The organism is Terrabacter sp. 05T424, from assembly GCF_056396225.1.
Window position 1 is genome coordinate 1 of sequence record NZ_JBFTLB010000011.1, and the last position, 56,285, is coordinate 56,285.

54 protein-coding genes and 1 tRNA gene (1 of these 55 running past the window's edge) are annotated in these 56,285 nt (G+C 67.7%); 24 read left to right on the forward strand and 31 right to left on the reverse strand.

Features of this window, described 5'->3' with window-relative positions; genetic code table 11:
* From AC1DE0_RS18945 to AC1DE0_RS18970, 6 genes are all read left to right on the forward strand, one after another.
* Window positions 1-360 (forward strand): multicopper oxidase domain-containing protein (locus AC1DE0_RS18945; RefSeq protein ID WP_478104100.1); only part of this gene is annotated, 360 nt, incomplete at its 5' end.
* A 98-nt stretch (window positions 361-458) separates the two neighbouring features.
* Window positions 459-1,700: a hypothetical protein gene (locus AC1DE0_RS18950; RefSeq protein ID WP_478104104.1), complete on the forward strand. Its 1,242-nt coding sequence runs from the start codon at window positions 459-461 to the stop codon at window positions 1,698-1,700.
* A 237-nt stretch (window positions 1,701-1,937) separates the two neighbouring features.
* Window positions 1,938-3,707, forward strand: a complete 1,770-nt coding sequence (leuA, locus tag AC1DE0_RS18955; RefSeq protein WP_478104108.1) for a 2-isopropylmalate synthase — start codon at window positions 1,938-1,940, stop codon at window positions 3,705-3,707.
* 16 nt (window positions 3,708-3,723) lie between these two features.
* Entirely contained in the window at window positions 3,724-5,247 is a 1,524-nt protein-coding gene (locus AC1DE0_RS18960; protein WP_478104111.1) for a glycosyltransferase family protein, read from the forward strand.
* Window positions 5,248-5,465: 218 nt separating this feature from the next.
* Window positions 5,466-5,918, forward strand: a complete 453-nt coding sequence (locus tag AC1DE0_RS18965; protein ID WP_478104114.1) for a pyridoxamine 5'-phosphate oxidase family protein — start codon at window positions 5,466-5,468, stop codon at window positions 5,916-5,918.
* Window positions 5,919-5,971: 53 nt separating this feature from the next.
* The gene (locus AC1DE0_RS18970; RefSeq protein ID WP_478104117.1) at window positions 5,972-8,362 is read left to right on the forward strand and encodes an ATP-binding cassette domain-containing protein; all 2,391 of its coding nucleotides are present in this window, start codon (window positions 5,972-5,974) and stop codon (window positions 8,360-8,362) included.
* Window positions 8,363-8,464: 102 nt separating this feature from the next.
* Here AC1DE0_RS18970 and AC1DE0_RS18975 read toward each other — a convergent pair whose 3' ends face one another.
* Window positions 8,465-9,283 carry a maleylpyruvate isomerase family mycothiol-dependent enzyme gene (locus tag AC1DE0_RS18975; protein WP_478104121.1) on the reverse strand — a complete coding sequence of 273 codons (819 nt, stop codon included), beginning with the start codon at window positions 9,281-9,283 and terminating at the stop codon, window positions 8,465-8,467.
* Between the two features lie 15 nt (window positions 9,284-9,298).
* On the reverse strand, window positions 9,299-9,949 hold the full coding sequence (locus AC1DE0_RS18980; protein WP_478104124.1) for an alpha-ketoglutarate-dependent dioxygenase AlkB: 651 nt from the start codon (window positions 9,947-9,949) through the stop codon (window positions 9,299-9,301).
* Between the two features lie 120 nt (window positions 9,950-10,069).
* Between AC1DE0_RS18980 and recO the strand changes: the two genes are divergently transcribed.
* The gene (gene recO, locus AC1DE0_RS18985) at window positions 10,070-10,798 is read left to right on the forward strand and encodes a DNA repair protein RecO (RefSeq protein WP_478104128.1); all 729 of its coding nucleotides are present in this window, start codon (window positions 10,070-10,072) and stop codon (window positions 10,796-10,798) included.
* Between the two features lie 37 nt (window positions 10,799-10,835).
* Entirely contained in the window at window positions 10,836-11,612 is a 777-nt protein-coding gene (locus tag AC1DE0_RS18990; protein ID WP_478104132.1) for an isoprenyl transferase, read from the forward strand.
* A 146-nt stretch (window positions 11,613-11,758) separates the two neighbouring features.
* Here AC1DE0_RS18990 and AC1DE0_RS18995 read toward each other — a convergent pair whose 3' ends face one another.
* Genes AC1DE0_RS18995 through AC1DE0_RS19015 form a run of 5 tightly spaced genes read right to left on the reverse strand, consistent with a single transcriptional unit; the run spans window position 11,759 to window position 15,367 of the window.
* Window positions 11,759-12,172 carry a Fur family transcriptional regulator gene (locus AC1DE0_RS18995; RefSeq protein WP_478104136.1) on the reverse strand — a complete coding sequence of 138 codons (414 nt, stop codon included), beginning with the start codon at window positions 12,170-12,172 and terminating at the stop codon, window positions 11,759-11,761.
* On the reverse strand, window positions 12,169-13,212 hold the full coding sequence (locus tag AC1DE0_RS19000; RefSeq protein ID WP_478104140.1) for a metal ABC transporter permease: 1,044 nt from the start codon (window positions 13,210-13,212) through the stop codon (window positions 12,169-12,171). Before AC1DE0_RS19000 ends, AC1DE0_RS18995 begins: the two co-directional genes overlap by 4 nt.
* The gene (locus AC1DE0_RS19005; protein ID WP_478104144.1) at window positions 13,209-14,051 is read right to left on the reverse strand and encodes a metal ABC transporter ATP-binding protein; all 843 of its coding nucleotides are present in this window, start codon (window positions 14,049-14,051) and stop codon (window positions 13,209-13,211) included. The genes AC1DE0_RS19000 and AC1DE0_RS19005 overlap by 4 nt, the downstream gene beginning before the upstream one ends.
* Entirely contained in the window at window positions 14,048-15,031 is a 984-nt protein-coding gene (locus AC1DE0_RS19010) for a metal ABC transporter substrate-binding protein (RefSeq protein ID WP_478104148.1), read from the reverse strand. Before AC1DE0_RS19010 ends, AC1DE0_RS19005 begins: the two co-directional genes overlap by 4 nt.
* Before the next feature lie 45 nt (window positions 15,032-15,076).
* Window positions 15,077-15,367, reverse strand: a complete 291-nt coding sequence (locus AC1DE0_RS19015) for a DUF6703 family protein (RefSeq protein WP_478104152.1) — start codon at window positions 15,365-15,367, stop codon at window positions 15,077-15,079.
* A 79-nt stretch (window positions 15,368-15,446) separates the two neighbouring features.
* On the opposite strand from AC1DE0_RS19015, the gene AC1DE0_RS19020 reads away from it, so the two are divergent.
* Together AC1DE0_RS19020 and AC1DE0_RS19025 are read left to right on the forward strand one after the other, a co-directional pair.
* On the forward strand, window positions 15,447-16,841 hold the full coding sequence (locus AC1DE0_RS19020) for a glycine--tRNA ligase (RefSeq protein WP_478104155.1): 1,395 nt from the start codon (window positions 15,447-15,449) through the stop codon (window positions 16,839-16,841).
* Window positions 16,842-16,934: 93 nt separating this feature from the next.
* Window positions 16,935-17,498: a HEAT repeat domain-containing protein gene (locus tag AC1DE0_RS19025; RefSeq protein WP_478104159.1), complete on the forward strand. Its 564-nt coding sequence runs from the start codon at window positions 16,935-16,937 to the stop codon at window positions 17,496-17,498.
* Between the two features lie 97 nt (window positions 17,499-17,595).
* On the opposite strand, the gene AC1DE0_RS19030 is transcribed toward AC1DE0_RS19025, so the two are convergent.
* Entirely contained in the window at window positions 17,596-18,435 is an 840-nt protein-coding gene (locus tag AC1DE0_RS19030) for a sulfurtransferase (protein WP_478104163.1), read from the reverse strand.
* Window positions 18,436-18,460: 25 nt separating this feature from the next.
* On the opposite strand from AC1DE0_RS19030, the gene AC1DE0_RS19035 reads away from it, so the two are divergent.
* A complete protein-coding gene (locus tag AC1DE0_RS19035; protein WP_478104165.1) occupies window positions 18,461-19,192 on the forward strand; it encodes an alpha/beta fold hydrolase in 732 nt (243 codons plus the stop codon).
* A gap of 18 nt (window positions 19,193-19,210) precedes the next feature.
* Window positions 19,211-20,437 carry a tRNA dihydrouridine synthase DusB gene (gene dusB / locus AC1DE0_RS19040; RefSeq protein WP_478104170.1) on the forward strand — a complete coding sequence of 409 codons (1,227 nt, stop codon included), beginning with the start codon at window positions 19,211-19,213 and terminating at the stop codon, window positions 20,435-20,437.
* A 3-nt stretch (window positions 20,438-20,440) separates the two neighbouring features.
* On the opposite strand, the gene AC1DE0_RS19045 is transcribed toward dusB, so the two are convergent.
* Window positions 20,441-21,145: a hypothetical protein gene (locus AC1DE0_RS19045; RefSeq protein WP_478104174.1), complete on the reverse strand. Its 705-nt coding sequence runs from the start codon at window positions 21,143-21,145 to the stop codon at window positions 20,441-20,443.
* Window positions 21,146-21,190: 45 nt separating this feature from the next.
* Between AC1DE0_RS19045 and AC1DE0_RS19050 the strand changes: the two genes are divergently transcribed.
* Window positions 21,191-21,829, forward strand: coding sequence for a YdeI/OmpD-associated family protein (locus tag AC1DE0_RS19050; RefSeq protein ID WP_478104178.1), 639 nt, complete (start codon window positions 21,191-21,193; stop codon window positions 21,827-21,829).
* A gap of 9 nt (window positions 21,830-21,838) precedes the next feature.
* Here AC1DE0_RS19050 and AC1DE0_RS19055 read toward each other — a convergent pair whose 3' ends face one another.
* Window positions 21,839-21,973, reverse strand: a complete 135-nt coding sequence (locus AC1DE0_RS19055; protein ID WP_478104182.1) for a hypothetical protein — start codon at window positions 21,971-21,973, stop codon at window positions 21,839-21,841.
* Window positions 21,974-22,119: 146 nt separating this feature from the next.
* Here AC1DE0_RS19055 and AC1DE0_RS19060 point away from each other — a divergent pair, with 146 nt between their 5' ends.
* From AC1DE0_RS19060 to AC1DE0_RS19075, 4 genes are all read left to right on the forward strand, one after another.
* On the forward strand, window positions 22,120-23,349 hold the full coding sequence (locus AC1DE0_RS19060; protein WP_478104186.1) for a deoxyguanosinetriphosphate triphosphohydrolase: 1,230 nt from the start codon (window positions 22,120-22,122) through the stop codon (window positions 23,347-23,349).
* A 51-nt stretch (window positions 23,350-23,400) separates the two neighbouring features.
* On the forward strand, window positions 23,401-25,329 hold the full coding sequence (dnaG, locus tag AC1DE0_RS19065) for a DNA primase (RefSeq protein WP_478104190.1): 1,929 nt from the start codon (window positions 23,401-23,403) through the stop codon (window positions 25,327-25,329).
* Window positions 25,329-25,847, forward strand: a complete 519-nt coding sequence (locus AC1DE0_RS19070; RefSeq protein WP_478104194.1) for a hypothetical protein — start codon at window positions 25,329-25,331, stop codon at window positions 25,845-25,847. The genes dnaG and AC1DE0_RS19070 overlap by 1 nt, the downstream gene beginning before the upstream one ends.
* 106 nt (window positions 25,848-25,953) lie before the next feature.
* Window positions 25,954-26,026, forward strand: a tRNA-Asn gene (locus AC1DE0_RS19075).
* A 70-nt stretch (window positions 26,027-26,096) separates the two neighbouring features.
* Here the strand turns inward: AC1DE0_RS19075 and AC1DE0_RS19080 are convergent.
* The 8 genes from AC1DE0_RS19080 to AC1DE0_RS19115 form a co-directional block, all read right to left on the reverse strand.
* Entirely contained in the window at window positions 26,097-27,026 is a 930-nt protein-coding gene (locus AC1DE0_RS19080; RefSeq protein WP_478104198.1) for an amino acid ABC transporter permease, read from the reverse strand.
* Window positions 27,023-27,700, reverse strand: a complete 678-nt coding sequence (locus tag AC1DE0_RS19085) for an amino acid ABC transporter permease (protein WP_478104202.1) — start codon at window positions 27,698-27,700, stop codon at window positions 27,023-27,025. The genes AC1DE0_RS19080 and AC1DE0_RS19085 overlap by 4 nt, the downstream gene beginning before the upstream one ends.
* A gap of 80 nt (window positions 27,701-27,780) precedes the next feature.
* Window positions 27,781-28,626, reverse strand: a complete 846-nt coding sequence (locus AC1DE0_RS19090; protein ID WP_478104204.1) for a glutamate ABC transporter substrate-binding protein — start codon at window positions 28,624-28,626, stop codon at window positions 27,781-27,783.
* Between the two features lie 64 nt (window positions 28,627-28,690).
* A complete protein-coding gene (locus AC1DE0_RS19095) occupies window positions 28,691-29,419 on the reverse strand; it encodes an amino acid ABC transporter ATP-binding protein (RefSeq protein ID WP_478104441.1) in 729 nt (242 codons plus the stop codon).
* Between the two features lie 194 nt (window positions 29,420-29,613).
* Window positions 29,614-31,128, reverse strand: a complete 1,515-nt coding sequence (locus AC1DE0_RS19100) for a M23 family metallopeptidase (RefSeq protein ID WP_478104209.1) — start codon at window positions 31,126-31,128, stop codon at window positions 29,614-29,616.
* A 713-nt stretch (window positions 31,129-31,841) separates the two neighbouring features.
* Window positions 31,842-32,597 carry an alpha/beta fold hydrolase gene (locus AC1DE0_RS19105; RefSeq protein WP_478104213.1) on the reverse strand — a complete coding sequence of 252 codons (756 nt, stop codon included), beginning with the start codon at window positions 32,595-32,597 and terminating at the stop codon, window positions 31,842-31,844.
* Between the two features lie 154 nt (window positions 32,598-32,751).
* Entirely contained in the window at window positions 32,752-33,696 is a 945-nt protein-coding gene (locus tag AC1DE0_RS19110) for a fatty acid desaturase family protein (RefSeq protein WP_478104217.1), read from the reverse strand.
* A gap of 631 nt (window positions 33,697-34,327) precedes the next feature.
* Entirely contained in the window at window positions 34,328-34,819 is a 492-nt protein-coding gene (locus AC1DE0_RS19115; protein WP_478104220.1) for an ANTAR domain-containing protein, read from the reverse strand.
* Between the two features lie 273 nt (window positions 34,820-35,092).
* Between AC1DE0_RS19115 and AC1DE0_RS19120 the strand changes: the two genes are divergently transcribed.
* Window positions 35,093-35,215 (forward strand): hypothetical protein, encoded by a 123-nt coding sequence (locus tag AC1DE0_RS19120; protein WP_478104225.1) that lies wholly within the window; start codon window positions 35,093-35,095, stop codon window positions 35,213-35,215.
* Window positions 35,216-35,563: 348 nt separating this feature from the next.
* A complete protein-coding gene (locus AC1DE0_RS19125) occupies window positions 35,564-36,727 on the forward strand; it encodes a peptidoglycan-binding protein (protein ID WP_478104229.1) in 1,164 nt (387 codons plus the stop codon).
* A 316-nt stretch (window positions 36,728-37,043) separates the two neighbouring features.
* On the opposite strand, the gene AC1DE0_RS19130 is transcribed toward AC1DE0_RS19125, so the two are convergent.
* Together AC1DE0_RS19130 and AC1DE0_RS19135 are read right to left on the reverse strand one after the other, a co-directional pair.
* The gene (locus AC1DE0_RS19130) at window positions 37,044-38,216 is read right to left on the reverse strand and encodes a hypothetical protein (RefSeq protein ID WP_478104233.1); all 1,173 of its coding nucleotides are present in this window, start codon (window positions 38,214-38,216) and stop codon (window positions 37,044-37,046) included.
* A 100-nt stretch (window positions 38,217-38,316) separates the two neighbouring features.
* Window positions 38,317-38,484 (reverse strand): hypothetical protein, encoded by a 168-nt coding sequence (locus AC1DE0_RS19135; protein WP_478104236.1) that lies wholly within the window; start codon window positions 38,482-38,484, stop codon window positions 38,317-38,319.
* 301 nt (window positions 38,485-38,785) lie between these two features.
* Here AC1DE0_RS19135 and AC1DE0_RS19140 point away from each other — a divergent pair, with 301 nt between their 5' ends.
* Window positions 38,786-38,962 carry a YfeC-like transcriptional regulator gene (locus AC1DE0_RS19140; RefSeq protein WP_478104240.1) on the forward strand — a complete coding sequence of 59 codons (177 nt, stop codon included), beginning with the start codon at window positions 38,786-38,788 and terminating at the stop codon, window positions 38,960-38,962.
* Window positions 38,963-39,161: 199 nt separating this feature from the next.
* On the opposite strand, the gene AC1DE0_RS19145 is transcribed toward AC1DE0_RS19140, so the two are convergent.
* Together AC1DE0_RS19145 and AC1DE0_RS19150 are read right to left on the reverse strand one after the other, a co-directional pair.
* Complete coding sequence (locus AC1DE0_RS19145) at window positions 39,162-39,902, reverse strand: TIGR02391 family protein (protein WP_478104244.1); 741 nt, start codon at window positions 39,900-39,902, stop codon at window positions 39,162-39,164.
* A gap of 525 nt (window positions 39,903-40,427) precedes the next feature.
* Window positions 40,428-41,084 (reverse strand): hypothetical protein, encoded by a 657-nt coding sequence (locus tag AC1DE0_RS19150; RefSeq protein ID WP_478104247.1) that lies wholly within the window; start codon window positions 41,082-41,084, stop codon window positions 40,428-40,430.
* 346 nt (window positions 41,085-41,430) lie between these two features.
* Between AC1DE0_RS19150 and AC1DE0_RS19155 the strand changes: the two genes are divergently transcribed.
* The 3 genes from AC1DE0_RS19155 to AC1DE0_RS19165 all read left to right on the forward strand — a co-directional run bounded on the left by AC1DE0_RS19155 (window position 41,431) and on the right by AC1DE0_RS19165 (window position 42,878).
* Complete coding sequence (locus AC1DE0_RS19155) at window positions 41,431-41,868, forward strand: hypothetical protein (RefSeq protein WP_478104250.1); 438 nt, start codon at window positions 41,431-41,433, stop codon at window positions 41,866-41,868.
* Window positions 41,869-41,974: 106 nt separating this feature from the next.
* Complete coding sequence (locus AC1DE0_RS19160; protein WP_478104255.1) at window positions 41,975-42,190, forward strand: histone-like nucleoid-structuring protein Lsr2; 216 nt, start codon at window positions 41,975-41,977, stop codon at window positions 42,188-42,190.
* A 226-nt stretch (window positions 42,191-42,416) separates the two neighbouring features.
* Entirely contained in the window at window positions 42,417-42,878 is a 462-nt protein-coding gene (locus AC1DE0_RS19165; RefSeq protein ID WP_478104258.1) for a hypothetical protein, read from the forward strand.
* A gap of 449 nt (window positions 42,879-43,327) precedes the next feature.
* Here the strand turns inward: AC1DE0_RS19165 and AC1DE0_RS19170 are convergent, their stop codons facing one another.
* From AC1DE0_RS19170 to AC1DE0_RS19180, 3 genes are all read right to left on the reverse strand, one after another.
* On the reverse strand, window positions 43,328-45,541 hold the full coding sequence (locus AC1DE0_RS19170) for an AAA family ATPase (RefSeq protein WP_478104260.1): 2,214 nt from the start codon (window positions 45,539-45,541) through the stop codon (window positions 43,328-43,330).
* A gap of 340 nt (window positions 45,542-45,881) precedes the next feature.
* Entirely contained in the window at window positions 45,882-47,705 is a 1,824-nt protein-coding gene (locus AC1DE0_RS19175) for an Eco57I restriction-modification methylase domain-containing protein (RefSeq protein WP_478104262.1), read from the reverse strand.
* Window positions 47,706-47,725: 20 nt separating this feature from the next.
* Window positions 47,726-48,508, reverse strand: a complete 783-nt coding sequence (locus AC1DE0_RS19180) for a phospholipase D-like domain-containing protein (RefSeq protein WP_478104264.1) — start codon at window positions 48,506-48,508, stop codon at window positions 47,726-47,728.
* Between the two features lie 992 nt (window positions 48,509-49,500).
* Here AC1DE0_RS19180 and AC1DE0_RS19185 point away from each other — a divergent pair.
* Window positions 49,501-50,088 (forward strand): hypothetical protein, encoded by a 588-nt coding sequence (locus AC1DE0_RS19185; RefSeq protein WP_478104266.1) that lies wholly within the window; start codon window positions 49,501-49,503, stop codon window positions 50,086-50,088.
* Between the two features lie 2,795 nt (window positions 50,089-52,883).
* Here the strand turns inward: AC1DE0_RS19185 and AC1DE0_RS19190 are convergent.
* From AC1DE0_RS19190 to AC1DE0_RS19215, 6 genes are all read right to left on the reverse strand, one after another.
* Complete coding sequence (locus AC1DE0_RS19190; RefSeq protein ID WP_478104268.1) at window positions 52,884-53,144, reverse strand: SHOCT domain-containing protein; 261 nt, start codon at window positions 53,142-53,144, stop codon at window positions 52,884-52,886.
* A 274-nt stretch (window positions 53,145-53,418) separates the two neighbouring features.
* Entirely contained in the window at window positions 53,419-54,483 is a 1,065-nt protein-coding gene (locus AC1DE0_RS19195) for a DUF932 domain-containing protein (protein WP_478104270.1), read from the reverse strand.
* 20 nt (window positions 54,484-54,503) lie between these two features.
* Window positions 54,504-54,728: a hypothetical protein gene (locus tag AC1DE0_RS19200; protein WP_478104272.1), complete on the reverse strand. Its 225-nt coding sequence runs from the start codon at window positions 54,726-54,728 to the stop codon at window positions 54,504-54,506.
* Between the two features lie 109 nt (window positions 54,729-54,837).
* Complete coding sequence (locus AC1DE0_RS19205) at window positions 54,838-55,980, reverse strand: tyrosine-type recombinase/integrase (RefSeq protein WP_478104274.1); 1,143 nt, start codon at window positions 55,978-55,980, stop codon at window positions 54,838-54,840.
* A 71-nt stretch (window positions 55,981-56,051) separates the two neighbouring features.
* On the reverse strand, window positions 56,052-56,225 hold the full coding sequence (locus AC1DE0_RS19210; RefSeq protein ID WP_478104277.1) for a hypothetical protein: 174 nt from the start codon (window positions 56,223-56,225) through the stop codon (window positions 56,052-56,054).
* 5 nt (window positions 56,226-56,230) lie between these two features.
* Window positions 56,231-56,285 carry the 3' portion of a hypothetical protein gene (locus tag AC1DE0_RS19215; protein ID WP_478104279.1) on the reverse strand. 263 nt of this gene lie beyond the right edge of the window, so only the last 55 of its 318 coding nucleotides appear in the window; its start codon lies off the right edge, out of view; it ends in the stop codon at window positions 56,231-56,233.

A 56,285-nucleotide genomic window follows, 5' to 3' on the forward strand; every position in this document is an offset into this window, starting at 1 on the left:
GAGCCGGCCACGGTGTCCACCAGCCTGAAGAACCCGGCGGGCAAGACGCCGCTGGCGTCCCAGCCGAAGAACAGCTTCAACCTGTGGGAGATCCGCAACGGCGGAGGTGGGTGGGTCCATCCCTTCCACCTGCACATGGAGGAGCACCGGACGGTCATGCGCAACGGCAAGGACGTGTCGCTCAAGGCCGACGCGGGCCACCCGGAGGACGTGTCGCGCGAGGACCTCGTGGCTCTCGACCCGAGCGAGTCCGTGATCGTCTACCGCGGGTTCCGCGACTTCCACGGCCCGTACGTCGCGCACTGCCACAACCTGGCGCACGAGGACCACGCCATGATGTTCGGCTGGGAGATCACCTAGCCCGGACCACCGACCGTGGGTGGCCATCCCCAGTGCGGTGGCCACCCCGATCGCCTTGACGCACTTACTCTTTCACTGCAGACACGAGGCTGGTCCCAATGGCGACTCGTTCCGTCCAACCCATCCACTCCTTCAGGGCTCACGTCCAGCGCCCACTGACGCGGCCGGCGCCATCGCCCGTGCCGTCGCCGGCGCTGGACTCCTCGTCGGCGCCCGGCCCTGCCGGTGCGCCTTCGTTCGCCGTCCCGTGGGGCACCGTCATCTCGCTCGCCGTGGTCCTGGCCTTCGCGGACGGGTTCTGGGTGATCTCGCTGCGCGGCGCGGTCGGCGCGATCGAACGCACAGGGGAGCCCTTCGCGACGTGGCTGCGCGAGTCGGCGGTGATGACGCCGCTCTACGTCGTGGCGGTGCTCGCCGCCCTCACACTGGCCAAGCGACGCTTCGGACCGGTGCTCCGCGGTGCCCGGGCCGTCGTCGCGTCGGCGTGGCTCGTCGCCCTCGCGGCCTCCCTGGTCGGCGCTGCGCACCTGCTCGTCAGCGCCGCCGTCGACTTCCGGCTGCAGTCGGGCCTCGTCGAACACATGGGCGCGATGAGCACCACGTGCGGGGTCGACTGCATCGCGCGCCTCCAGTCCGACAGCTTCTGGCTGCAGGCTCGCGCGGTCGGCTACGGCGCTGCCATCGTGCTCCTCACCAACGTCCTCGTCGTCGGCTGGATGGTCGCCATGCGTGGCGGCCGGCTCCGGGTCACCGCGACGCGACGCTCTCTCGGCCCGGTCCTGGACATCCGGGTCCTCGGGCTCGTGGGCACGCTCCTGGGCTCTGCCGTGATCCACGTCGCGGTCGTGCCCCAGCACCTGACCGAGTGGGCCGCGGCCGGCGTGTTCTTCATCGCCCTCGCGGTTGCCCAGCTCCTCGCAGCGGCCGCCGTGCTGGTGCGGCCGGGGCGTCTCGTGTGGGCGCTGTCCGCGGTCGTCGCAGCGGGACCGATCGTGCTCTGGGCCGTCTCGAGGAGCGTCGGCCTGCCCCTGGGACCCGAGCCCGGGGTGCCGGAGGCGCTCGGGATGAGCGACCTGGCCTGCGCCGCGCTCGAGGCCGCGGCTGTCGCCTTCGCGCTGTCGCTCCGCTCGCAGGCCGGCACCGACGACCTCGACCCCGTCGACGACGGTGGCACGGCACCGGCGCCCAACGCCCACCGCAGGGGCCTGGTGGTCGCGGCCGTGGTCGCGGTGACCCTGATCGGGGTCGCCGCCAACGGCATGGTCCTCCTCGGCGGGGACCCCCACGGTTCGGGCACGTCCCAGGGTGTCGCGCAGGCGGCTGCGGCCGGGCAGGGCTGAGCCGGGGCGGCCACAGAACCGCCACGCGGCAGGGGACGCCCGGATCCGATCTCAGGATCCGGGCGTCCCGGCCCAGCCTGTGGACGTGGGCGAGCCCTCCGGCATACGGTGAAGCCGTGCGTGCGGTGAGCCTCCTCCTTCTCTGCCGCGACGAGGCCTGATCCCGGCCCTCCTCGTCGCGGAGTTTCCCGTGTCCGGCCGGACACCGAGCGAAACGCAGACGAGAGAGAGTGCGCGATGATCCACCCCCAGCAGACGTCGGGAATGCCGTTCCAGAAGTACGTCCCGTTCCACGAGCAGATCCCGTTCGACCTGCCCGACCGCACGTGGCCGACCAAGCGCATCGCGCAGGCGCCACGCTGGTGCGCGGTCGACCTCCGCGACGGCAACCAGGCCCTCATCGACCCGATGAACTCCGAGCGCAAGCTGCGCATGTTCCAGCTGCTCGTGAAGATGGGCTACAAGGAGATCGAAATCGGCTTCCCCTCGGCGAGCCAGACCGACTTCGACTTCTGCCGCGAGCTCATCGACGGGGGACACATCCCCGACGACGTGACGATCCAGGTGCTGACACAGTGCCGCGACCACCTCATCGAGCGCACCTTCGACGCGATCCGCGGCGCCAGGGAGGCGATCGTCCACTTCTACAACTCGACCTCGATCCTGCAGCGTCGCGTCGTGTTCGGGCTCGACCAGGACGGCATCATCGACATCGCCGTGCAGGGCGCGCGGCTGATCAAGAAGCTCGAGGAGACGATCCCCGACACGGCGATCTACTACGAGTACTCGCCCGAGTCGTACACCGGCACGGAGCTCGACTTCGCGATGCGCATCTGCAACGCGGTCATCGACGTCATCGACCCCACGCCCGACCACAAGATGATCGTCAACCTTCCCGCTACCGTCGAGATGATCACCCCGAACGTCTACGCCGACTCGATCGAGTGGATGGTGCGCAACCTCGACCGGCGCGAGTCGCTCGTCGTCAGCCTCCACCCGCACAACGACCGCGGCACGGGCGTGGCAGCGGCCGAGCTCGGCTACCTCGCCGGGGCCGACCGCATCGAGGGGTGCCTCTTCGGCAACGGCGAGCGCACCGGCAACGTCGACCTCGTGACGCTCGGGATGAACCTGTTCAGCCAGGGGGTCGACCCGCAGATCGACTTCAGCGACATCGACGAGATCCGCCGCACCGTCGAGTACTGCAACCAGCTGCCCGTCGGCGAGCGTCACCCCTACGGCGGGGACCTCGTCTTCACCGCCTTCAGCGGCTCGCACCAGGACGCCATCAAGAAGGGCTTCGAGGCGATGGAGGTCGAGGCAAAGGACAAGGGAACGAGCGTCGACGACCTCGTCTGGGGCGTTCCCTACCTGCCCGTCGACCCGCACGACCTCGGCCGCTCCTACGAGGCGGTCGTCCGCGTCAACAGCCAGTCGGGCAAGGGCGGCGTCTCCTACATCATGAAGTCCGAGCACCAGATGGACCTGCCGCGCCGGCTCCAGATCGAGTTCTCCGGCGTCGTCCAGCGCGGCGTCGACCAGGACGGTGGTGAGGTGGCCCCCGCCGAGCTGTGGGCGCGCTTCCAGGACGAGTACCTCCCGAACCCGGCCAGGCCATGGGGGCGTTTCGAGCTCGTCAACGTCGTCACCGACTCGACGGTCGACGGCGACTCGACCATCGAGGCGACGATCACCGACGAGGGCGAGCCGGTCACCGTCAAGGGCCGGGGCAACGGTCCGATCGCGGCCTTCCTCGACGCCTTCATGACGATCGAGGGCGCTCCCGACATGCGTGTCCTCGACTATGCGGAGCACGCCCTGTCTGCGGGTGGCGACGCGCGCGCTGCGGCATACGTCGAGTGCGCCATCGGTCCGCGCGTCCTCTGGGGCGTCGGCGTCGACTCGTCCATCGTCACCGCCTCGCTCAAGGCCGTCGTGTCCGCGTGCAACCGGGCCCACCGCGACCGCGTCGCCGACGAGGCCGCCGCCGACGGCGTCGCCGGCTGAGGTAGCGTCACGCACCATGGACACCCCGGTCGGCCGAGCCCTGCTCAGGCTGACCGGGGTGTCGCTCGTCGCCGTAGCCTCCGTCGGGCTCGTCGCGCCGCGAGCGGTCAACGTGGCCCACCGGCCCCTGGTGGTCGTCGCCGTGACTCTCGCCCTGCTGGCGCTGGCCGTCCTGGTGCGGGTGCCGGCCTGGGCGAAGAACCGTTGGCTGCCCGTTGTGACAGCCGTCGGTGGGGGAGCGGTCGCGGGGGCGATGGGACTGATGACCGGCTACCGCTACGGCTGGGACGCGCGCGTGATCATGGACATGGCGAGGGCCCTGCAGGCCGGGCGCCCCCTGGGCAGCGGCGAATACGACTACCTGTCCCTCTACCCCAACAACGTGCCGCTGCTGGCGATCGACCGCGTGGGCGTCGCTGTCGGACAAGCCTTCTCGCTGTCACCCGACGCCATTCTCGTGCCGCTCAACGCCGTCTGCGTCGCCGTGACCCTGTATGCCGTCCACCTGCTCGTCGTGCGCGTCGCCAGCCGGGGCCCGGCCTTCGCCGCCCAGCTGACGACCCTCGTGCTCGTCGGCACGAGCCCGTGGCTCGCCGTGCCCTACACCGACTTCTACGCCATGCCCTTCGTCATGGGCGGCGTGGCACTGGCCGTCAAGGCCCTGGCCCCCGGTCCTCGGACGGCGCGCGTCGCGCTGTGGGCGCTGGCCGTCGTCAGCATCGCGGTCGCCTACACGATCAAGACGACACCCGTGGTCGTCGCCATCGCCGGCGTCCTGACGGCGGTGGTGGCGATCTTCGACCACGACCTGCAGCCCGTCCGGCGCGCCGGAGTCATCGCGGCGTGTGCCCTCTCGATGGTGGCGTTCGTCGGCGTCGGGGTGGGTCTGTCGGCTGCGGCCACGACGGTCTCGGGCGTCGAGTCGTCGCGCATCGACCCGACGGCCACACCGCCGATCCTCTGGTGGGTGGCCCTCGGCGCCGACGAGCAGCGCACCCCCGGTGGCGTCGTCAACTACGGGGCCTACTCGCGCGAGATGGTCGATGCCGTGACCGGCCGTGACCCGGAGCAGATGAGGGCGTATGCCGCTGGCTTCCTCGGTGACCGCTGGGCCGAGCGCGGCCTCGGCGGCACGCTGGCCTTCTACGGCAACAAGGCTGCGTGGAACTGGGGCGACGGGCTGTTCTGGGCCTGGGGCGAGGGACCCGACTCGCTCGCCGGCACACTCGCGCCGGCGACAGGCCTCACAGGAGTCGTCCACGAGCTCAACGGTTTCCACGGGTCGTGGTACCCGTTGCGGGCAGACGTGACACAGGCCGTGTGGCTGGCGGTGCTGCTCGTCGCGGGCTTCGGGTTGCTGCGTGCGCCCTACCGGCGAGAGACCCTGTTGATGGCGGTCACGGTGCTCGGCATCGCGGCGTTCACGCTCCTGCTGCAGGGTCGCTCCCGCTACCTCTTCGCCTTCGTGCCGGTTGCGGTCGCCCTCGCCGCGACCGTCCACTCCTCCCTGCCGCGCCCCCGCCGCCGGGCCCGCGCCTGACCTCTCGACTGGCCGGGTCGGAGACCGTCACCGAGGAGGGTGCGCCACATTCTCGTCGGGTGCCCACTTTCCGACGCCCGCGCCCGACGTCGCGTGCCGACGTCGAGTGCCCACTTTCCGACGGCCGCCGCCAACGTCGAGTGCTCACTTTCCGACGCCGCGGCTAGCGTGACCCAGAGCGTCCAAGACCGAGCACGCACCGACCCCGTGGAGTGAACGTGACCGACGATCCGCGCCCACGCGCCCAACGCCGACGAGACACCGAGGCCCGGCTCGCCGACGACGTCGACCTCTGGGTCGCCACCGCCTCGGCCGACGGCACCCCCCACCTCGTGCCACTCTCCTTCGACTGGGACGGCAGGGCAGTGCTGGTCTCCACGCCGGCCGACAGCCCGACCGGTCGCAACCTGGCGGCCACGCGCACGGTTCGTCTGGCGCTGGGCGAGACGCGGGACGTGACGCTGGTGGAGGGCGACGTCGAGGTGCTCGAGATCGGCGAGCTGGGCCAGCAGGAGGGCGACCGGTTCGCCACGCGCACCGGGTTCGACCCGCGGCAGCTGACCACGCCGTACCGTTGGTTCCGCATCTCGCCGCGGCGGGTGCAGGCCTGGCGTGAGGCCGACGAGCTCACCGGGCGCGACCTCATGCGTGACGGCCGCTGGCTGGTGTGACAGTCGCGCGACCCACGAGACCTTTGACGCGTACACCTGACGATGGAGACACGATGAGCAAGGCCAGCAGTTCTGCCACCGCGACGTCCGAGCGCCACGTCGCCGACAGCCACGACCTGATCCGCGTCCAGGGCGCGCGCGAGAACAACCTCAAGGACGTCAGCGTCGAGATCCCGAAGCGCCGGCTGACCGTGTTCACGGGCGTGTCGGGGTCGGGCAAGAGCTCGCTCGTGTTCGACACCATCGCCGCAGACTCCCAGCGGATGATCAACGAGACCTACAGCGCCTTCGTGCAGGGCTTCATGCCGAACCTCGCCCGTCCCGACGTCGACGTGCTCGAGGGGCTGACGACCGCCATCATCGTGGACCAGGAGCGCATGGGTGCCAACCCGCGTTCGACCGTGGGCACGGCCACGGATGCCAACGCGATGCTGCGCATCCTCTACAGCCGGCTCGGGAAGCCGCACGTCGGCCCGCCCACGGCGTACTCCTTCAACGTGCCCACCCGCAAGGCGAGCGGCGTCATGTCGACCGACAAGGGCGGCCGGGTGGCGAAGGCCGTCGTCCGCGAGGCCGTCTACCTCGGCGGCATGTGCCCGCGGTGCGAGGGTATGGGCCACGTCAGCGACATCGACCGCACGGCCCTCTACGACGCGTCGAAGTCGCTGAGCGAGGGTGCGCTCACCGTCCCCGGCTACTCGATGGACGGGTGGTACGGCCGGCTCTTCGAGGGCGTCGGCCTGCCGATGGGCACCCCGATCGAGAAGTTCACCAAGAAGCAGCTCGACACGATGCTCTACTCCGAGCCGACCAAGATCAAGGTCGAGGGCGTGAACCTCACGTTCGAGGGGATCATCCCGCGCATTCAGAAGTCGATGCTCTCCAAGGACCCCGAGGCCATGCAGCCGCACGTGCGGCGTTTCGTCGAGCGGGCGGTGACCTTCCAGTCCTGTCCCGAGTGCGAGGGCACCCGCCTCACGCCCGAGGCGCGCTCGTCCAAGATCTCCGGCAAGAGCATCGCCGACCTGTGCTCGATGCAGATCAGCGACCTCGCCCAGTGGCTGCGCGAGCTCGACGAGCCGTCGGTGGCGCCGCTGCTCACCTCGCTGCGCCACAGCCTCGACTCGTTCGTCGAGATCGGGCTCGGCTACCTCTCGCTCGAGCGGCCCGCCGGCACGCTGTCGGGTGGAGAAGCCCAGCGCACCAAGATGATCCGCCACCTCGGCAGCTCGCTCACCGACGTCACCTACGTGTTCGACGAGCCGACGATCGGGCTTCACCCGCACGACATCGCCCAGATGAACGGGCTGCTCCTGCGGCTGCGCGACAAGGGCAACACCGTCCTCGTGGTGGAGCACAAGCCCGAGACGATCGCCATCGCCGACCACGTCGTCGACCTCGGGCCGCAGGCCGGCACCGGCGGCGGCCAGATCGTCTTCGAGGGCACGGTCGACGGTCTGCGCTCCAGCGACACCGTCACGGGCAGGCACCTCGACGACCGGGCCACCCTGAAGTCGGCGTTCCGTTCGCCCTCCGGCACCCTCGAGGTGCGCGGCGCCGACACCAACAACCTGCGTGACGTCGATGTCGACATCCCGCTCGGTGTGCTCGTCGTGCTGACGGGTGTCGCGGGCTCGGGCAAGAGCTCGCTCGTGCGTGGGTCCGTCCAGGGTCGCGAGGGTGTCGTCACGGTCGACCAGGCCGCGATCAAGGGCTCACGCCGCAGCAACCCCGCGACCTACACCGACCTGCTCGAGCCGATCCGCAAGGCCTTCGCCAAGGCGAACGGCGTCAAGCCGGCGCTCTTCAGCTCGAACTCCGAGGGGGCGTGCCCGACCTGCAACGGGGCCGGCGTGATCTTCACCGAGCTCGGGGTGATGGCCACCGTCGAGTCGCCCTGCGAGGACTGCGAGGGCCGACGGTTCCAGGCGGCTGTGCTCGAGTACGAGCTCGGCGGCAAGAACATCGCCGAGGTGCTCGCGATGCCCGTCTCCGAGGCGCACGCCTTCTTCAGCGACGGCGAGGCCAAGGTCCCCGCCGCGGCGACGATCCTCGGGCGCCTCGAGGACGTGGGACTCGGCTACCTCAGCCTCGGCCAGCCGCTCACGACGCTCTCCGGCGGGGAGCGCCAGCGGCTGAAGCTCGCCACGCACCTGGGCGAGAAGGGCGGCACCTACATCCTCGACGAGCCGACGACAGGCCTGCATCTCGCCGACGTCGAGCAGCTGCTGGGCCTGCTTGACCGGCTCGTCGACTCCGGCAAGTCGGTCATCGTCATCGAGCACCACCAGGCCGTCATGGCGCACGCCGACTGGATCATCGACCTCGGCCCCGGCGCCGGCCACGACGGTGGCACGGTGGTCTTCGAGGGCACCCCGGCAGACCTCGTCGCCGCCCGCTCCACCCTCACGGGCGAGCACCTCGCCGCCTACGTCGGCGGGTAGGACCCGTCGTCGCGGCGGCACCGAACAGCCGGGTTCGCGTGTGTGCTCGCACGGACTCTGGCCCCGGCTGGTGCACACACGGCGCTGCACCAGGTGCCGACCTCAGTCGATCGAGCCGCGGAGCACCGCGTCGACGGCAGCGAGAGACGCAGCGTCGCCCTCGCGCGTGATCTCGCCGTCGGCGGGACGGTTCCAGAGCCAGCAGTCGAGGTCGGCGGCGGACCCGCAGATCTCGGCAACAGCCGCGTCGTCGGGTCCGTCGACCACGAGGAAGCGTTCGGTGTCGATGACGTCGCCGTCCGCGTCGGTGCCGGTGATGCGCACCGGCGTGACGGTCCAGGCGTGCATGGCGTCGACGGTCGCGATCGTGACGGCGGGACCCGTGGGCTCGTGCGTGAGGCCCGGCTCGGGCTCGTAGCCACGCATGATCCGCAGCGCCTCGTCGACGCCGTCGGCAGCCAGTCGGCAGTCGAGCGGGGTGCGGTCGCCCACCGTCAGCTCGGCGTCGAGCCGGTGGATCAACGCCTCGTGGGCCTGGCGTCGGCCGATGTAGCMGGCGCTCTTGTCGTCGGCCCACATCCACAGCGGAGTCTCCGGGGTCAGGCCGGCCAGGACGCCGTGGAGCCGCTCGCTCGAGCGGTCGTAGCGGTCGAGCAGCCCGGCGCGGTCGGCCGGTCGCTCCTCGCGGCTCGCATTCATCGCGTCGAGGTCGGCGGGGTCGGTGAGGCCGCGCTCGGCGATCTCACCCCAGAACCACTGCACCTCCGCGAGGTGCCACAGCAGGTCGTCGGCGTCCCAGTCGGGGCAGGTGGGCACGCGTGCGTCGGCCGGAGCGTGCTCGAGGGCGGCACGGAACCGTGCCGAGTCGGCCGCGAGGTGGTCGAGGTAGGGCAGGGGGCCACCTGGGCGGCTGGACGGCATACGGGATCTCCTTGGTCAGCGGACGCCTGCGACACGGAACTGCACGGAGATGCGTGGCCCCATCGGCTCTGACGTCTTGGGGACCGCATGGTCCCACGTGCGCTGGCACGAGCCACCCATCACCACGAGGTCACCATGCCCGAGGGGGTAGCGCAAGCTCTTTGTCGTCGAACCCGGGATGGTGCCGCCGTCGCGTGGGCGCAGCGCGAGGGTGCGGGCCGAGCCGAGCGACAGGATGGCGATCATCGTGTCGCTGTCGCGTGAGCGGCCGATGCGGTCTCCGTGCCAGGCGACGCTGTCGCGGCCGTCGCGGTAGAGGCAGAGGCCGGCGGTGACGAAGGGCTCGCCGAGCTCGGCGGCGTAGTGGGCGCTGAGGGCATCGCGGGCGTCATCGAGCATCGGGTGGGGCAGCCGCTCGTCGCCTGCGTAGAACTTCGTGAGGCGCGGCACGTCGACGACGGAGTCGTACATCTGCCTGCGCTCCGCGTGCCAGGGAACGTCGCGAAGCAGAGCCGAGAAGAGCTCGTCGCCGGCGGCGAGCCAGCCGGGCCTGACGTCGACCCACGCGCCGCGCGCGAGGTGGTGCCGGGTGAGGCCGGTGCCGACGGCACGGAGCGTCATCGCGTCGGTGAGGTCGAGCAGCGAACCCTGGAGAGCGAGGTCCATGCCCCCACGATAACCCGAAACCTCGAACGGGTGTTCGACTCCGTGGTGCGAGTTCGGGCACTTGACGCGGACCGGCGCGTGCGGTGCGGCACCGGCCGGGTGGCGGGGGAGAATGGCGTCATGCCCCTCTACCGTGACGAGGCGATCGTCCTGCGCACCCACAAGCTGGGCGAGGCCGACCGCATCATCACGATGCTCACGCGCACCCGCGGCCGGGTGCGTGCGGTCGCCAAGGGCGTGCGGCGCACGAAGTCGCGCTTCGGCTCGCGTCTCGAGCCCGGCATGGTCATCGACGTGCAGTGCTACGAGGGCCGCAACCTCGACACGGTCACCCAGGTCGAGACCCTCGCGCCCTACGGCGACGCGATCGCCCGCGACTACACCGCCTACACGTGCGCGACCTCGATGCTCGAGACCGCGCTGCAGCTGACCGAGGAGCACGAACCGCAGACCCAGCAGTACCTCCTGCTCGCCGGCGCCCTGCGGTCGCTCGCCGAGCGCGCCCACGACCCGGGCCTCGTGCTCGACGCCTACCTGCTGCGCTCGCTCGCCGTCGCGGGCTGGGCGCCCAGCTTCGTCGACTGCGCGCGCTGCGGCGCGCCGGGTCCTCAACGCGCCTTCAACGTGCAGTCCGGCGGCGCCGTCTGCTCCGTATGCCGTCCGCCCGGCTCGAGCGCTCCGGCACCCGAGACCTTCGAGCTGCTCGCCTCGCTGCTGGCGGGTGACTGGGAGGTTGCCGACGCGAGCGACGAACGGCATCGTCGTCAGGGCAACGGCATGGTCTCCGCCTTCCTCCAGTGGCACATCGAGCGCGGGCTGCGTTCGCTGCGCCTCGTCGAGCGGGCCTGAGCCACAAGCGAACCCGACCTCACCGATCCGGAGACCCATGTACGCCAAGCCATTCCCGCACCCATCCGGTGCCACGCCGCCCACGATCCCGAGCGAGCTGCTGCCGAAGCACGTGGCAATCGTCATGGACGGTAACGGGAGGTGGGCCAACCAGCGGGGGCTGCCGCGCACCAAGGGACACGAGGCTGGGGAGGCGTCCCTGCTCGACGTCGTGGCAGGTGCCGTCGACGTCGGGGTGACCCACCTGTCGGCGTACGCGTTCTCCACCGAGAACTGGCGGCGCTCACCCGAGGAGGTCCGCTTTCTCATGGGTTTCAACCGCGACGTCATCCGGCGCCGGCGTGACCAGCTGCACGAGTGGGGGGTGCGCATGCGGTGGGTCGGCCGCACCCCGCGGCTCTGGCGGTCGGTCATCAAGGAGCTCGAGGTCGCCCAGGAACTGACGCAGCACAACACCGGGCTGACGCTCTACTTCTGCGTCAACTACGGCGGACGCGCCGAGATCGCCGACGCCGTCCAGCGAATCGCCCAGGACGTCAAGGGTGGTCGCCTGCGGCCCGGGTCCGTCGACGAGAAGACGATCAAGAAGTACCTCGACGAGCCGACGATGCCCGACGTCGACCTCTTCGTCCGCTCGTCGGGCGAGCAGCGCACGTCCAACTTCCTGCTGTGGCAGTCGGCCTATGCGGAGATGGTCTTCCAGAACCGGCTCTGGCCCGACTACGACCGACGCGACCTCTGGGCCGCCATCGAGGAGTACGTCGCCCGCGACCGTCGCTACGGCGGCGCGGTCGACACCCCCACAGCCACGTAGGAAACTGAGCACTCGACTGGGATTCAGGTCGAGTGCCCACTTTCCGACGTCGGGAACTGGGCACTCGACTGGTACGCCGCCGGGGGCTCCCCTTCAGACGGTAGGGAATTGGGCACTCGACGGCGGTAGCTCGTCTCGTCGAGTGCTCAGTTTCCGACGGTGGCGCAGTCGGCGCAGGTGCCGAAGATCTCGAGGGTGTGCGTCACGTCGCTGAAGCCGTGGTGCTCGGCGATCGTGTCGGCCCACCGCTCGACAGTGGGGCCCTCGACCTCGACGGTGCGCCCGCACGCCCGGCAGACGAGGTGGTGGTGGTGGTGCGTCGAGCACGCCCGGTAGACGGCCTCGCCGTCGTCGGTGCGAAGCACGTCGACGGTGCCGGCGTCGACCATGGCCTGGAGGGTGCGGTAGACGGTCGCGAGGCCCACGCCGGCGCCCGCCTCACGCAGGCGGGCATGCACCGTCTGGGCGGAGGTGAAGTCGTCGGACCTCTCGAGCAGGTCTGCCACGGCGGCCTGCTGACGAGTCGGTCGGCGCGTGGTGCCGCTGGCACGGTCCGTCATGGTCTCGCTCCCGTCGTCGGTGCGGTCTCGGAGGAGCCTGCGCCGACGCGGCCGGCGAGGCTGTCCTCGTGGTGATGAGCGCCGTGCTCGTCGTAGTGACCCTCGTGCGCCGCGTGGAGATGGCCGTCGTGCACGTAGTCGATGTGGTCGCCGTGCGGCACGGCCGGGTGGCCGCACTCCGTGCCGTGCTCGTGCTCGTGGCGCTCGGCGACGTCGTGCCGTCTGCCGCCGAGGCGGGCCGTCACGCCGGTGACCACTGCCGTCGCGACGAAGAGGCCGACGGCGAGCAGCACGATCGTGCCGCCGGACGGCGTGTTGAGCGGGTAGGAGAGGGCGACGCCGCCGACGGACGACACGAGGCCGAACCCGATGGCCCAGCGCAGCCCGCTGCTGAACGACCGCGCGACGAGCTGGCTCGCGGCGTTGGGCACGATCATCAGCGCGCTGATGAGCAGCAGGCCGACCACTCGCATGGCCACGACCACGGTGGTCGCCGTGAGCACGGCCAGCACGATGTTGAGCGGGAGCACCGGGATGCCGACGGCACGCGCGTACTCCTCGTCGTTGGCGACGGCGAAGAGACGGGGTCGCAGCACCCAGGTGGTCACGGCGATGAGCAGGGCGAGACCGGCGAAGAGGTAGAGGTCGGAGCGCTGCGTGGTGAGGATCGACCCGAAGAGGTACTTCATGAGGTTCGCGGGGGTGCCGTCGGGCGACTTGCTGATGATGACGACGCCGCCGGCGATGCCGCCGTAGAAGATGACGGCGAGCGCGACGTCGCCGTTGGTGCGTCCCCTCGTGCGAAGCAGCTCGATGACGACGGCCGCGACGAGCGCTGCCACGAGAGCGGTGAGCACCGGTGCCGTGCCGGTCACGAGGCCGATGGCGACGCCGGCGAGCGCGACGTGCCCCATGCCGTCGCCGATGAGCGACAGGCGCCGCTGGACGAGGAAGATCCCTACCATCGGGGCGACCGTGCCGACGAGGAGCGCGGCAATCAGCGCGCGCTGCATGAAGTCGACGGTGAGGAGGTCGGTCATGGCCGCCGCCTTTCGGGGTGGTTCAGGTCGAGAGGCCCGTGGGCCAGCGACACGTGCCCGTCGAGCTCGTGGTCGTGGTGGTGGCTGTCGTGGTCGTGGTGCACGTGGTCGCGGGCGTGGGCGTACTCCTGCGGGGTGCCGTCGAAACGGATGCGTCCGGCATCGACCACGACGATGCGGGTGAGCAGCCGCTCGAGCGCCCCGAGCTCGTGCGTGACGATCACCATGGTGACGTCGCGCTCGACGAGCCGCGCGAGCACGTCGGCGAGGACGTGCTGGCTGGCGGCGTCGACCCCGGCAGTCGGCTCGTCCATGATCAGGACGTCCGGCTCGGCGGCGAGGGCACGAGCGATGAGGACGCGCCGCTGCTGACCGCCCGACAGGGTGCTGACCTCGGTGGTGGCCCGGTCGGCGAGGCCGACGAGGTCGAGCGACCGCGCCACGACCTGTCGGTCGGTGGCACGCAGTCGCCCGAGCCAGCCGATGCGGGCCAGGCGTCCTGTCGACACGATCTCGGCGGCCGTCGCGCGCACGGAGGCCGACAACGTATGCCGCTGGGGCACGTAGCCGACGCGCGCGCGGTCGTGGAACTCGCTGCTGTCGACCCCGAAGAGGCTGACGGAGCCCCCCGTCCTCTCATTGAGGCCGAGCACGCCCTTCATCAGGGTCGACTTGCCGGAGCCGTTGGGTCCGACGATCGCCACGATCTCGCCGCTGCGGATCGTCAGGTCGACGTCGGTGAGCACGGGCCGGTCGCCGTAGCCGAAGCCGGCGCCGCGCAGGGTCACGACGGCGTCAGTGGCGTCAGGGTCACGGGGCACGAGTGGCGCGGACCTCATGAGCACCCCTGCCCTTCGCGAAGGGTCACGAGGTTGCTGCGCATGACCTCGAAGTAGTCGGAGCCGGCGGTCGCAGAGGTGATCCCCTCGATCGGGTCGAGCGTCGCCACCTGGGCCCCGGTCGACCCGGCGACCGTCTGGGCGAACTGCGGCTCGACGAGGGTCTCCTGGTAGATCGTCGTGACGCCCGCGGACGAGACGAGGTCGGAGACTGCCTTGAGGGCGGTGGCGCTCGGCTCGGCCTCCGGTGAGATCCCGGTGATGCCCTTCTGGTGCAGGCCGTAGCGCGTGGCCAGGTAGCCGAAGGCCCCGTGGCTGGTGACGAGCTGCTTGGTGCGGCACTGTGCCAGGCCGACCCGCATCTCGTCGTCGAGCTGCGACAGCTTCTCGACGAAGACGGCGGTGTTGCGCGCGTAGGTCGACGCCTTGGTCGGGTCGTCTGTCGACAGGCGGGCGCTGATCGCCTGGGCGACGGCGGCGTAGCGGGACGGGTCGAGCCAGAAGTGGGGGTCGTCGGCGCCGTGCGCGTGGGCGGAATGGTCATCGTGGTCCTCCGCCGACTCGCCCTCGTGCCCCTCGGTGCTGGCCGGCACGAGCTTGGCGGCGTCGGCCACGTCGAGCACCTTGGCGCTGTCGACGAGCCCCACCGCCTCGTCGACCGCCGGCTGGAAGCCGTCGGCGTAGACGACGAGCCGCGCCTTCGTCATGCCGCCGATGTCCTGGGGTGCGAGCTCGAGGTCGTGCGGCTCGGCGCCGGGGCGGGTCAGCACCGTGACGTGGGCGGTGCTCCCGACGACCTGCTGGGTCGCGAACTGGATCGGGTAGAACGAGGTGACGATGGGGGAGTCGGGCCCGCCCGCCGTGGTCTGTGCGCTACAGGCGCCCAGGGCGAGCGTGGCGGTCGTCGCGAGGGCTGCGATCGCGACGGGAGCCCTCAGGGACCGGCGTGGGCGTGGGAGGGGAGGGGTCACGAGGACCATCCTCACCCAAAATGAGAATGATTGTCAAAATCGAAGAAGCCGTGGTCAACGGGTGGGAACGATCCTGACCACGGCCACCGCCAGCGTCAGCACGAGCACGGCTGCCCGCATCAGGCGCTCCGGCAGCGTCAGCCTCTGCCAGGTGAGGAAGAGGAGCCAGCCCACGAAGGCCGCCACCACGAGGAAGGCGACGCCGGCCCAGGGGCGCGGGACGAGGATGCCGACGGCGAGGAGCGCGACGAGGACGCCGAACGACACGGGGCGCGGCACGGCGTTCATCCGCTCGACCCAGGGGGCCGAAGCGTGCTCGACACGGGAACGGAAGCTCAAGGACACCTGACGAGCGTAGGGGACGCGACGGCATACGCAGGACACGTGGTAAATGCTCTGGCACCGGCCCGATAACCTGTCCCGCATGGCCAAGCAGACATCCATCGTGGACACCGTCGTCAGCCTCTGCAAGCGCAGGGGCTTCGTCTTTCCGAGCGGTGAGATCTACGGAGGCACCCGGTCTGCGTGGGACTACGGCCCCCTCGGCGTCGAGCTCAAGGAGAACATCCGCCGCCAGTGGTGGAAGTCCATGGTCACCAGCCGCGACGACGTCGTCGGCCTCGACTCCTCGATCATCCTGCCCCGTGAGACCTGGGTCGCCTCCGGTCACGTAGGCACGTTCACCGACCCGCTCGTCGAGTGCCTCAACTGCCACAAGCGCCGCCGCCAGGACCACCTGCAGGAAGCGCTCGCGGAGAAGAAGGGCATCGAGGACCCCGACTCGATCCCGATGAGCGAGATCGTGTGCCCCGACTGCGGCACCAAGGGCCAGTGGACCGAGCCCCGCGACTTCCAGATGATGCTCAAGACGCACCTGGGCGTCATCGAGGACGAGTCGGGCCTGCACTACCTGCGCCCCGAGACGGCGCAGGGCATCTTCGTCAACTTCCTCAACGTCATGCAGGCCTCGCGCCGCAAGCCGCCGTTCGGCATCGCCCAGACCGGCAAGAGCTTCCGCAACGAGATCACGCCGGGCAACTTCATCTTCCGCACGCGTGAGTTCGAGCAGATGGAGATGGAGTTCTTCGTCAAGCCGGGCGAGGACGAGCAGTGGCTCCAGTACTGGCTCGACGAGCGCACCCGCTGGTACGTCGACCTCGGCATCAACCCCGACAACCTGCGCCACTTCGAGCACCCCGCCGACAAGCTGTCGCACTACTCCAAGCGCACCGTCGACATCGAGTACCGCTTCAGGTTCGCCGGCTCCGAGTGGGGCGAGCTCGAGGGCATCGCCAACCGCACCGACTTCGACCTGTCGACGCACAGCAAGCACTCCGGCACCGACCTCGTCTACTTCGACCAGCAGACCGGCGAGAAGTACACCCCGTACGTCATCGAGCCCGCGGCCGGTCTGTCGCGTTCGCTCATGACGTTCCTCGTCGACGCGTACGCCGAGGACGAGGCGCCCAACACCAAGGGCGGCGTCGACAAGCGCGTCGTGCTGCGCCTCGACCCGCGCCTCTCGCCGGTCAAGGCCGCGGTGCTCCCGCTGTCGCGCAACGCCGACCTCTCGCCCAAGGCCCGCGACCTCGCAGCCACGCTGCGCAGGCACTGGAACATCGACTTCGACGACGCCGGCGCCATCGGCAAGCGCTACCGCCGTCAGGACGAGATCGGCACCCCGTTCTGCATCACCGTCGACTTCGACACGCTCGACGACCACGCGGTGACGATCCGCGAGCGCGACTCCATGGCGCAGGAGCGCATCGCCCTCGACCAGGTCGAGGGCTACCTCGCCCAGCGCCTCGTCGGCTGCTGAGCTCCCGCACGCACCGCTGACGTATGCCGTCCGCCCATCTGGGCGGGCGGCATACGTGCGTCCGGGGTCGGGGACAGGCGCCATACTGCGCACATGGTCTCGGACGCGATCCTTCGCGCGACGCCGGGTGAGCGCGCGCGGGCCGCGGCCGATGCGCTCGGCGACGACGTGCTGACGCGTTGGTGCGCCGACCTGCTCACGGGGCGCGCCGAGTGGGGCGATCCAGAAGGGCCCGACATCGGGTGGGTCGGCGGCCGCGCTGTGCACGGCTGGGGCTCGCCCGATCGCCTCGACCTCGACACGCTCTACTGGTCGCGGGTCTGGGCGGCGCGCACCCTTCTCTACGTCTGGGAAGACCGCTGCGGCGCCGATGTCGTTGCAGGACTGGGTGATCCGGCGTGGCGGGTGCGCGAGATGTGCGCCAAGGTCGCCGCCCGGTGGGAGGTCGGCGACGCCGGGGAGGCGTGCGCACGGCTCGTCGTCGGCGACGACACCGCGCGGGTCCGGGAGGCCGCGGCTCGTGTGCTCGGCGTGGTGGGCGAGGCCGAGCACGCACCCGCCCTGCACGAGGCGGCAGACGATCCCGAGGACTCGGTTCGCACCGCGGCCGAGCGGGCGCTGCGCACGATGAGCCGACGCGTCGACCGCTCAGTCTGACGCCATCGAGAAAGCAATCCGGCCGCCCCCCACCCCATCGAGAAAGCACGTCCGATCGTGATCGGACGGATTGCTTTCTCGATGGGGTGGGGGGTGATCAGCCGGGGGTGCGGCCCGTGGCGACGGGGCGGGACGGGTCGCGGATCCACTCGCTCCACGAGCCGGGGTAGAGCACCGTGTCGACGCCGAGCTCGGCGAGGGCCAGCATCTGGTGGGCCGCGGTGACACCCGAGCCGCAGTAGACCCCGACCTGCCCGTTGCCCGGGTCGACCCCGTCCGTCACGTGCGCCCAGTGCTCCGCCAGGTCGCGGCGGAACGTCCCGTCGGCGGTCACCCACTCGGTCGTCGGGCTGTTGACGGCGCCCGGCACGTGGCCCGCGACAGGGTCGATCGGCTCGCTCTCGCCGGCATACCGCTCGGGGGCTCGTGCGTCGAGCAGAAGCCCGTCACGGGCGAGCGCCGCGGCGGCTGAGGCGTCCAGCGTCGGCAGCTGCCCCGGGCTCACGACCACGTCGCCGTGCCGGTCCACCGGCTCGTCGGTCGAGACCGGCAGCCCGGCGGCGACCCAGGCGGCCCAACCCCCGTCGAGAACGCGGACGTCGCGCACGCCCAGCCAGCGCAGCACCCACCAGGCCCGGGCGGCGGCATACGAGTCCTTGCCGTCGTAGGCGACGACCCGGCTGTGCTCGGTGATGCCCGCCCGTCTCAGGAGCGCCTGGACCACGGCGGGGTCGGGGAGCGGGTGGCGGCCACCCCCGCCGGCCGGCGCAGCGAGCTCGGCGTCGAGGTCGACGAAGAACGCGCCGGGCACGTGCCCGGCCGCGTAGTCCTGCCGACCGGCCGGCGTGTTCGCCGTCGTGAGCGCCCAGCGCACGTCGAGGACGACGACGTCCTCGATCTCGTGGGCGAGGTCGGTGGCGCGGATGAGGTGGGTCACCGGGCCATCGTGGCATCCTCACCGTGTGCCCGCTCACCTGGTCCTCGTGCACGGCTCTCGCCTGTCGAGCACGCAGTGGGCGCCCCAGCTGCCGCTGCTTCGCGGCCACGTCGGCCTCACCCTCGTCGACCTGCCGGGCCACGGCGTCCGCGCCGGTGAGTCCTTCACGATGGACCGCTGCGTCGAGGTGATCGGCGAGGCCGTGGAGTCGGCGTCGGTGCACGGTGACCCCGTCGTGCTCGTCGGTCACTCGCTCGGCGGCTACGCCGCGATGGCGTATGCCGCTGCCCGTCCCGACACGCTCGCGGGTCTCGTGCTGGCCGGTTCGAGCGCGACGCCGACGGGCCCGGGGGCGGCGGTCTACCGCGCCGTGGCCGCGCTGACGGACCGTCTGGGTCCGGCCAGGATGACGCGCGTCAACGACCGCGTGCTCCACCGTCTCTACCCGCCCGACCGCATCGACCCGGTCATCGCCGGCGGCTACTGGTTCGACCCGACGCCCGCGGCCTGGCGCGAGGTGATGACCCATTGCCGGCCGTCGATGCTCCACGGCGTCCGCTGCCCGGTGCTCCTGCTCAACGGGCAGTACGACCAGTTCCGGATCGGCACCCGCGCCTACCTCAGGGCGTGCCCGACGGCACGCGTCGAGACGATCCCCAGGGCGAGCCACCTGTCCAACCTCGACCAGCCCGAGGCCTTCGCCGCCGCCCTGCTGCGCTTCGCGGCGGAGGTCGCCGATTCGGCGCCAGGGGCCTGATCGGGGAGAATCGGGCCCGTGACCGACGTGCTGACCCCCACCACCGACACCGGAGCCGTGCTGCCGCCGCTTCGCATCGGACGCCACGTCATCGAGTCGCCGGTCGTCCTCGCCCCGATGGCGGGCATCACCAACCGGGCCTTCCGCCGGCTGTGCCGCGAGTACGGCCAGGAGGGCTCTGCCCTCGCGTCGGGCGGCCGGGCGTCCGGTGCGACGAGCCTCTACGTCAGTGAGATGATCACGAGCCGTGCGCTCGTCGAGCGCACGCCCGAGTCGATGCGACTCATCGAGCACGACCCCGACGAGAACCCTCGCTCGATCCAGCTCTACAGCGTCGACCCGGCGACGGCCCGCGCCGCCGCCCGCATGCTCGTCACCGAGGACCGCGCCGACCACATCGACCTCAACTTCGGCTGCCCGGTCCCGAAGGTCACCCGCAAGGGCGGCGGCTCGGCCCTGCCGTGGAAGAAGGACCTCTTCAGGGCGATCGTCGGCGCCGTCGTCGAGGAGGGCGCCAAGCGCGACATCCCCGTCACGGTCAAGATGCGCAAGGGCATCGACGACGAGCACCTGACCTTCCTCGACGCCGGGCTCACCGCTGAGGCCGAGGGCGTGGCCGCGGTTGCGCTGCATGGCCGTACGGCGTCGCAGGCCTACTCGGGCACGGCCGACTGGGCCGCGATCAAGCAGCTCAAGCAGACCGTCACCTCGGTGCCCGTGCTAGGCAACGGTGACATCTGGTCGGCCGAGGACGCCATCCGGATGGTGCGCGAGACCGGCTGCGACGGTGTCGTCGTCGGCCGCGGCTGTCTGGGTCGCCCGTGGCTCTTCACCGACCTCGCGGCCGCCTTCGCCGGCACCTCGGCACGCGTGACCCCCACCCTCGGGGAGGTCGCCGACACGCTGCGCACGCACACGGCATACCTCATCGACTTCTACGGCGAGGAGGAGCGCGCCTGCCGCGACATCCGCAAGCACATCGCCTGGTATCTCAAGGGATTCCCGGCCGGGTCGACGATCCGCAACTCGCTCGCCCTCGTCGACTCGATGGCTGCCCTGGACGCGCTGCTCGCGACGCTCGACCCCGACGCCCCGTGGCCCGGGGAGGCGGCGGAAGGACAACGCGGTCGTGCAGGCTCGTCACGCACGGTGGCACTGCCCGACCGCTGGCTCGAGTCGCGCGAGCTCTCCGAGGAGCACCGGCGCACGATTGCCGAGGCCGAGCTGTCGGTCAGCGGCGGCTGACGCTCACTTCAGCCAGACGCTGAGCGGCCCGAGCCGTTCGCAGCCCGCTGCCACGGCGGCGTCGACGCTCGCCCCCGCCTCCCAGCCGACCAGAGGTATGCCACCGGTGACCGTCCTCGCGGCGACTGCGGCCGCTGCCCACGCCCGCTCCGGGTCGGCGCCGCGCGCGAACACGTTGCCGAGACCCGCGACCTCGCCGGTCAGGTTCACGACGGCCCCCGCGACGACCGGGGCGTCCGCCGCATCGGTGTCGTGGCCGGCGAGGACGTGCACTCCGGGCTCGTGCAGGAGCGCGGGCCGCAGGATGGCCTCCGTCTCCGGGTCGCTCGCCCACGCGCGCGCCCACGCGGCCATCGCCTCAGGGGTGGAGACGCGGCGCCATGACACCCCTGGTGGGGCGCTGACCGGCACGGACGGGTCCAGCCAGACCCACTCGCCGACGACGAGCCGGGCGAAGTCCTCGATCGCCAGGTCGAGCCGCGACCACGAGTCCTTGACCGAGCAGCCGTCGGAGTCGTCGACGCGGGCCAGCACGTCGTACTCGCCGACGGTGGGGGACAGGGTGACGGCGTCGGGGTAGTAGGGCGGCGTGCGGGTCGCGGCGGTCCACGCGTCGCCGTCGGTCGTGCACCTGACACCGTGCGAGCGGGCCACGGCGTCGCACCAGTGCGCGTTGTTGGTGGCGGCGAGGACGAGGCGGTCGGTCACAGAAGTGATCCTCCCAGCGTCGGCGGTGGCTGGCAGGATCGGGGCATGCGACAGGGTGGATCCGCCGAGCGGCCGGCGACCTTCTTCGACGATGCCGACGACTTCCGGGCCTGGCTCGAGGCCCACCACGACAGCGCCACCGAGCTGTGGATAGGCCTCAACAAGAAGCACGTCGAGCCGCGCGGCCTCCAGTGGGCCGAGGCCGTGCGCGAGGCGTTGTGCTTCGGGTGGATCGACTCCGTCGCGCAGCGCATCGACGAGGACACCGTGCGCCAGCGGTGGACGCCGCGCAAGTCGGGCAGCAACTGGAGCACGATCAACATCAACGCCGTGGCCGAGCTGACGGCGGCCGGGCGCATGCACCCAGCGGGGGTCGCCGCGTTCGAGAAGCGGCGCGAGGACCGCTCGGGCATCTACGCGTACGAGAACAGGGAGCGCACCTGGCCCGATGCCTACGAGGCCCAGCTACGCGCCGATGCACGTGCGTCGGCGTTCTGGGACGCCGCGACGCCGTCATACCGCAAGGTGGCGACCAACTGGGTGGTCACGGCAAAGCAGGAGGCCACCCGTGACAAGCGGATGGCCGAGCTCGTCGACGACTGCGTGCACGGGCGCCTCATCAAGACCCAGCGCTACGGCGTCGAGCCCGCCTGGGTGCGCCGGGTCCGCGACGAGCTCGGCTGACGCTGCCCCTCAGCGCTTGCCCTTGGGCGGGAGGAACTCGTGGTGCGAGCCCTTCTGGTCGGCCTTGGCGTGCTTCTCGGCACGCTTCTCCTTGATCGACTTCGAGCCGGTGGTCATGTGGGACCTGGGCGACTTGTCGGCCATGATGCACTCCTGCCTCTCGGGGACGGGCCGCGCCCGCCCCACCCCGCCAGTGTGCTCCGGTGCTGCGACGGGTGCCACGGGGTTTCTGACCCGTCGCACGGACGGGCATCACCATGACGAGAGCGTGGGCACCTTAGAGTCGCCTCGTGGGCTACGAGGGTCGAGACCGTGAGCGCTGGGTCGCGGAGGACCCTGCCCAGAAACGGGCCGACCGCGACGACTTCGCGCGAGACCGGGCCCGGGTCGTCCACTCGTCGGCGCTGCGCCGGCTCGCGGCCAAGACGCAGGTGCTCGCCCCCGGTCACGACGACTTCGTGCGCAACCGACTCACCCACTCGCTCGAGGTCGCCCAGATCGGGCGCGAGTTCGGGGCGGCGCTCGGGTGCAACGCCGACGTCGTCGACACCGCGTGCCTCTCCCACGACCTGGGCCACCCGCCCTTCGGGCACAACGGCGAGACGGTGCTCGACGAGATCGCCTCTGGCATCGGCGGGTTCGAGGGCAATGCACAGACGCTGCGCATCCTGACCCGCCTCGAGGCGAAGCGCGCGCACCCTGACGGCACCCCGGCCGGCCTCAACCTCACTCGGGCGAGCCTCGATGCCACGACGAAGTATCCATGGGCGCGCGGCGACGGACCCTACGAGACAGGCAAGTTCGGTGTGTATCCCTCGGATCTCACTGTCTTCGAATGGATCCGCGACGGTGCTGTCGCACGTCGGCGCTGCCTCGAGGCGGAGGTCATGGACTGGTCCGACGACGTCGCCTACTCCGTCCACGACGTCGAGGACGCCATCGCGTCAGGGTGGATCGACCCGCGCATCCTCGAGTCTCGCGACCTGACCGACGTCCTCGACGTCGCGGGACGCACCTACGCGCCCGACCTCGGCGCCGACGCGCTCGGTGCGGCGCTGGAGCGTCTCACGGCCTCCGAGGCGCTGCCCACGGCATACGACGGCTCGCGCGGCGACCTCGCACGGCTCAAGGACATGACGAGCCGCCTCATCGGGCACTTCGTGTCGGTGGTCGAGCGAGCGACCCGGGAGCGGCACGGTCCGGGGCAGCTGTGCAGGTTCGAGGCCGACCTGGTGGTGCCCGACGACACGCGGGCCGAGTGCTCCGTGCTCAAGGCCATCGCCAACCACTTCGTCATGACCACCGACGAACGTCTCTCGGTGATGTCAGGGCAGCGCGAGGTCGTGCGCGACCTCGTGGAGGCGTATGCCGCCCGGCCCGACGAGTGCCTCGACGCAGCCTTCCGGGCGGACCACGACGCAGCGGCCGACGACGGCGAGCGGCAGCGCGTCGTCGTCGACCAGGTCGCCTCCCTGACCGACGTGCGAGCCCTCGCCCTCCACAGCCAGTGGTGCCGCTGACAGGCACCGGGGTGGCGACGAACTAGGATCACGGGCAGCGACAGGAGGCAGATGGCGGGGCTGATCAACAGCGAGGACATCGCGGCGGTCAAGGCGCGGTCGTCCATCGAGGACGTCGTGCGCGAGCACGTGACGCTGCGCTCCGCCGGGCCCGGCTCGCTCAAGGGCCTGTGCCCCTTCCACGACGAGAAGACGCCCTCGTTCAACATCCGTCCTGCCGTGGGTGCCTGGCACTGCTTCGGCTGCCAGGAGGGCGGCGACGTCATCTCCTTCGTGCAGAAGGTCGACCACCTGACCTTCTCCGAGGCCGTCGAGCGGCTCGCGCAGAAGCTCGGCATGGAGCTGCGCTACGAGGACGGGCAACGCCCGCGCGAGGAGGGCCTCGGGCGACGCAGCCGGCTGATCGAGGCCCACCGCGTTGCCGAGGAGTACTACACCGACCTCCTGCTCAACGACCGGGGCCCGGCCCGCCAGGGGCGCGACTTCCTGCGCGCCCGCGACTTCAACGGCACCCACGTCAAGCAGTTCGGCATCGGCTTCGCCCCGCGCGGCGGCGAAGACCTGGTGCGCCACCTGCGAGCCAAGGGCTTCACCGACGACGAGCTCGTGACCGGCGGGCTCGCCGGACGTGGCGCCCGCGGCCTCTACGACAGGTTCCGCGGTCGGCTGGTGTGGCCGATCCGCGACATCACGGGCGACACCGTCGGGTTCGGCGCGCGCCGCATCTTCGACGACGACCGCATCGAGGCGAAGTACCTCAACACGTCCGAGACGCCGATCTACAAGAAGTCGACGGTGCTCTACGGCCTCGACCTCGCGAAGAAGAAGATCTCGCAGGGGCGGCAGGCCGTGGTCGTCGAGGGCTACACCGACGTCATGGCCTGCCACCTCGCCGGGGTCGAGACCGCCGTCGCGACGTGTGGCACGGCCTTCGGTGCCGAGCACATCAAGCTGCTGCGTCGCCTCATGCGCGACGAGGCCGGCCTGGCCCCGGCGAAGGTGATCTTCACCTTCGACGGCGACGCCGCCGGCCAGAAGGCCGCGATGCGGGCGTTCGCCGACGACGAGAAGTGGACGTCACAGTCCTTCGTCGCCGTGGAGAAGTCGGGCAAGGACCCGTGCGAGCTGCGCCAGGCCGGTGGTGACCCCGCCGTCCAGGCGCTCATCGAGGACGCCGTGCCGATGTTCGAGTTCGCCGCCCGCACCACGATCAAGCGCTTCGACCTCGGCACGGCAGAGGGCCGCATCCAGGCCGTCCGGGCCGTGGCCCCGATCGTCGCCTCCATCCGCGACCGTTCGCTCCAGCCGGAGTACGCCCGCGAGGTGTCGGGCATGCTCGGTCTCGACGTCGAGCAGGTCGCCTCGGAGGTGGCACGGGCCGGCAAGATCAAGGTCGACGACGGCCCCCGGGCCCAGCCCGGGCGTGGCGGCCGCGACGAGGCCGTCGAGCCGCTGGTGGGGGAGTCCGGCCCGGGCCTGCCGGTGCCCGACCGGCGAGACCCGGTCGTGCTGGCTGAGCGGCAGCTGCTCCAGGTGCTGCTGCAGTTCCCCACCGTCTTCAAGGCCGGCGCCATAGACCTGCTCACGCCCGACGCCTTCTCGGCGCCCGCTCACCGTGCCGTGTTCGACGGTGTGCGCATCGCGCACCACGACGGCGACAAGGCCAACGCCCGAGCCTGGACCTCCGCCGTCACCGAGGCCGCCCCGTCGCCCGTGGCGGGCCTCGTGAGCGAGCTGGCGGTCGACACGCTGCCGACGCGCATGGACCCCAACACCGGCCTGCCGACCTCGCGCTACGTCGACGAGCTGTTCGACCGCGTCCGCACCATCGCCCTCACGCGTCGCATCGCCGACGCGATGAGCGAGATGCGGCGCCTCGACCATGCCGAGAGCCCTGAGCCAGAGCGCACGAGGGAGCTCGGCATCCAGCTCCAGACGCTCCAGCGCGAGCTCGCCGCGATCAAGGCAGGGATGGGCTGATGCCGCTGTTCGAACGACGCCGCCGGCCCCCACTGCCCGCCGACGTCCGCTCTGCGGTGCCGCTCGACGGCGCCGAGTCGGTGCTCGCCTGGGCCCGCGACGACCTGACCGACGGGCACGTCGTCGCCACGACGCACCACCTCGCGTTTGTCGGCGCCGACGGTGCGCTCGCCTGGCGCCGGCCCTGGCACGAGGCCGAGACCGGCACCTGGCAGGGCGAGAGCTCGCTGCTCACCGTGACCTGGGCCGACCGGGCACCCGCCGCCCAGTGGCGCCTGCGCGAACCGTCGCTGGTGCAGCAGACGCTCCGTGAGCGCCTCCAGGCGAGCGTCGTGCTCTCCGACGAGTTCCGCGCCCCGAACCGGCGCACCGTGAGGGTCGTCATCCGGCAGGACCTCGCCACCGGAGCGCTGGTCGAGCAGACGATCCCCGGCAAGGGTGTCGACCTGAGCGACCCGCGCGTGGCGGCCGAGGCGGCCGAGCGGCTCGCTCGCCTGCGCTCCGAAGTAGGTCTCTGACGCGCCGAGGAGCGCTTCCGGAACCTGCTCCCGAGGGCCTCCGCGCGACCCGCCGAACCCGATTTCTTGTCGCCGCAGATGCTTTGCTATGGTTGCGCAGCAGCATTCCCCTGTAGCTCAATTGGCAGAGCAGCCGGCTGTTAACCGGCAGGTTATTGGTTCGAGTCCAATCGGGGGAGCACAGACGAGAAGGGCCCCGACACCACTGGTGTCGGGGCCCTTCTCCTTGCCGTCAGGGGCGGTGCCTGGTCATCGGTTCGTCGCGTCGCCCGTGTAGACCCCGCGGCCACCGATACCGTCGGTCGGCGCGTCGACCGTGCCGGGACCGGCCACGCCGGTGACCGGCCCTGCCTTGCGTGGGCCGCGACCGCGACGGTTGAGGCGACGCTCGACGCGTCCTGCGACGACCGTCAACCCGAAGTTGATCGCGATGAAGATGACGGCAGCGAGGATGTACGCGGGGATGACCGTGGCGAAGGCGGTGCCCATGTCGCGCATGCTCTGGAGCAGCTCGGGATAGGTGATGGCGGCACCGAGGGCGCTGTCCTTGAGGATGACGACGATCTGGCTCACGAGCGCCGGCAGCATCGCCGTCAGCGCCTGCGGGAGCTGGATCGAACGCAGCGTCTGGGACGCCGTGAGCCCGATGGACAGGCCGGCCTCGGACTGCCCCTTGGGCAGCCCGTAGACGCCGGAGCGCACCAGCTCGGCGATGACCGAGCCGTTGTAGAGCGTCAGGGCGATCACGACCGCCATGAACGAGTTCAGGCTGGCCACGAAGATGTTGTTGAACGCGAACAGCTGGAACAGGAAGTACATCATCAGCAGCACGGGCACGGCGCGGAAGAACTCCACGACGATGCCGCTGACCCACCGGATGGGCCCGTTCTGCGAGAGACGGCCCATGCCGAAGAGGATGCCGAACGCCATCGCCGACACGATCGAGACGGCGGCCGCCTTGATCGTGTTGATGAGACCGGGAATGACGTACGCGGTCCAGACCTCGGGGTCGATCAGCGGCTGCCAGAGAGCAGCCGTCAGCTGTCCCTGGGCGTTGAGCTTCCACAGCACGGCGGCAAGCGTCGCCGCGAAGAGCACGAAGCCGAAGGCCGTGAGGATCGCGTGGCGGCGACGTGCCCGGGGGCCGGGCGCGTCGAACAGGACGTTCTGGGCGCTCATCGCTTCACCGCCAGGCGGCGCGACAGCGACGTGAAGAGGAGGCCGACGGGCAGCGTCAGGATGACGAAGCCGAGGGCGAACACGAGGAACACGGCGACGCTCGCCGTCTCGTTCTCGATGATGACCTTCATCAGGGCTGATGCCTCCGCGACGCCGATGACCGAGGCCACGGTGGTGTTCTTGGTGAGGGCGATGAGGACCGAGCCGAGCGGTGCGATCGCACCTCGGAACGCCTGCGGCAGGATCACCTCGCGAAGGCTCTGGCCGAACGTCAGGCCGATCGACCGGGCCGCCTCGGCCTGACCGAGCGGAACCGTGTTGAACCCACTGCGCAGCGCCTCACAGACGAACGCCGCGTGGTAGACCGCGAGGGCCACCATCGCCCACCGGATCGCGTTGTCGCGCAGGGAGGTCGATGAGTTCGGGTCGACCAGGTTGATCTGCAGCACGATGCCCACACCCGCGAGGGAGAAGAACACGATGAGGGTCAAGGGGGTGTTGCGGACGATGTTGACGTAGAACGCACCGAGCCGGCGCAGCACGGCGACCGGCGAGACGCGCATGATCGCCAGGACCGTGCCGATGACGAGGGCACCGATCGCGGAGAAGAACGTCAGCCTGATGGTCATCCAGAAGGCGGCGAGGATGTCGTACTTCGCGAGGATGTCGAGCATGTCCCTCCTTCACGCACAAGGGATCTGGCCTGCGGGGGCCGCGGCGCCGAGTGGCGTCGCGGCCCCCGCGAGGCGAGCGATCAGGAGCAGGCGGCGGGGGTGGGCGGGTTGCCCGTGCCCGGCTTGTAGCCGGCCGGCCCCAGGTTGGCGTCGAGCGCCTTCTGCCATGAGCCGTCGCTGATCATCTTCTTGATGGCGTCGGTGATCTTGGTGCACTGGGCCGTGTCACCCTTCTTGAGACCGATGCCGTAGTTCTCCGTGGAGAACGGCTTGCCGACGACCTTGAACTTGCCCTTGTACTGCTCCTGCGCGGCGTAGCCCGCGAGGATGGTGTCGTCGGTCGTCAGGGCGTCGACGCCACCGGTCTGCAGCGCGGGCAGGCACTCGGAGTAGGTGCCGAACTCCTGCAGCTGCACGCCGGGGTACTTGTCCTTGACCTTCTGGGCGGAGGTCGAGCCGGTCACCGAGCACAGCTTCTTGCCGGTGAGGCTGTCGGGGCCGGTGATCGAGCTGTCGTCGGCTCGTACCAGGAGGTCCTGGCCAGCGATGAAGTAGGGGCCGGCGAAGCTGACCTTCTGCTTGCGGGCGTCGGTGATGGAGTAGGTCGCGACGACGAAGTCCACCTGACCGGTCTGGATGAGCGTCTCACGCTGGGCGCTCGGCGCCTGCACCCACGTGATGTTGTCCTCGGACGTGCCGAGCTGCTTGGCGACGTACTTGGCGACCTCGACGTCGAAGCCGCTGTACTCGTTGCCCTTCTTGAGGCCCATGCCGGGCTGGTCGAACTTGATGCCGATCTTGAGGCCGCCACCGCCGCCTCCGCCGGTGCCGCCGCTGCCGCCGCTGGGCTGGCCGGATCCACACGCGGCGAGCGTGAGGGCCAGCGTCGCAGCCGCCGCGACGATTCCGAGTCGTCGTGCCTTCATTGGGGTTCCTCCCTGGTGGGTTGCTCACGGCACGCGGTCCTGCGTGCCGCTCTCGTCAGCTGGTTCAGTGGGTGAGGATCTTGCCGAGGAAGTCCTTGGCGCGATCGCTCTTGGGGTTGGTGAAGAACTCCTGCGGAGTGCCGACCTCGACGATCTGGCCGTCGGCCATGAACACCACGCGGTCGGCGGCCTTGCGGGCGAAGCCCATCTCGTGGGTCACGACGATCATCGTCATGCCCTCCTTGGCGAGGCCGACCATGACGTCGAGCACCTCGTTGACCATCTCGGGGTCGAGGGCCGACGTCGGCTCGTCGAAGAGCATGACCTTGGGCCCCATCGCGAGCGAGCGCGCGATGGCCACACGCTGCTGCTGACCGCCGGAGAGCTGCGCGGGGTACTTGTCGGCCTGGGCCTCGACGCCGACCCGCTTGAGCAGGTCGCCGGCCAGGGTGTCGGCTTCGGACTTGGACTTCTTGCGCACCTTGATCGGACCGAGGGTCACGTTGTCGCGGATCGTCTTGTGGGCGAAGAGGTTGAAGGACTGGAACACCATGCCGACGTCGGCACGCAGCTGCGCCAGGGGCTTCCCCTCCTCGGGCAGGGTCTTGCCGTCGATCGAGATCGTGCCGGCCTCGATGGTCTCGAGGCGGTTGATGGCCCGGCACAGCGTCGACTTGCCCGAGCCGGACGGGCCGAGCACGACGACGACCTCGCCCTTACCGACCGTCAGGTTGATGTCGCGCAGCACGTGCAGGTCGCCGAAGTGCTTGTTGACACCCTCGATGACGACCATCGGGTCACGGGGCTCGTCGGGGGTCCGATCGCTCGTCGCCGCGGCGTCGGTTCTCACGTCGTCCATCCCGAAAACCTATCGGCTCCCGCGGCCGTGCGGCATCCCAGCGCGCCGAGCGTGCTCGAATCGTGAGGACTTCAGCCGCTCTGGTCATCGGACCCACCTGGTCCCGCGGTCGCGGAACCGGGTGCCGATCAGGCGATGGAGCTCGTCGGAGCCGGGGGCGCGGTGGGCGCCGGGCCTGTGGCCGAGTCAGGGGCGGGCGCAGCAGCCTGGGTCGTGGCCGGAGGCGGGTCGCTCGGGGCCGGTGCGGGCGCGGGGTCCGCGGGGGCGACTCGTGCCACCGACGGAGCAACTGCCGGCGGAGGTTGGGGTGCGGGCGCAGGCGCCGGGTCTGCAGGCACTGCAGGCGCAGGGTCAGCAGTTGCGGGCGCCGGTGGCGGGTCGACCGGTGCCGGTGCCGGAGGCGGGTCGGCTGCAGGCGTCGTCGCCGCCGGCGGGTCGACAGGGGCCGCCGGTGTCGTCGGAGGCGTCGTCGTCGTGGGCGGCTCGGTCGTGGCCGGCGGCGTGGTCGTGGTGGCCGGCGGTGTCGTTGTCGTGGCCGGCGGCGAGGTCGTGGTGGTCGGCGGTGTCGTTGTCGTTCCCGGCGGCGTGGTGGTCGTCGTCGGCGGCGGCGTGGTGGTCGGCGGCGTGGTGGTCGGCGGCGTGGTGGTCGGCGGCGTGGTGGTCGGCGGCGTGGTGGTCGGGGGCGTGGTGGTCGGGGGCGTGGTGGTCGGGGGCGGAGTCGACGTCTGGGTCGGGTGGGACGTCGCGGCCGGCGGCGGCGTCTGGCTCGGCGAGGACGATGGCGGCGGCGTGATCGTGGCGGCCGGGGTCGAGGGGACGACGGAGGCCTCGGGGATCGGCACGTCGCCGTCCTCGACGGTCTTGACGACGCGGCCACCCTGGTCGATGACCAGGTGGGGGACGACGGCATACGGCACGGAAGAGGTCGCTGACGGCGGGAAGCCCAGGTAGGGGGCCGGGTCGACGTAGCGGTCGTTGACGATGACGTCGAAGTGCAGGTGGCACCCGGTGGACCATCCGGTCGTGCCGACGAGGCCGATGACCTGGCCCTGCTTGACCTGCTCGCCCTCGGTCACGAGGAACTTGGACTGGTGGCCGTATGCCGTCTTGAGCGTCGGTGTGTGCTCGATGATCGTGCGTCCGCCCCACGAGTTGGAGACCCGGGCGTAGATGACGGTGCCGTCGGCCGCCGCGTGGATCGGGGTGCCGCACGTGGCGGCGAGGTCGATGCCCGTGTGGAACATGGGGCGACCCAGCACGGGGTGCATGCGCGGGCCGAAGGAGGACGTCTCGCCGCCCGGCACGGGGTGGATGAAGAGCGGTCCGCCGACGATCGGTGCTGCGATCGCCTCGGCAGTGGCCGGCGCCAGGCTGATCGCGGGGAACATGAAGAGGCCGCCGCCGACAGCGTTGGCGAACGCGGAGTCGGCGGGCGCCATGGCGGCGGTGGGCGTGCCTGTCGCGGCCAGGTCGGCGACCTGCTGGCGCACCTCGCCGATGACGCCGACGGCGTTCTGCACGGCGGGTTGGCCGGCGGCGAGCTGCACCGCGGTCCGCGGCGACTGGGGTGAGCTGCCTGCGAGGAACGGGAGCAGCGCGAGCAGCAGCAGCATCGTGGCAAAGGGCACGACTCGACGGCTCATCCTGATGTTCAGGACGAACGGACCCCTGCTCCCGTCGACGTCACGCACCACTGGGCCACCCCCCTGGAGGCAAATCTGCTGGTTGTCTGGACCATCTTCCCGGCGAACCGGGCCCCCGCAACCGGAAGTTCACGCGGACGACCCCCCGTCCGAACGACCGGTCTCGTCAACCATAGGTGGACCGCCTCGACGCCGGGGGCTTCCCGCAGAATTGCGCCGGCATTCTGTGACGCATGAGGCTCGTGACTGCAATGTCCGCCCTCCTGGCGATCGGCACGCCGAGTGCTTGCACGAATCTTGCGCAAACGACGCGTCCAAAATGTCATGGAACTTGCAGTCCTGCAGGCACCGTGGTGTTCGAGGGGAAACCGACCGCGGGGGGCCGCGTCGGGTGCATGGCCGGTCGGGGGACCGGTGGGGGTGGAGACGGGGTGGGTTCTGCCGGGGGAGTCGGCGGGACCCACCCCGTTCGCCGTCCCGGTCCTGCGACCGAGCCTGTGGGGCAGCAGGGGCTTGAACCCTGGACCGACGGATTATGAGTCCCATCCACCGCGTCCTGGGCTGTCCCGCGTGGTTGGTCTGGGCCCTGCTCTGTGCTCAACGGCAGGCCAGTTTCGATCGTCGTGCGGCTTGGTCCTGCCCTGTTGTGGGTCTGCCGTTAGCAAGCTGTTAGCAGAAGGGATGGGAATCACTTCGAGGATGAGGTGGCACATCTACCGCGGGGACGCAGGCACTTGATCGATCTCCAGGCGTATCCGATCGACCGCCGCTGCTACGGCGGCTGCGTGAGTGATGGGGACCATGTGGGCAGCGCCGTCAGTGGTGGTCAGGCGACCCCCGCAGGCCTGCCGCAAAACGGCTGACCACTCGTGCGAGGCGATCAGGTCGTTTGCGCCACGCACGATCTCGACGGGCACGTCCAGCCGACTCAGGGCAAGGTCGGTGCGGAAGTGGCGCATCGTGTCCATGCCTCTCAGCATGCTCAGGATCCCGGTTCGTCGATATTGTGGAAGGAGCACGGGGGCTTCGCTCAGCCGTTCGTGGCTGGCCGTGCGCGCCCATTGGCGTAGCATTTTGGGCCACGTCTGGGCGGTGGGGTCGGTGACGGGGCCGATGAGGACGAGCCCCAGCACATCGTTGGAGTTGCTGGCGGCTTCGACCACCACGGGGCAGCTGGCCGAGTGGCCAACCAAGATGCTCGTCTCGCCCGTGGGCAGGCTCTGCAGAAGCCGCTCGGCTTGGCGCTGGACGGAGAGATTTGCCCGGTGTGCCGCTGCGAGTCCCAGAGAGGGCAGCAACACGACAGTGCTCCGCCCGCCAAGTTGGTGGCGGACCAGCTGCGACGACCGGCTGTCGAGCCCGAGACCGGGCACGAAGACGACGAGCGAGCTCCGGTCGTTGGGGGTGCCGGGGTCGACGCTGTCACTCGGGGAGGGAAAGCCGTCAGGCACGGAAGAGCTGGAGGTCATGGAATTCCTCAGCGAAGGGGTGCCTTGGGCGAGTCACGGGGCGGAGGGGGCTCGTGGTCTTTCGAGTCGTCCGCGGCCACGATCTCACGCCTCGGGAGTGGAGGCTGCCGTCAACGCGTGGCCAGGCAGCGGGTCCTTCCCTCGACGCACTGGGTCATCCAACGGGTTCGATGGCTCGGCGTTGAGCGACCAGAGGGCACAGGAAAGGGTCATTGCCGCGGAGCCCGACTCGGTTGAGGTGTCCGATGACCTGCCGGTACGCCGACCCGAGGGTGGTCTGGGTGTATGGGATGCCCTCGGCGGCGCAGTACGCGGCGACCAGGGGTTGAATCTTGCGCAGGTGGGGTCGGGCGATGGAGGGGAACAGGTGATGCTCGATCTGGTAGTTCAGGCCACCCATCAACACCGAGATGGCCTGACCGCCTGTGATGTTTCGCGAAACCAGGACCTGTCGTCGCAGAAAATCCAGCTTGAGAGTGGCGGGTACGACGGGCATCCCGATGTGGTTCGGCGCGAACGCACACCCGAGGTAGAACCCGAAGACCCCCACCTGCACGGCGAGGAACGCGAGCGCCTTGCCGGGCGGCAGGACGAGGAAAACCAGCGCGAGCAGGCCGCCCAGCCGCACGGTGAGGAAGGTCCCTTCTGCCCAGCGGCGTTTCATGACGCCCGGGGAGGCGACTCGGCGGACTCCGTCCCAGTGCAGCGACAGGCCCTCGAACACGGTCAGCGGGAAGAAGAACCAGCCTTGGTGCCTGACGAACCATCTCGCCAGCGGGACCTTGACACGGTCAACAGCGGCGGGGGTCAAGGCCAGAGCTCCGGGGGCGATGTCCGGGTCGCTGCGGTCCTTGTTCGGGTTGGCGTGGTGACGGTTGTGCTTGCTACGCCACCACCCGTAGCTGATTCCGACGAGGAGGTTGGCCGTAATCAAGCTGATCCAGTCGTTCCACGCTGCCGACGCGAAGATCTGACGGTGGGCCGCGTCATGGCCCAGGAACGCGATCTGGGTCATGACCACGGCCAGCACCGTCGCCATGGCCAGTTGCCACCAGCTGTCCCCCACGCGAACGAACGCGGTCACCCATGTTGCGAGCACGAGACCCGCACCTACGAGCTTGGCCCAGTAGTAGCCGTACCGTCGCCGCATCAGGCCCTGGTCATGAACCCCTTGCATGAGGGCTGTGAAATGGCTGGCGCTGCTCGCCCTGTCAGTGGCTGTCCTGCCCGCGGCCCCAGATGGCGAGCCAATAGCGTGGCTGCGTCGCCCCTTGCTGCGCGGGGACTCCATCGTGCTCGGCCCGGGGAACGAGGTTCGGTTCGGGGAGGGCATCGCCATGGTTCTGCTTTCCGTCGGTTGCATCGCCTCGCACCACGCGTGCAGGACGGTTCGAGGCAGGACCTGTTGTCCAGCAAGTCGAAGGGAGCGAACGACTGATCGGATGGTTGCGCGTCCCCAACCCGAAAGGGCGACGGCAGCGGCGAGGTTCATCGTCCACGCATGTCTCTACGTACCCGTCAACGCGGCAAGTACCGCGGTGGGCTCTCGTCAAGGGCCGCAACCGCGACCTCGGTGGGGCGCGGCGCTGGGGCAGCCGCCTACTCGTTGGGTCCCTCGCCTGTCTCCGGGATCGGTTCCTGACGGCCCCGGTTCAGGCTCAGAGCTTGCAGGAGGAATGTCGCGAAACCCTGATTCACCAATTGTGAAGGACTTCCCCGGGGTGGCCTGGTCAGGTACTTACGACACCCGAGTTCTCGAGGGCGCGCACGGCTGGCAACCCAGTGACCTCTCCGGTCTCGACAACCTCCTCCGCCAGGACCCGAAGCTTGCGGTTGGCGCTCTGGCTGGCGCTGCGGAGGATCTCGAACGCGGCAACCTCGCTGACCTTGGCCGCCGCCATGACGATCCCGATTGCCGCACCGATCAGCCGCGAGGTGCGAAGAGCAACGAGCAGATGATCTGCCAGCTCAGCGTTGACCAACCCTTCGGCCTGCAGCTCCAGGATCAGCTCGTGGTCCACATCGACCCGGCTCTGCAGCTCATCGACTCTCTGCCGGTCCTCGTCGGCCAGCTGCTCACTCGCTGCTGCCCGGTCGGAGAGCTCTTCGGTGCCGACCTGCAACGCGTCGATGTCGGCCCGGCTTGCCGAAACCTCGGCCCGCAGCCGCTCCACCTGCTGCGCCAAGCCTTCCTCGCTGTGCGACCGGTCGTCGTTCTCCATGGGGGCAGTATGCCCACTTGCCGACGCGAGGGGCCGCCGGTCAACGCCCTAGATTCTGGAGGCTGGCCAAGGCGGTTTCGGCCATTGGTAGCGCGTCACCGCTCGAGCCACGCTGCTGGACCCCAGCGGTGACGCTGTGACCCCCGTCCCCCTCATAGGGGCCGGTGCCCGGTCGTCGACGCAGGAGTCGTCGCAGAGTGTGTCCCGTGGTCTTGAGGACGCGCCGGTGGGTACGTCGCCACCCAACGCCGCCCACGGAAGATGACCACAACCATGAACCGTCCCCGCCTACGAATCCGCCCACTTGGGGGCGCGCCGGGCTGCCTGACGATGATCCTGATCTCCGTGCTGGTCTCGATCGTGCTCACCGTCCTGCTCAACCTCATCCTCCGCTGACCGCAATGCTGCCAACCAGCAGGCCAGCGCGCGGCCCTGGAGAGGGGTGGGGGGTCGGATGGGTGCCCGTTCCGTGATCAAACGGAAGCCATATCGGGTCGTCGTTCGGCCTCGTCCTGTCGTGTTGGCGATCTGCGCGTAGCAAGGCGTTAGCAGGCGCAGGTAGCGCCCTGGCTCAAGGAGGCAGGTGCGCCCAGGCGGTTCCTTAGGACCGAGTCGGTTGGGTATCTAGTGTGATTCGTAGGGCGGCGTTGCCCCAGCCTCGGACACATGGCGGGTTCCACCAGTCCGCCGTGCAGCCTGCACGCGTGCCGCCGATGTGATGTGAGAACTGAAGGGTCGAGAGTCATGACGACTGACGTGTCTAGGGCGGGGTTCCTCAGCACCGTGACAGCCCTGTTGGCGGTTGGCGTGTTGGCCGGATGCACCGGGGGTGCGGTCGCCCCAGGAGCCGGGCGCTCCTCAACGACTCCATCCGCGAGCGCTACCACGGGTCCGGCTGTGCCAACTGCGGTGCTGGGGAGGCCCTTCAGGAACGGGTCATTCGAGATCACGGTGACCAAGGTCCTGCTCGGCGTGCCGTTGATCGACGTCGACGCGACGGCGAAGTCCGGGGGCGTCAAAGGGTACGAGCCCAAAAACGGCCAGTTCATCGTCGTCTATGCGTCGGCCAAGAACGTCGGTCGCAAACCAGCGTCGATGTCCAGCACAGACAGCACCTTGACCGACGGCCAAGGAACAGAGTTTGCCGCGGGTGGCCCCTACCTCATGGGCGTCGTGGGGCAGGGCTTCGGTGAGCAGCAGCAGCCCGGTACCACGAGGTCGGGATGGATCGCGTTCGACGTCCCGCCCTCGGTTACGAAGGTGGGCAGCGTGACCATCCAATCCGACGCGTACCTGGGGAGTACGAACGTGCCGACCAGCGTGGCGATCGACCGCGTGGCTAGGTACACGAAGCCTGCCCCGTCATCGACGATCGTGCCCCCGTCGACGCCTGGAAAGAGCCAGAAGCCGTCGCCGCCCGTTGCCCCGGACTCGGCAGGCGGCTGCGACCGCACCCTGTCCACGTATCCGATCCTTCGGCCGGGCTCATCTGGGCGGGCAGTGCGGGCACTGCAGTGCTTCCTGAATGACGCGGGCTACGGACCTGTGGTGGTCGATGGTCAGTACGGTCCCCAGACGCGTGCCGCGGTGGCGCGATTGGAATCTGCCAGCGAAGGACCGACCTCGCATTCGGGCAGGATCAACAACGTCATGTGGGTCGCCCTCATTTCTCGCTCACTGGGGAACACCTGGTTGCGCCAAGGCGACACGGGCGCACAAGTCCGGACCCTGCAACGCGCACTCCGCGCAGGCGGAAGCGATCTCGTCGTGGACGGCGACTTCGGCCCACAGACCACGGCCGCCGTGAAAGGCTTCCAACGAGCCAACGGACTAATAGTCGATGGTGTTGTGGGCGATCAGACATTTTTTGCGCTGAAGGGTGGCGCAGTCCTTCGAGCAGCCAACTGAGAACCCTCACGGGTGCGGGCTGCGCCACCATCTAGGCGGTGCCTGGTCAGGCGTGAGTCCGCGGCATGCCGGAAAGGTCCCCCGGCAGCTCTTATCTCGGGATCTGAAGGACCTCTTGCAGCGACGCATCGGGTTATGGCTGGGCGGAAGCATCCTCCATGACGGAGGTGAGGTGCTTCGATGGTCTCTCGCGTGTGAGCGGATGCTCGGCGTCATATTCAGATCGAACGTGAGCTCTGCCCGTTCACCTTCCTCGAGCACCCCTCAGCGGGTTCTGCGAGGAGTGCAATTAGCTCCTGCGCCGCTGGGCATTGGATCACCTCGTGTGAGTGCCGGAGGCGTTCCCTGGAGGGCCTTCTAGCTCTAGCCGGGCGGATAATACGAGTCCTCCGACCGCTAGAACCATGCGCCTCGGCGGGTAGGCCGGTGACGCGTAGTGATTGGTGACAAACGCGGCTGACCCGCCGGGCTGGATCTTTTGAATTTCGGCCAGCGCGGGTCGTACGCCGTTCTCCTGCGACGGATGTTCGGCACCTGCGAGCACCCAGCTCGGCGCAGCGAGTTGCCGTCTCCGGTCAAGGCTCGCGTGGGCGCTGAGGTCGCTGACGACGTAGTCGCTGCTGTCTCCGGGGCGTGACCAGATTGAGGTAACGCCTTGAAGCGTGGCGGTGACCCCAGCCACTCGCACCTGGCGATTGAGCGGCACCTCGACCACCACACGTCCGCCCGTAGTGGCGTGTACCGGTCCGCCTCGAGTCCCGTGAAGGGACCCGATCTCCAGAGGATTCCGTTCGCGGAGGGTTGGTGTGAGGCCCAGGTCGATTCCGACGAGTTCGGCGGCACTCACAGAGTCGGCCAGCAGATCTGCCATCTTGGTCATGGAGGCCCCTGCATCGCCCTTTACCGTGGACCAGGCACTGCCCCACCGTGGGTCAGGTTGAGCGATTGACCTTATTCGGTCGAGGCCGCGCAGTTGGCCGAACTCGTGCAGTTCAATGCGCCTTCGCGCCTCATCCCAAGGTTCCTCGTAGCGGGTGAAGGCCTCCGCGATGGCATCCCCGACACGGCCGTCCAGTTCCTGCCAGGCTGCCCGTGCGAGCTCTTGCTCCCCCAAGCCGAGTTGAACAAAGAGCAGCAGCCGTTCAGCCATAGCCGCTTGCGTCGGTGTGTTGGCAGCGTGGGAAGCGTCCATCAGCTCGTTAGCGGCGGAACTCAAGTCTTCCCGGCGAGCGGCGTGGGGACGGCCCTCTATGGCTGACTGCCGCAGGTAGCGCGTGCCGTTCTTCAGCGAAACGACGTAGTGCTGGTCGAGCACGGCGTGCATTTGTCGTTGGATCTCGATGAGTTGGGTCTGGGACTGCTCGATCTGGGCAAAGAGACCGAGCACGCCTGCCGCGAGTCCACCGACGTCGTCACCGCTGAGCGCCCCAACGATGCGGCGTGCACCGAACTGCGCCAACATGAGGCCAAGAGCGCTGAAGGGTTCCACGCGCTCAGGATGTCAGCGCCGAGGCTGCGCTGACGAGGGAAGGTCCGATAATGAACCCAGGGCTAGCGAAGCCACTTCATGGTCCTCCGGCCCGGCGACATCAGGTCGCCCGGCAGCGCGACATCGCCTGATTGTGTGTCATGGTGTCGCGCAAACAGACCGCGCTGTCGAGATCGGCGTCGAGATCCCTTATGGCTGCTCGGCGTTGAGGGTTGGGCAGACCTGCCAACGGCATCACCACCAACGGCATCATCACCAACCAGGTCACTCCGGGGCTGCTTCAGGTCCTGACGCGGGCCTACGAGGCTGCGCTCGGCGCGGATCGTTTCGCGGTCGCCTTGCCAGCGCCGCCTAAAGTCGGGGGCCTCCTCCGTCGGGGTGGTCGGGCCCGTACCCGTGTGCCACCACGAACGCGGCGATGGTGCCGTGCTCGGCCTTGATGACCTTGCTCTCGGCGCGGCGATCATGGGTTTGAACGAAGTAGGCGCGACGGCTCGTCTCTGGCCCGCATCCGCAGAAGCATCTTCCCGTTGGCTCCATCAGATCCTCCTGGTAGTTAGCCTGTGCATGTGCCTGACGATGTCACGCCCCGGGAACTGGCGGCTGAACTCGGAGTCAGCGACCGCGCCATCCGGCGGTGGCTGCGGGAGCAGGGCTGGCAGGCCGTCCCTTACGCCCGTTGGCGACTGTCACCGGTTCAGGCGGCCAAGGTGCGCGATCACTTCGAAAACACAAGGCGGACGTGAGTCGCCCTGCCGTACCGGTTGCTGCAGGGAGGTAAGACGACCCTGCTCAACTGCCTCGCTGCGGCGATCCCGCCCGCGAGCGGATCGTCACCTGCGAGGCGGTCTTCGAGCTGAAGATCCCGGGGTTACTTCACATGTGCGCGCCGACCATGTCTGATCGCGGCGAAGCTGTGGCTGGACCCGATACCTCCGCCTCGCGTCAGGCTGGCTGAGCTGCCGACGCGTCCTCGATGACCTCGGGATGCTCGTATCGGAGTTGAGTCAACAAGAGACTTCCCAGCCCGAGTACACCGATGGCATACCGGCGGGCGTCGTCTCGTTTCTGGATGCGGTGCCTGTCCACGTTGCTTAGAGCCTGGGCGAAGCCCATCCCCAGATACCGCCAGCCCTCATGCTCGCCGGTTCGGGCTCCCAGTCGCAGCTCGCTCGCGTCACCAAACGCCTTCACGTACAGGGCCTTGCCGACGAGGCTCTCGCCCTTGTCCCCCTTCGGGTCACCGGCCCACGTTCGGATGTGGCTCTCCACGAAGATGGCGGTCTGAGAGGCCACCTTGAACCAGTCCTGGTCCTCCACGAGGTTCTTAACGTGCTCCCAAAGTTCGGGATCGTAGGCCCGCGAATCGGTCGGTTCGTCGCTGTCAGCCAACTGGAGACTGAGCTGGTAAATGGCGGCATCCACGACGCCACACGCGTTCCGTATGCCACCGAGCCGGGCGTCGTCGAAGGCGCTGCTGGGGGTGCGATCCGTCCAGATCCCGACGCTGTATCGGACCTTGTTGAAGCGGTCGATGAGGTGATCATCCCGGCCCAGCGCGGCGACCAGGAGACCGTGAACCTTGCCCTTCCAGGCGGTCAACTCCGCGCCGCCTGACTTCACGCCTGGGGTCTCGGCTTCCTGCTTAAGCCGATTTAACTCTTCGATGGCCCTGTCCGGTCGCATGGGCCAGACCGTAGCGGCTCGGAGTGACCACGGCACGCCGTGGCACTGCGCGTCATGGGCTGGCAGATGGCAGCCGGATGGCAGCCGGATGGTTCTATGCCTGAAGAGGCGGAGGGCGGTTGCTCCTGGGCCGACGGGTTATGAGTCCCATCCACCCTCTCCTGACCCAACCGATGTGATCGCTCTGGGGGCCGTTTCGTGTTCACCGAGGGACGTTGTTGCGTCCTCATCCGGGAACCTCCTGACCCGTTGGCGATCTGCGCGTAGCAAGGTGTAGCAAGGCACACGGTCCAACCGGCGCTTTAGGCTGGCACGGCTCTGTCGGATGTGGGCGGACTGGGCAGCCGGGTGTTGGGCGGCTTGATGGTGTCGATCCCAGAACAATCTTCGGCAATAGTCGGGTGCTCGTCCTGCTGCCCCGCTTCCTCGACGAGAACGTCGGACTCGTCTCCAGGCGGATGAGCGCGGACGCATCCCCGTCCTTCTCGTTCTGGAGGAGCGTGTTCGCACGCCGCGCCCCTTCGATTATTGCCCCAGCCAAGGAGCTGATCGCGCCGAAGAAGGCCGCATGGCGTCAGGTCGACGCCACGCGCTTCTCCGAACGCGGCGAAGCAAGGACCGCACCTTCGTCTCTTTCGGCGGTGGTTCCGTGTGGTCTTCGGCGCGGACAAGCACCTGACCTGGCGACATCCGGAGCCACCTCACGCCCGCTTCGTCGTCGAACCACAGCTCCAGCTCGACAACCGAGTGCTCAGGGTCGTCGCCGGGTCGGAGCGTGTACTGGAACGGAGTGTCGAACTCCTCATGGCCGGGCAGCAGGACCGGGCTGCTCCACCGCACGCCGTTGCCTTCCAGGATCGGCTCAGACACGAAGCGCGGACGGGCGCTCGCCCACACCTCGACGTTGAAGACGGGGTACTTGCTCGCGTTCACCACGCGCCCCTTGTGGTGAAGCACCTTGGCCGTGGTCCCGTCGGCTGCCCGGACCGTCTCCTCACGGCCTAGCATCGGAGCGGCGTACACGCGTCTGGCCTGCCTTGTGCGCGTGTCCTCCAAGGCTTCCCGACGCAGCTGCAGAGCCTCACGCTGCGCCTTCACCGCCAGCCAGATCGCCAGGCCAAGGGCGAAGACGGTGCCCAGACCTGTTACCCACTCAGCGACGTTCCCCCAGATTTCCACCATGCGAACGAGAGTGACACGGGCAACCAGCCGAAGGGGTTCCCGCGACCGGAAATCTCGCGAGGCGGTCGCCACCAGGGGCTCCGCGTAGCGGCTTCATCGGGTCTGTCACATGGGAGTCGATCCGTCGGGGTCTACCGCCCGGCGTGGTCACCTGCGAAGAGGTCTTCGAACTCAAGATCCCGAGATTACTGAGCATGTGCGCGACGACCATGTCCGCTGCCGCGGCGAGCGGCCTCAACGGTCTCATCGCCGGTTGCACGCACGCGGTAGGACACAGGCACGATCTGAAGTGGGCCTCTTGCTTCAAGAGCCAGACAGGAGTGCGGGGGTCCTCGACAATCAACACATGAGCGATGACCTCGCGCTGCTGCCCAGTCTCGACGCCTACGTCTCCGCCTTCGCGGCGATTGAGAACCAAATCACTGAGAACCAGCGGCAGATGCTCACGTTCCATCACGCCGCTCACGGTCGGACCGTTTCTGCGACAACTCTCGCGGAGGCAGTGCGTTTTCGAGGGTACAAGGCGGCGAACATCCAGTACGGCAGGCTGGGCAGCTTGTTGTGTCGAGAACTCGACCTCGACCTTGCCGAAGAGCGGGTGGGCGTGCTTGTTGACTTTGTCTCGAGCGATCAAGCCGCGAATAGAGAGATCTTGTGGGTCATGCGTGAGCGGGTCGCCGTCGCGCTGGAGGAGCTTTCCTGGGTGCCGAGGGCCTCGCAGTACCTGTATCCCGGCCTTGCGATCCAAGCCCTCCGCTCTCAGCCAACGAACAGGATGCCCTGACCGAACGTGCAGAGTCGACGTTTCGATTCTACGGGGTTCTGCCGCAAGGACCTCGTCCTCCTCGGAGTGGGGTTATCCCTCGATGGCGTGCGCTACCTTTCTGGTCATGGCGAAACGAACGCAAATCACTCTCATCGACGACGTGGACGGCGAGCTTGCCGACGAGACGGTCCAGTTCGGGCTCGACGGCGTGTCCTACGAGATCGATCTATCTCAGGCGAATGCCGACGTCCTTCGGGGAAGCGCCGCTACGTGGATCAGGCATGCGCGTACGGCAGGGACGACCTCCAAAGTTCGCAGGAGCCCTTCCCGACGTCTTTAGTCCAGGGAACGCCCCTTCTCACTCGCGTCTCACGACTCATCCATCAACGAGACCATTCCCCGACAGATGGAGCCGCCACTGTGAACGCTGTGGCCGCAGTCCCTGGGGCTATGGCACAAAGCCCACTCGCCGCCTCGGATATCCCGAGTCGACACGGCAGGGAGGTCGAACTCAGCGGTGGATCAGTCAGCTTGGAGAAGAGCCTCCAAGCGTCGTCGAGAAGAACTTGGAGACATTTTTCGGAGTCCGCTTCCTCGCCTCCGAGTACTCCACGGGTGCTCGTCACGGCGGTCGAATCGACTCGCTCGGCATCGACGAGAACAACTCTCCAGTCATCTTCGAATACAAGCGGGACAAGGGTGAGAGCGTCATCAATCAGGGCCTCTTCTACCTGGACTGGCTCACCGACCACAAGGCCGAGTTCCAGATCCTCGTGCAGACCCGCATCGCCCCCGGCACGGCGTCTTCTATCGACCGGAGCTCACCTCGGGTCACTGTGTCGCTAACCAGTTCACCTCGGTACGACGAGCACGCCGTGCAGCAGATGGGTCGTCGCATCGAGCTCGTGCCCTACCGCGACTTCCAAGGAGAGCTGTTGACGCTCGAGCTCGTCTCGGCAATCCGGGGGGGAGAGTTCGAGCTCAGCCGATGTGACCGGCCCCGCAGTCAGGCGCCGCAGTGCCATTGAGCGCTCGGTCAGCGACCTGCTCGCTGCGGCTTCTGAGGACCTCACTGTGCCGTAGCGGATCTCGACAAGCACCTCAACGCATTGGGGGACGATGTCTCGGTCATCACGAACAAGAACTACTTCGCCTATCGGAGATTGAAGAACTTTGCGTGCGTCGAGGTGCACCCGCAGAGCCGGGCGCTTCTCGTGTACTGGAAGTCAACCCCGACACCTTGGAGTTGCAGGACGGGTTCAGCCGGGACGTTCGCCACATCGGACACTTCGGCACAGGGGACCTTGAGTTGCGGATCAAGAGCGCCGAGGACCTAGAGCGCGCAATGCCCTACGCGGAAAAGAGCTATGACAACAGCTAGCCGGGTGAACTGCCTGCTGTCACGGTTCTCAGCCACGTTGTCGACCTCTCCATGCATGCCCCTTCCTCGCCTCAGGGCTTCTTGCCTCGCGATCTGCTATGAGTCATGGAGGCTCAGTTGCTGAATGTGCAATCCCAGGTCGACCAGGTCGGGATGGACCGGCGCAGCCATTCGACGTGCCTCGAACGCGGCGTCTTCGATCAGGTCGTCAACTGCCTTGTTGTCTTTAGGCAGGTAGTGGTTCCGCTTGAGCCATCCCTTCAGGTTTTGCGGTGCTGCAGGCGCAGCCTCCCTGCTCCATCGGACCAGGAGATCTGGCCAGGTTCCGCTCTTCTGCAGCAGCAGCGAGGGCGGTAGGTAGCAGATGACGTCGGGCATGCTCAAGCCATGAATGTGGATGCGATCCATGCGGCCGACCTCCAATGCCCGGATGCCGAATTGGTGAAGGAAGAGGCGTTCGGAGCTTCTTCCTCGGTCAAGTGCTTCTAGGCTCGTGCGGGCATCCTCCGTACGCCCTTCAGCAGCCAGCGAAGCGGTTCGGGCCCACACGTCGTTCACTTCTTCTTGCTCGAGGTTGTCCAACACAAGCAGGATTTGCGCATCCGTTCCGTCAAAGAGCAGGCGTGCGTCGGCTAAGGAGCGGGCGTGCTTACCGCCATGCATGGGGAGAATTCCGGCCAGTGCGCCATCGAGCTCCTCGCGAAGTAGGGCGGCAAAAACGAACTCGTCGTGGATCCCCTCGACCACGACAGTCAGCCGCATGAGTGCGGTCAGGTCCCCGACCGTCAAGCCGTGCTGCTGGGCAGCCAGATCCGCGGAGGACCGGTCCACGAGGCTAAGAGTCACAGGCGCTAGCTTGGTCGCGCCACCGGTATCTCGATGAACCAAGATCGGGTGCATGTCGTTGGCGTCGAGAAGCCGGGGTGAGTGGGTCGCGACAATGACGCTCACTCCTGTTCGTTTCGAAAGCGTGTGAAGGCCCTTGGCGAGGTGGCGCTCGGCCAGCCGATGAAGGCCCGCCTCTGGCTCATCACATACGAAAACGACTGGCGTCCCGTCTCTGCGGGCAGAGGCCAGACCAACCGCGAGGCGCGCCCAACGCTCCTGCGCCGAGGACAAGGCATTAACGGGCATCCACCGTTCTGTTCGCCCCTCGAGAAATTCCCATCTGGGTCTGCGGCCCTCGAACCAAGCCTCGACCGAGGACACATCAAACCGGAGTTGCGGTGGGTCGACCAAGACGTCCGCAAGATTCGCCTGAGCTGCTCGCTGAATCTCATCAAGAGCCATTGCTACGGGTGGCACAAATAGGGGGCCGTCTTCACCGATTCCTACTATCGCGGCGCCGGGTGCCGTTCTTCCCGCCTGCGTCTTTTGTACGGGGCGAGCCCCCAGCAATGAGAATAGGGTTTCTTCGTCAACCTCACGGGGCCCGCTGGCGCCGCCGAGTACCTGTAGCGGCGGCACGGTGAGATTTTCGGCCAACGATAGAACGGGCACCTGCATCCAATCCGGCCAAGGATCGCCCGCTGCATGGTCCCAGGACTCGAGGGGGCCATTGGGTTTTAGGTATCGAGTGGCTTCGTCGCTCCAGTACAGCCGATTCCGCTCCCTCCAAGTATCCGCAAACCTGTGGAATCTGTCCGAGCCGCCAGAGGTCTCAATCTGCGTCGGATCGGCAAGAGTCATCAATTCTCGCCAAGCTTGGCGCGCTGCTCGGAGGAAGGTCGGGAACTTCTCGCCGACGGTTGCCGATTGGGAAAGCATAATATTCCACGATGGCCGCTGCGCGGTGCCCGTCGCCCGAAGAGTGAGGAAGCCGCCGTACGCTCCCTCATACATTGGGTGAGTGATTTCCAGCGGTGTCTGATGTGTGGCCGGTGACAGATCAATCAGCATGGCGACGATGTCCCATACACTTCGCGCGATGGAGCGCTCACCAAGCTCATGCCGGTACGCGGCCAGGACGTCGTCCTCTAGCTGCGTCTGAAGGTATTCACCTCGCCGCGCTTGCACGGCTGCGATCAACCGTTCTACCGCATTGTTGAGAAATGGACCCTCTACCGGCCCCTCTGGGGTGACGACGCGGATATGCAGGTCTGCGGTCTGCCAGGGAGCGTGGTCGGGTACCTCAGGGGCCACCCCCGTAAGCCCCGAGGACAGAAGCCTCAAGATCCATGACTTGCCGACACCATTGACCCCGTATAGGGCCGTGAGGCCTGCGTCCAAAGCGATATGCACGGGCTCTTCGAGCGGCCCGCCACAGACAGTGACCCCCAGAATCTCGTACCCGCTGCCCGTCATCGCCATGGCTTGACCCTATGGGCGATGCAGTGCGTTTGGGTGTATCGCAGGCCGCAGAGCGGACGACCAAGCACCACCCCACCAGGACATGGGCATTCGACCCGGCTCCCTGACCCTCACGGGTGAGCACAGGCGGTGCCGCAGGAGCCACCGCTGCGGGGGCTATCAGACTGGCTTCCCCGTAACGACTCGTGAGGCCGCGCATCGCCAGCGGGTCATCGTGGTGAGCCGTCAATTGGACATCTGGTCGCTGCGGTCGCAGGGCCTCCCGGCGCGGCCGATGAGGCCACCGGATGGCCTTCACCAATCGACAGGGGTCGCCGTTGGCCTAGGCAGGAAGGGTGCTTCACACGGCTTCCTCAGCGGTCGGAATCGCCGTGAGGTCTACCCCGCCGATGGCGGGGTCGTAGCGGAGCGTACCGGGCCTGTCGCCTGTGGGCTTGTAGGCGCAGTAATAGGCATGTTCCAGCGCAGGAAGGAGGTCGGTGTAGCCGAGTTCGTCGGCGAGGATGGCGTCGATCTTGTCGGTAATGTCGCGCATCTCAGAATGGACATAGTTGCCCATCCACTTCCCCGCGTACTTGGTGAAGAGGACATGGTTTGGAAAGTCAGCCGTCAATTCGTCAGCCAGGCGGCGAAGGCGGTCGCGCGCTGATGCCGAGAGAGCGGCGACGTTAACCGGGATGGTCTTGATTGTCTCGGCCGTGACGTTGAAGTCATCAGCTGTGCAGTACCACCACACGAAGCCGAGTTTCGATGAGGCGATGGCCAGTGCGAGGTTGGCGTCGTCCTCGCTGGCGAGGTTAACGTGCTTGATGGGCGTATCCGTGAACGGCGTCAGGTCCAGTTCGTAGGCGGGCGGATCTTCCCGGAACACCGACAGCCAGTAGAGCGCGATGTTTTTGAAACCGAGTCGGCTAACTCCTCTCCGCAAGACGATCTGGCCTAGTCCTGACCCGGCGGTGGCGGCGAACAAGTCTCGGACGCCTTCGTTGGGAATTCTGGACCACGCAATTGCGCGGCGGGCGGCCCCGTTGACGGTCACGTAGCTGAGGGTTTCGAAAAGTGCTGGACGGGAGTCGTCGAACCAGCGGTGAGTCTTGGTTACGTGGAGGGTGTTTCCTGCGGCGCCGTTGCCTGCAGCAACGATGATTGTGGGTCGCACCCCGAGACCGGCGGAGAAAAGGGCGGCGGGATTTCTTGAGTAGGCACTAATCCAGAGGTGCTCGAATCGCTTCTCTAGAACCCTTCGCAGAGAAGCGAAATCGGAACCGAACTGAGCGGAGATCGGGAGGATAAGCGTCATGCGGCCGTCGATACGCGTCACCTGAGCGGCGCGCTCAGTGCACGGAGCGTAAATGTCGGGGGTGTCGTCGGTTTCGAAGCCGCTGAACGTGTACCCCTTCACCTTCCGTGTGCCGACGTATGGCGGGTTGCCGATCAGGACGTCGAATCCTCCGTCGGCGAAGACCTCTGGATACTCGATAAACCAGTGAAACGGCGAGTGGGTCTGGACCCAAGCGTCGAGCGAGACACGGATCTTGTGCACAGAGTGGTAGTGCTCGTTGACGATCCCGCGCACCTCGTTGAGGCGAGTGGACAGGGCATCGCGAGCAGCTCTTACGGTGTTGGGATCGCCGGACTCTTGGATATCGCGGAAACCCCGATACGCAGCGCTGACCTCCTTGGCCTTCTCCAGCACGTCCTCGATGGTCTGCCCGGCAAAGAGGTCGTTCGTATCCCTGATCTCCTCGACGGTGCGAGCGCCGATGAGGACGTTGCCAGACTTGATGTTGAAGTCCAGGTCGGGGAGGGGTTCGAGATCCTTGCGGTTGTCGATGGCTGAAACCAGTTTGAGGAATAGTCGCAGCCGGGCGATCTCGGTTGCTTCCTTCATCAAGTCAACGCCGTAGATGTTGTTCAGTGTGGCGTGCTTGAGGATGAAGTAGGTCTGGTTCGGGTGGGCGTCGACCTCGGCGAGGAGCGCAACCATGTCGGGGTCGGAAGAGGTAACGGCCTGAGCGCGTGCGGTGTCGAGTACAGCGCCGTAGAGGTCCAGAAGGATCTTAAGGGCGGCGAACAGGAACGCGCCGGACCCGCAGGTGGGGTCGACGATCTTGAGGTTGGAGAGGATCCGCCATGCGCTGACAACGTTGGCGGGAGTGTCCATGCCGTCGATGACGTTGGTGGCTAGGGCCTCTCCCGCATCGACACGGGGAGGCTGTACTCCAAGAGACCCTCGCGCACGTCACGCGAGAGGTGCCAGCAGACCTTGAGGAAGACCTCGTGAGGGGCTCGAGGGCGCGCACCCGCCCACGATTCGTCGATCAACTCGATTAGGTCGTTAGTGATGTCGATGGAGAACTTGTCGTCCCAACGAGCTACGAACCAGGCGTCCAATTTCTTAGCCGCGTCGAAGTCGAGGACATCGACGTTCAACTCGTAGTTGTGGCGAAGCCCAGACATGGTGAGGTTGGAGGAGCCAACGAAGCCGACGATGGGCAGGTTGGCGTCCTGGCGGTGGCACAAGTAGGTCTTGCCGTGTAGCGGCCGCCGGGTGAACAACTTGATCGTCACTCGCGCATCGAGGAGGTGCTCGCGGAGGCGTCGGAGGCTCTGCTGGTCCCGGGCATTGGGGATGCCCCGCATAAGTTGAGTGCGGAACTTCATCACCGCCGCTTGGCGTCGGGCGCGGGCGACCTCGCCATCGACGCCGTCGTCCTCGTCTGCTCCTTCCAGCTCACTCTGGAGCGCGCGGAGAACCTGGTCGTCCGGGTCGGCCATCGTCATCCCGACCAGCACCCGCATGACCGGCCCGCCACCGGAGGGCTTGGCGTCCACGGCATCCGCGAACGTCGCCCAGCCCCGAAGGTTGAAGTAGCCAACGGCCGCATCCATCCGTTCGGACGACCCGAACGTGTCAATCAGGTGAGGACCAAGGTCGGCGTCGATGTTGTCGAAGATCCGAGTCATGCGATGCGGTCCTGCTCCCTTGTCAGCTCTGTATGCTTGTTGCCGCCATCGGCGGACCCCGCGGCAAGCGAGGAGTAGAAGTCACCCACCCTAGGGCTGAGGACCGACAAGTCAGCGCCGAAGGCCTGAGCAATCCCAGATGGAGGATGCCGTCAGCATCGCTCGCGCGGAGCCGTCGACCGGTGGGCCTCCCCGGACCCGATTCGCAGCTTCTGGTTGGCGATGCTTCCTTGTCCAGTCTGTGGTGCCGTGCTAGCTGCGGCGAGAATCAGCCGCTTGGATCAACAGTGCTGTTACCTGCCGCGACTTACTTACCTTGCTGGAAGCCCGGATTAGGTCCTCGCACAGGAAAGCTCTCGAAGTGAGTGGCTCCGCGGGCAGCGTGGCCCGCGGACCAGCCTTTTCGACGTTGAGCGTGCGAGAAGGACCCTACTGTCATTCGATACAGGACTTGGGGAAAGGATCCGAAAGAGCTCCGGCGCTCGAGCGTCCCGCCCGTAGCGGCCGTGCCCAGGACGCGAGCTCCCGGACGCCGAACGTCGTTGGCCTGATGACAGCCACGGCGTTTGTCGGCTCATCAGATTGCGGGTTGTTGAGATCCACTCATTCGCTGGGGCTGAGCCGAAGACAGTGCCCCGTCGGGTGGTGGGCTTTGAGGGTCGGAATCCTCGGTGCTCACGGGCCGCTGGTGATGGCGGCGGTGTCAGTATCGCCGGTCTTGTACAGCAGCGCCATGGAGGCTTCGGATACACATCGAAGATCCCGCCGATGGCCCCTCACGTCCTCACGACATGCCGGGCCTCAAACCCCACCCACTCAAGGGGACTCACACGAGCCGAACCTGTCGCACTCTGAATGGCGTTAGACAGGTGTTAGAACGGCCACCCCGTCGCAGGTCACAGGCAGGGCATCGGATACCGGATCCGATGGCAGCGAACTCACCCCAAGAGGGATCGCGGTGTCCGGCTGGGCGACAACTGTATAGTTCCGAGATGACGTTGCTTCCAGAAGAGCTCAAGTCGCAGCGGGTCCTCACCGGAGCCTTTGCGAAAGGTGGCGCAGTCGTCTCGCTCGCGATCCTCATCGCAGGTTGCGGTGCAGGCGGCAACCCCGCCCCCGTGTCGACTTTGCCTTCGCAGGTCACCGTCACAGTGACTCAGACAGCAACTTCCGCTCCTCCAACGCCCTCGAACACACCCACCCCAAGCACTACATCTCCGGCCACTCCAGTCCAGAGCCCCACCAGCGGGGACGACCCCTTGGCCCGCATCAAGATCGATCCCAACTCCGCTTGGTCGCCTGATCAGCAGCGGTATCTCGCAGCTCTTCGCCAAGCGCTCAACAAGCGTCTCGTCAATGAAAATGAGGCGAAACTAATCCTTGCGGGGACAGCCGCCTGCGCCGGTCTGGACAGGAATCCGCGTGACGTAGCCCGGATGCGTTCTTTGTTGACGACAATGGACGAGTTTATGGCGGACACGTCGATCCCCGGGGAGTACGTGCTTCTCGGGGCTGCTGCCGCCCTCTGCCCGGCCCACAAGCAGTTCGTGCTGGGCCAGCTGGGGGGACTCGTTGGTTGAGGCGACTAGAGCCGAGCCCGCGGCACCCGAGGCGTCCCGTGGCCAGATTTCTCGTACGCTCTGCCTGGCCTTGGCGTCGGCTTGCTCGCTATTTGTCGGTGCTTGTTCCTCATCTGGTTCTTCGGGTTTCCCAGTGGTGACTCAGACGCTGGTAGTGACGAACACAGTGTCGCCCTCTGCCGAGCGAAGCCCTTCGGACGCCACCTCGGTGGAGCAAGCTTTGGCGGATGCAGGGGTAACGGAGTGGGCCTTGACGCGCCTGGGGGATGTTGCACGCAACGCCGGGTACATCCCGTCAGGGGCGCCCGACCCGGTGGAAGCTACGCGCAACTTCGCGTACATGGCCGTGCTGGAATGCCGTGACGTCGCACGGGGTAGATTGACTTGGCCGCAGAGCTATCAGCGGGCAGTCGATACGGGAGCCTCCGTCAAGGATGCGCTGGTCATGACTCAGCACCTCCAGCACGTTTTCTGTCCCGACGTTCATTGAGGCGCACCCGTCTATTGGTAGACCGCGCCCGCGGGCGGCGGAATGTTGGTGCAAAAGATCGGGCGGCTCGCGTCAAGGTCGCCTTCTTCTGCTGCGTGGGGTCTTCGTAGCAGCCGCCCGGAACTGACCTCGGTTCACCCGAGCCGCTATAGACGCAACTTTCTCTGCTCGAGGGCACATACCCCCGTCACGTACTCGCCGTGAGTGTTCCGACTCCACCACGCCGCCGCGGCATTGCCTGGTTATGTCGTGGGCACCTTCGTTCTGGGAAGTTGAACCGCTGGAGACCTTGTCGCGGTGTGCGCGAGGTCCTTGGTCACGGGCGCCGTGAGCGAACGGTAGTCATGCACGACGTTGGCATTGAGGGGGCCGCTGTCGCAAAGTGGAGCACGCGTCTGGCGGGCCCGTAAGTCCTCCACGGTCGCAGAATCTTGGGAAGATGTTGCCCGGGTGATTTGTGGAGGGATGGTCAAGTTGGAGCGCACACACAGCGCACGCAACTGGTCTTCGACGGTGGCTCTGGGCAGGCCGTGGCCAGCGATCTCGGAAGCCATGGCGGCTCGGGGTCCGCGGTATGCAGCGGTGGCGTTCGTGGGCGCCGAGGCGCCCGCCATGCTGCCTCTTACCAAGGGCGACGTCCTGGTGGTTAATGCCAGCCCCAACGCCCTCCTGAACGGGGCGACGAACCCGATGGCGCTTCAGGCTTTCTTTGACCGAGGGGTCACCGTGAGGTCCCATGCCCGCCTCCACGCCAAAGTGCTGTGCACTCGGAGCCGGGCAATCGTGGGATCTGCGAACGCTTCCACTCACTCACAGGCGTCTGAGGAGGGCGTGGTCATCAGCACGAACCCAGCGACAGTGAGGGAGATCCGGGAGTTCGTGTTGCGCCTTGCCGACGAAGCTGACGACGAGGTCGACGGCGCGTTCCTAGCAGAAGCAATGGGGCTCTACGCCAGACGCACACGACCTCGGTCGCTCCCCGGGGTCACCGGCTCCAAGTCGACTGCGGGTCTGCTTCGGGCGCCCGTTGGGACCCTTTGGATCACGACCTACTTCCCGGACGCCCCATCGAAGGAGTTCACAACGAAGGCGGAGTCCCATCGTCCTCGTTCTGGACTCGATGGTCTTAGGTAACCCACGCTTCGACGTGCATTTGCTTCGGGTCGACGAGAAGCGTGCATGGGGCTTCACTCCCGGGGACGTGGTTGTGCTCACGAAGCGGCAGCGAAACGGCTACGCCTTCCTCCGTCCCGGGGTGGTCATGGAAAAGGAAGTCCGTGTGCCCAACGAGGGCTGGTTCATTTGGCTCCGGGAGGACACCAGAGCTAGGGGCAAGGCGTGGCCAACGGTGAAGGCCCACTTGTCCCAACGGGGCTTAAAGATCGATCCTGAGCTGTCGGAAACCTCGGACAGGTCTGAGATAGAGGCTGTCTTGAGTCTCTGGGGCTTGGAATCTCCCACAGCTTCCCCCTGATCACCAGCGTGGGCGGCCAATGGCCTGCTTGCACGTCCGGCCAAGGCCTAACGCAAAAACGCCCGTTGGCCCCTCCCATCCATGCGGATGGGAAGGGCTCTCTGGCGGGGTAGGCGTTAGGCCGCCTGCAACTGGTTCAGTTGGTCCAGTGTGGATCGGTCCAGCATGGCGAAGCCCACTGACGCTTCGGAGCATGTTTCGCTCGGGCCTCGTTGTGCCGCGCACGGTCGAGCAGTGGTGTTCGTAGGTGTTCACTGCCTGCAGGACGCCTAGCGCTGTCCCGGTCCAAGGAGCGGCACGGTCGTCATGCCGGTAAAGCCGTTCGAGTTCCTGGCGTTTGTGCTCCGCGAGAGTCTTGGCGTGCCCCGTCCGCAGCGTAACCCACCCCGTTGCAACAACTGGGGTCGAAGCCCGAACCTAGCGAGATCTCGATGCCTCACCGCCCCAAGGTGAGCACCAAGTTACTCGGATCGTCGAACGTGTATGGCGGTCGGCTGCCAAGCGCGAATTGGTAGTGGGAGCTGGTCGAGTCGAGGGGAATATCGAAGTCGAAGCGGCACAGGGTTGAAGAGGGAATGGGGACGGATATGCCAGGTTGAAGTTCGCCAGAACCGACGATTTTGTTGGACGCATCGAGGATGTTGACCCGCGTTCCGCCTCTGATGTCACTGAAGTCGACGAGGCTATTCGAATTGCCGTAGCAGGGGGTGTCAGTGGTGTAGCCCCCGCCGCCTTGGAGGGTAAGGCTTCCGCGGACATGTGCCGTAACCGGTGCTTCACGATGGGCGGAGATGAACCAAATTGCGAGAACTGCAATAAGGGCGGTTACTCCTAAAATTGCAGAGACCATGGACTTTTTCCGGCGCGCCGCTTCCGAACTTGCGTTTCTGGCCCCATCCACTCTCGAGTGAGAACTTCCGCATGTTGCCTTTCCGTAACTGCGTCCGGCAATTTAGCGTCACCGGGTGAGTGGAGTATCTCGCTCTTCAGCGCCGAGTACTCCTCGTCCGTTATTGCTCCGCTGCTGCGAAGCTGCGCCAGTCGCTCTAGTTCGGCGAGTCTGCCAATAGCCGGTTCCGGATCGTTGCTCATTTCAGCCTCCACGCGAATGACCCTGGGCTTCTTCTCGTCTTGAGTGTATGGCGACGGGCGTCTCAGACAGGGAGCTACCGAGTTCCCACTTGCTGGCCCGAGGAGCTCATTGCGTCGACTCGCTCTGAACCCCTGTGGCGGCTGTGAAGCCGCCGCATGAGTCCGGATCTGTCCCCTCACGAACGTGTCCGACGGGGCGTGTGACCTCGCCTGAAACGCAAAAAGGCCGTTGAGCCCCCTCTCGCCCTCACGAGCGAGAGGGGGCTCAAGAAGGTCAGGCCGCTTGCAGCTGGGTTAGGTGGTCAAGCGTGGAACGGTCGAGGACGGTGAAGCTGCCCGTGACGGTGCGGAGCATGTTCCGCTCCTGCCTGGTGGTGCCGCGGACGACTGCGCCGTGGTGCTCGTAGGTGTTCACCGCTTGCAAGACGCCGAGCGCGGTACCGGTCCAGGGGGCCGCCCGGTCGTCGTGCCGATAGAGCCGTTCGAGGTCCTGGCGCTTGTGGTCGGCGAGGGTCTTGGCGCGTCCCGTCAGTGGCTGGTGCGTCTTCGGGTCCTGGATAGGGACGTAGCAGTCGAGTAGACGCGTCCACTGGCTGTCGCTGACCGGCATGGAGGAGAGTTGGGCCACTTCCGCCGCGAAGTCGTCGGCGAGGGTGTGGATCATGGCGAGCGCTTCCCGGGCTTGGGTGATCTTCGCCTGGGAGTACCGCGAGTGCTTGACCTTGTACGCCCGCCCCTCCTCGGACAGGGCCAGATCACGGGTGTTGTCGCAGACGGTGGCCGTCACGGTGCGTTTGAACGTCGTGGCGATGGACCCGTCGAAGCTCGTGGTGGCGAGCAGGTTGGGTCGGAAGCTGAAGCCTTCCGGGGTGGTGATCGTCTTCGGTACCGACACCTCGACCCAGGCGACCGCGCCGCCGCGCAACATTCCTGCAGACGAGATGGCGAGGGTGTCGTCGAGGATGTTGCCGACGGTGGTCAGGAGCCACTCGCGGTACTGGTGCATGACGTAGCCGCTCGTGAAGACTCCCATCACGTCGTGGGTGTCGGAGCGAGTGATGGCCTGCCGGTCTTCGATGGGCCGCCACCGCATCGGGTGCCCCTCTGGATCGAGGTGGGTCATGGTGTCCAGGTGGGCGGGGATCTCGACGGCGAGCGGGCGGGACTGGGCTTGCCAGTTGAAGAGGCGTCGTTCGACGTCGGCGACGGGGATGGGGCCGGGGTAGTGGTTGGTCTCCTCGCCTTGCTCCTCGGCGCGGTAATGCCAGGCAGTGCCGCGCTGGTCGGTGTTGCCGATGAGGGTCTGGGTGTTGAGGTGGGTGAGGGTCTCTCTGGACATGATGTCTCTGCCTTTCTGGGTTAGTCGGTGAAGGGTCGGGGCCAGCGGGAGCTGATCAGCCAGACGAGGGTGGTGATGAGGCGGTGCAGGCTGATCCGCTGCTGGATGAGCAGCTCGGTCAGGGCGATGGCGACGGCCTCGTAGACGGGGTTGGTGCGCAGGAGGTGCACGTGGAGGGCCCACGCCGTCTTGAGGCCGCTGTGGGCCGTTCTGAGGGCTCTGGTGAGCCTTTCTGGGACGGACAAGCTGTTCTCCTTCATAGATGTGGTGGCCGTGAATTGGGTTGGGCATGCGAAGGCCCGGTCACCAATAGGTGGCCGGGCTCATGTGTTCCTCGATCGGCGGTGCCTGGTGTTAGGTGCCGGTGATAGTGGTGGCGAGGTGTTCGGCCGCTCGTTCTGCTCCGGTCGCGGTGACTTGGCTGTAGGTGTCGGCCGTGATGGTGATGGAGGAGTGGCCGAGCCTGCGGCTCACGGAGAGCAGTGATTCGCCGCCTTCCAGGCCGAGCGAGGCCGAGGTGTGCCGGAGGTCGTGCAGCCGGATCTCGGGTAGGCCGAGGCGCTTGACCAAGACCAGGAAGTGCCGACTGACGTAAGCCGGGTTGTACGGATGGCCGTGCGAGTCCGGGAACACTGGGCGGCTGTCGAAGTGCTGGTCCTTCTCCCATGGATGTGCGAGGACGTCCCGACGATGCATGACCTTGAGGCGCTCGAGGGTGCCCTTGTCGATCGCGACGGTGCGCATGCCCGCGTCGGATTTCGGGGGTCCGACATGGAGGTCGCCGTTGATGCTGGTGATCTGGCGGGTGATGGTGACCGTGCCGTTGTCGAGGTTGACGTCGCCCCACTGCAGACCGACACATTCACCGCGTCTCATCCCAGTCAGCAGKAGCAGTCGGTAGAGGACGTGCAGGTGGTCGTCCTCGGTTTGGGAGAGGAACCGGGCTGCTTCGTCCCGGGTCCAGACCGTCGTCGTCGGCGCGGGTGGGCGGGGGAGTTCGACGGTGGCTGCTGGGTTGCGGCGGATCAGCCCCTGCTTCACCGCGGTGTTCAGGGCGCTGTTGAGCGTGGCCAGGATGTTTCGTCGGGTGCGCGAGTGGATCGGTCGTTCCCGGGTGCGGTTGCTGTCCACGATTCGCTGGAAGACGGCGGCGATGTGGTGGGAGCGCAGGTCGGCCAGTCTGAGGTGACCGAGCTCTGGGATGAAGATGTCCTCGATGTGCCGGGTGTAGTCCAAGCGGGTGGCCGGGCGCAGGGCCTGCTTCGTGGTGAGCCAGTCGGTCAGGTAGTCGGCGACCGTGACCTTGGTGTCGTCGACCTCACCGGCCTGCAGTTCGGCAACCGTTTTGGCCAGCCAGGTCTGCGCCTGCCGTCGAGTGTCGTGGCTGGTGGTGCGCTGTCGGCGTTTGCCGGTGGCATCCGGTGGCAGGTCGATGACGGCCCGCCACCTGGTGTACGAACCGTCGTCCTTGCGGCGGCGGTAGACGTGTCCTCTCATTGCCCTCTTCTCTCGTAGGTATGGAAAGAGCCCCGGCCGCCGTGGTGGCGCAGCGCTCACGTGGAGTGGTGTTACGGGATGTCGCTCCAGTCGGTCAGGTCGGTGAGCGTGTCGACCCGGCGGCTCAGTTCGTCCAGGGCGGCGTTGAGTCTCAGCTGGGCGTTGGCCATCTCGAGGGCGGAGTCGGCCAGGAACCGTCCCAGCTCCTCGGCGCTCATCGCGGCCAGACGGGGCTTATCGTTCATCGGGCTCACGCCTTCCGGGAGCGTCGTGGCCGGTACACCGGTGGAGGCATTCGGGGTCCG

Coding starts and splice junctions, on each gene's coding strand:
- AC1DE0_RS19085 (WP_478104202.1), bottom strand. CDS start 27,700: ATGCTCGACATCCTCGCGAAGTACGACATCCTCGCCGCCTTCTGGATG.
- AC1DE0_RS18960 (WP_478104111.1), top strand. CDS start 3,724: ATGGACACCCCGGTCGGCCGAGCCCTGCTCAGGCTGACCGGGGTGTCG.
- AC1DE0_RS19005 (WP_478104144.1), bottom strand. CDS start 14,051: ATGAGGTCCGCGCCACTCGTGCCCCGTGACCCTGACGCCACTGACGCC.
- AC1DE0_RS19105 (WP_478104213.1), bottom strand. CDS start 32,597: ATGACCTCCAGCTCTTCCGTGCCTGACGGCTTTCCCTCCCCGAGTGAC.
- AC1DE0_RS18995 (WP_478104136.1), bottom strand. CDS start 12,172: ATGACGGACCGTGCCAGCGGCACCACGCGCCGACCGACTCGTCAGCAG.
- AC1DE0_RS19095 (WP_478104441.1), bottom strand. CDS start 29,419: ATGGTCGTCATCGAGGGTGTCAACAAGCACTTCGGCGACCTGCACGTG.
- AC1DE0_RS18970 (WP_478104117.1), top strand. CDS start 5,972: ATGAGCAAGGCCAGCAGTTCTGCCACCGCGACGTCCGAGCGCCACGTC.
- AC1DE0_RS19185 (WP_478104266.1), top strand. CDS start 49,501: ATGACGTTGCTTCCAGAAGAGCTCAAGTCGCAGCGGGTCCTCACCGGA.
- AC1DE0_RS19160 (WP_478104255.1), top strand. CDS start 41,975: ATGGCGAAACGAACGCAAATCACTCTCATCGACGACGTGGACGGCGAG.
- AC1DE0_RS19155 (WP_478104250.1), top strand. CDS start 41,431: ATGAGCGATGACCTCGCGCTGCTGCCCAGTCTCGACGCCTACGTCTCC.
- AC1DE0_RS19115 (WP_478104220.1), bottom strand. CDS start 34,819: ATGGAGAACGACGACCGGTCGCACAGCGAGGAAGGCTTGGCGCAGCAG.
- AC1DE0_RS19100 (WP_478104209.1), bottom strand. CDS start 31,128: ATGAGCCGTCGAGTCGTGCCCTTTGCCACGATGCTGCTGCTGCTCGCG.
- AC1DE0_RS19150 (WP_478104247.1), bottom strand. CDS start 41,084: ATGGTGGAAATCTGGGGGAACGTCGCTGAGTGGGTAACAGGTCTGGGC.
- AC1DE0_RS19025 (WP_478104159.1), top strand. CDS start 16,935: ATGGTCTCGGACGCGATCCTTCGCGCGACGCCGGGTGAGCGCGCGCGG.
- AC1DE0_RS19170 (WP_478104260.1), bottom strand. CDS start 45,541: ATGGCGATGACGGGCAGCGGGTACGAGATTCTGGGGGTCACTGTCTGT.
- recO (WP_478104128.1), top strand. CDS start 10,070: ATGCCCCTCTACCGTGACGAGGCGATCGTCCTGCGCACCCACAAGCTG.
- AC1DE0_RS19070 (WP_478104194.1), top strand. CDS start 25,329: ATGCCGCTGTTCGAACGACGCCGCCGGCCCCCACTGCCCGCCGACGTC.
- AC1DE0_RS19010 (WP_478104148.1), bottom strand. CDS start 15,031: ATGGTCCTCGTGACCCCTCCCCTCCCACGCCCACGCCGGTCCCTGAGG.
- AC1DE0_RS18990 (WP_478104132.1), top strand. CDS start 10,836: ATGTACGCCAAGCCATTCCCGCACCCATCCGGTGCCACGCCGCCCACG.
- AC1DE0_RS19000 (WP_478104140.1), bottom strand. CDS start 13,212: ATGACCGACCTCCTCACCGTCGACTTCATGCAGCGCGCGCTGATTGCC.
- AC1DE0_RS19210 (WP_478104277.1), bottom strand. CDS start 56,225: ATGAACGATAAGCCCCGTCTGGCCGCGATGAGCGCCGAGGAGCTGGGA.
- AC1DE0_RS18950 (WP_478104104.1), top strand. CDS start 459: ATGGCGACTCGTTCCGTCCAACCCATCCACTCCTTCAGGGCTCACGTC.
- dnaG (WP_478104190.1), top strand. CDS start 23,401: ATGGCGGGGCTGATCAACAGCGAGGACATCGCGGCGGTCAAGGCGCGG.
- AC1DE0_RS19050 (WP_478104178.1), top strand. CDS start 21,191: ATGCGACAGGGTGGATCCGCCGAGCGGCCGGCGACCTTCTTCGACGAT.
- AC1DE0_RS19145 (WP_478104244.1), bottom strand. CDS start 39,902: ATGCGACCGGACAGGGCCATCGAAGAGTTAAATCGGCTTAAGCAGGAA.
- AC1DE0_RS18980 (WP_478104124.1), bottom strand. CDS start 9,949: ATGGACCTCGCTCTCCAGGGTTCGCTGCTCGACCTCACCGACGCGATG.
- AC1DE0_RS19080 (WP_478104198.1), bottom strand. CDS start 27,026: ATGAGCGCCCAGAACGTCCTGTTCGACGCGCCCGGCCCCCGGGCACGT.
- AC1DE0_RS19055 (WP_478104182.1), bottom strand. CDS start 21,973: ATGGCCGACAAGTCGCCCAGGTCCCACATGACCACCGGCTCGAAGTCG.
- AC1DE0_RS19190 (WP_478104268.1), bottom strand. CDS start 53,144: ATGAGCAACGATCCGGAACCGGCTATTGGCAGACTCGCCGAACTAGAG.
- AC1DE0_RS19195 (WP_478104270.1), bottom strand. CDS start 54,483: ATGTCCAGAGAGACCCTCACCCACCTCAACACCCAGACCCTCATCGGC.
- AC1DE0_RS19120 (WP_478104225.1), top strand. CDS start 35,093: ATGAACCGTCCCCGCCTACGAATCCGCCCACTTGGGGGCGCGCCGGGC.
- AC1DE0_RS19090 (WP_478104204.1), bottom strand. CDS start 28,626: ATGAAGGCACGACGACTCGGAATCGTCGCGGCGGCTGCGACGCTGGCC.
- AC1DE0_RS19125 (WP_478104229.1), top strand. CDS start 35,564: ATGACGACTGACGTGTCTAGGGCGGGGTTCCTCAGCACCGTGACAGCC.
- AC1DE0_RS19175 (WP_478104262.1), bottom strand. CDS start 47,705: ATGGACACTCCCGCCAACGTTGTCAGCGCATGGCGGATCCTCTCCAAC.
- AC1DE0_RS19180 (WP_478104264.1), bottom strand. CDS start 48,508: ATGACTCGGATCTTCGACAACATCGACGCCGACCTTGGTCCTCACCTG.
- leuA (WP_478104108.1), top strand. CDS start 1,938: ATGATCCACCCCCAGCAGACGTCGGGAATGCCGTTCCAGAAGTACGTC.
- AC1DE0_RS19020 (WP_478104155.1), top strand. CDS start 15,447: ATGGCCAAGCAGACATCCATCGTGGACACCGTCGTCAGCCTCTGCAAG.